Consider the following 56154-nt stretch of genomic DNA (forward strand, 5'->3'; position numbering starts at 1 on the left):
CTCGGGCAGTAGCGTAAACTGCTTCGCAGTTTACGCACCGTGACAAAACCCAAAGGGTTTTGCACTTGGCGCGGGGTGGAGCAGCCCGGTAGCTCGTCAGGCTCATAACCTGAAGGCCGCAGGTTCAAATCCTGCCCCCGCAACCAAATCTCCCGTGGTGAGCGCTTCCCGGGCGATCTAGCTCGGCGTCTTCCTGACGCGAGCGAATATCCTTATACATCGGATACATAACGTCCGTGAGCGTCCGGTGAGCGGATTTTGCTGAACGAGCCAGTTAGGCGATGTTCTGGCATTAGAACCAGCATTAGTGCTGACACTAATATCAGATCTGAGAGGTTGGCATGGCTCGCATGGAGATCATTTCCGGCGTTGAGCGTAGGCGGCGGTGGTCGAAGGAAGCGAAGCTGGCGATATTGGCTGAAGCCGATCAACCGGGCGTTCGCATTGGCGATGTCGCTCGTCGCCATGACATTTATCCTGCGCAGATCCGTTTATGGCGGAAAACGCTTAGCCACTTCGATGTGTCAGCAACGTTCCTTCCGGTCCACCTGGTCAACGAAGTAAGCGTCGGGCAGATGCCGGCGGCCGGCGGGGCCCCCGCGCTAATCAAGATCCAGCTACGAAATGGTCGCAGTTTGAAAGTTCCGGCGGACATTGAACGCAAGACGCTGTCATCGTTGATCGCGTGTGTTGAGGCTGCATGATCGGGCCGACAGGAAATGTGCGGGTCTACTTGGCTTGCGGGGTGACCGATATGCGGCGCGGTATCGATGGTCTGTCTGCTATGGTCGAGGCGGTTATCAAGGAAGCGCCGGGTTCCGGAGCGATCTTTGGGTTCCGTGGAAAGCGCGCCGACCGGATCAAGCTTCTATGGTGGGATGGCCAAGGGTTCTGCCTATTCTACAAGATTCTCGAGCGCGGATACTTTCCTTGGCCGACGGCGAAAGATGGTGTTGCACATCTGACCCAGGCTCAGTTGTCGATGCTTGTTGAAGGGATTGACTGGCGCCGACCAGCGTGGACTTCCGCCCCTGGCCGCACGGGTTAAAAGCTATATTTTACAGGGACATCCGGGGCAAAACGCTAGTGCTTTCGCTGCAAATCGGCTATGTTTTTGGGCATGAAAGCACCGCCGCTGGACAGTCAGGACGAGCTATTGGCATTGCGCGCGCTCGTCGCTGAACAGGCGGCGAAGCTTGAGAGCCAAGAAGCCGAGGTCAGCAAACGAGACTCCATTATCGGGCTTCTGCGCGCGCAGCTGGAACTGCTCCGCCATCGGCAGCACGGCGCTTCTTCGGAAAAGATCGATCGGAAGATTGAGCAATTCGAACTGATGCTCGAGGAGATCGAAGCCTCTCGCGCCGAGGCTGATGCTCGTTCCGGAAAGGGCCTGTTGCCAGATCTGGATGATGCCCCCGACAAGCCGAAACGCAGACCTCTGCCGGATGGCCTTCCAACTGAAGAGCGGGTTTACACAGCACCCTGCAGTTGCCCGACTTGTGGTGGCATGTCCTTCCTGAAGGCGGCCGACAAGGTGGTCCAGGTGATGGAGCATGTGCCGGCTTCTGTGAAGATCGTCCGGCATATCGAGAAGCGCATGGTCTGTAAGGACTGCGATACAATGGTATCGGGTGAGATGCCGAGCTTGCCGATCGAGCGGGGCAAACCTGGACCAGGACTGCTCGCACACATCATGGTCGCCAAATTTGACGATCATATCCCACTCTACCGTTTGTCCGAGATGTACGACCGGCTGGGGATAGACATCTCCCGGTCTGTCATGGCGGACTGGGTTGGACGTGTGTCCGTTCTGCTCTCGCCCCTCATCTTGCTGATCAGAGCCCATCTCGCGGCGGTCGACCGAATACACACGGACGACACGCCGGTCGATGTTCTCGACCCAGGACGAGGAAAGACGAAGACCGGCAGGGTCTGGGTCTATGTCTTCGATGGCAGCGGCTACCAGGATCCCACGCCCGGAGCGATCGCCTATTACTATAGCCCCGACCGAAAGGGCGTGCATCCGGCTGAACACCTCGCTCACTTCAGCGGCGTAATGCATGCGGACGGGTATGCTGGCTATAGCAAGCTTTACGGCAACCAGATCATCGAAGCTGCCTGCATGGCGCATGTGCGCCGCAAGTTCCATGATGTGATCAAGCTCAAGCCATCTCCGATCGCCGACGAGGCTCTGTCGCGCATCGGTGCCCTCTACGATATCGAGGATCGTATCCGCGGCATGTCGGCTGACGAGAGGCGAACACTGCGCCAGCAACACGCCAGACCCATTCTGGCGGACCTCAAGGCCTGGATTGAAACGACGCTTTCGACGCTGCCGCAGAAACAGAAGCTTGCCGAAGCGATGCGATACGCTCTCTCGCGATGGGCAGCTTTGAGCGTCTACGTTGACGATGGCCGTGTCGAAATCGATAACAACATAGCTGAGCGCGCCATGAGGCCACTCGGAATTGGAAGAAAAAATTGGCTCTTTGCTGGGTCAGACAAGGGCGGCGAGCGCATCGCCAATATCCTGACCATCATCGAGACAGCTAAACTCCATGGCCACAATCCAGAGACCTATCTGACAGACGTCCTGACCAGGATCCCGAGCCATCCGAAGGATCGACTTGATGAACTGCTCCCGTGGCAGTGGACTCCGGCAAAAGACCGGTACGAGGCTGCGTGATGGCACGCTCAAGGATCATCTATACCCTCAAAGAGGTCGCTGAGATGATAGGCGAGAACCTCGAGTTGATCGAAGAGGTGACCGCCAACTCGGATAATATCAGCGAAGGCGAATTGCTTTATATCCGCGACGGCAGCGAATACGGCACAAAGGGCCTGACCGAGAACGGCGTGGACGAGCTCCAAAATCTCCTCGCCGACATACGGACATGGGATGGTGGAATCCGCCAGTTTCTCGTCGATGAACAATGCGATCCGGATGTGGTCGAACGCGTTATGGCAGACGAGATGAAACGCGGCCTATAATATCGGCCTCTCGACCAAGCGAAAATGCCTTCGCCGGACGCTTACTAACGTCCGCGCAAGCGCCGAGGAGCTTTCTCTTTTTGGACTCCGTGTCGAGCTCGGCTCCGCAACCTCAGACGCGGTGCCGTCCCCGATTTCGCTCGCCGATGACCGAGATTTGGAGCCAGCCGCGCTGGTCGGTTTCGGCGCAGGCCCCGCGGGACACCGCTTCCCAGAAGTGACGACTTACCGGACCACCAAGACAGGCACCGGGCTGCTCGCGAGGACTTCCGATGTCTGGCTCCCGAGCACCAGCTTTCTTAAACCCCTACGGCCGTGTGATGCCATGACGATCAAATCGCAGTCGAGAGCCTTGGCCTCCTCAACAATCGCTTCGGCCGGATAAGCCTGCGGGATATGGACAGTGTTCGCCTGCACGCCGAGCTTTTCTGCTGCTCTCTTGACCCCAGCCAGCACTCTCTCGGCTGTTTCCTTTTGACCGGCTTCATACTGGGCCATCTCTGTCGGCCCGGGAATATAGGCGCCGGCAATCCCGGCATGCGCGTAGACAGGGAACCGCTCTGTTGCCATGATTATCGTCACGCGGGCCTTGAGGCTGCTTGCAAGCGACAGCCCATGATCGACACCCTTCTGCGCTACTTCCGATCCATCGGTAGAAATGAGAATATGGTTGTACATACTTGTCGTCTCCCGTCTGGTCCAAGGCATTTGTGCCCACCACGCAAGGTACTATCGTTTCGCAACTAACGATACGGTTGTAGACGGAGAAATCGCCAGAACGGACTGGCGGAGGTTGGCCATCGCGCCACATGCAACGCACCTCCACTGTGGACGGATTACACCGCTGGGGACCTGCGCTACCGTGTCAGTCAACGTATGCCTGTGCACAGCGACATTCTCAAATCTGTCATATCGGCTGGTTCGAAGCGGCGTGGCACTCAGGCCTCCGATGAAACGGGGCTGCTGCACTCTCCTTTTCGTGGAATGACACCAATGCAGAACAATTCGGCAGTGATTATCGAGGGCGCGACCGTCATTTTTGGCGACCGTCTGGAGCCCGCTTCCGTGCGCATCGAAGACGGCCGGATCATGGCGGTCGACGGTGCACGCGACGGAGCGGACATTGTGGATGGACGCGGCTCTCTCCTCGCTCCGGCTTTTGTGGACATTCATGGCGATGCCTTCGAGCGGCAGATCATGCCGCGGCCGGGGACGATGCTCCCCGTCGCTCCTGCGCTGCTCGAAACAGACCGTCAGCTTGCCGCCAATGGGATAGCGACTGCCTACCACGCCCTGACGCTGAGCTGGGAGCCGGGGCTTCGATCTGTGGAAAACGGTTACGCCGTCGTCCGCGCTCTCGACGCACTCGGCCCGCGTCTGACGGTGGACAATCGTGTCCAGCTCCGTTGGGAAACCTTCTGCTTCGAGGCGATCGAGCTTATTCGCGAGGCGCTCGCCGGACCGCGCCTGCCGTCGATTGCCTTCAACGACCACACATCAATGGCAATGCTGCATCCCTCGATACCGTTGCAGGAGCGGCCGTTTGACCTCGATCCGGCCTTCCCGGCAGTCGACCCCGAAACGCCTGCGTTCGCGGAGAAGATGGCGGAACGCGCCAAGCGGGCCAAGATCCCGGTGTCTGACATGGTCGCGCTCGTCAGGAACATGTGGGATCGCCGTCCGCAACTACCAGCCGCGATTGAAGAGGTGGCGACCCTCGGCCAGGCCGCCGGCGCACCGATGCTGTCGCATGACGATAGCCAGATTGAAACGCGCGACTTCTTCCGCGTCCGTGGCGCACGGATCAGTGAGTTCCCGACGAACAAGCGGGTGGCGCGGGCCGCCCGTGAGGCTGGTGACTTCATCGTCTTTGGCGCGCCGAACGCCACGCGCGGCGGTAGCCACATTGTTTCGATCGGTGCCGCCGATATGATTCGCGAGGGTCTCTGCGATATTCTCGCCTCGGACTATTATTATCCTGCGATGCTGCTTGGCCTGGCCAGGCTCAAGGCCGATGGCGTGGCGCCGGTCCACGCGCTCTGGCCGCTCGTATCCGGCAATCCGGCGCGTGCGTCGGGGCTCTTCGATCGCGGCGTGATCGAAGTCGGGAAGCGGGCGGACCTCATATTGGTCGATTGGCCAGAGGGCGGCGCCCCCGTGGTTCGGCGCACCTGGGTCGCCGGCCGGGAAGCCTATTGCGCGGCGCCGATGGGCTGGTGACGAGTAGAGAAGCGGGCGAGCAACTGATGCAGAGCTAGAACGAGGCCCGTCGGGAGCTCCGCTCGTCCGCCCATCTCGCGCAAATCTTTAACCTCCGTCAGCTGCAGAGAAAGGCCGGCAGGACGAGCGGATCGTCAAGCGGCCCGAAAGTACGATCTGCCGGGGAGGGCGGTCGGAGCGATTGGCAAGGCGGTCGAGAATGAGCTGGGCTGCGTGTTCACCGATGGCCTGTACCGGCTGGGCGATGGTCGTCAGGTTCGGCTGGAAAACATCCGCCCAGGGAAAATCGTCGAAGCTCGACACCGAGATGTCATCGGGACAACGCAGCCCCATGTCCCGGATCGCCTTCATCACGCCGATGACCATCAGGTTGTTTGCCGAGAAAATGGCGCTCGGCCGTTCCGGCATCACGAGCAACTGCATGGCGGCATTATAGGCGTCTTTCTCGCGAAAGTTTCCGATGCGCACCAATGCGTCGTCCTGGGGAATGCCGGCATTGTCAAGCGCGCCGCGATAGCCGGCCAGCCGGCCGAGGCCGGTGGAGGTATCAAGCGAACCCGAGATGTAGCCGATCCGGCGATGGCCGAGGCCGACAAGATAGTCGATCGCGTCTTGTACCGCGCGCTGGTTGTCGAGGACGACGGCATCCGCCGCGATGCCGTGGCTGATGCGATCGATCAGTACGGTCGGGATACCGGCGCGCTGGAGGACGCGCTCAAGCGCATGGTCGTCGCCAGCCGGCGCAATGATCAGGCCGTCCACCATCCTGTCCAGGAGAAGCGAAATCTGCTCCTCCTGTTGCACCGGATCTTCGTCTGTGCAGCAGAGCATCACAGCGTAACCGGCGCGATGCAGCACATCCTGGATGACGGCGACGACATCCGTGAAGAACGGGTTGGTGATATCGGCGATGACGAGCCCGATCGTCTTGGTGGCGCCCGTCTTCAGGCTTCGGGCAATGGCGTTGCGTTTATAGCCGATGGCCGCAATCGCATTTTCGATTCTGCCACGCAGTTCGGAACTGACCGGCGCGGTACCATTGACGACCGCCGAGACCGTGGCAACCGAGACGCCTGCCGTCGCAGCGACGTCTAGCATGGTCGGCTGGGATTTTCGTCTTTTGGAAGAAATCCGGTCCATAATTCAAAACGTTTAGATCGATGCGTTGTCCAACATGTTACGAAAATGGCAAGTTCTTAGCAAGATCAAAGCGTTGGAGGGCGACTGATCTCTTGACAGATTCGAAACGTTTAGATTAGCTTCTACTGTCGCTTACAGCCGCGAGACAAAGATGGAAGGGAGGCCGTCATTGTCATGCAGGAAGAAGTGGGCCATTTGTCTTCGCGCGCCGACGCGCCACCTTCGTCCACCGCGCCTGTGCTGGAAGCGGTCGACGTCTCGAAGTCGTTTGGCGGAATTGCCGCGCTCAATCATGTGAAATTTGATCTGTTCGCCGGTGAGATCCACTCGCTGATGGGCGAGAACGGCGCCGGCAAATCGACCCTGATGAAAATCCTGTCCGGTGTCTACGCCGACTATGATGGCGCCGTCATCATCGACCAGGCTCCGGTTCACTTCGCGACGGTGCGCGACGCAGAGGTTGCCGGTGTCGCCATCATCCACCAGGAACTCAATCTCGTCCCTGAGCTGTCGATTGCCGACAATATCTTCCTAGGCAGGGAGCCCTTGATCGCCGGGTTGTTTGTCGATCGCCGAAAAAGCATGAATGCCGCCCGGACCCTGCTCACGCGGCTCGGCATCGATCTTGATCCCGAAGCACGGGTGTCGTCGCTCAGGATCGGCGAACAGCAGCTGGTCGAGATCGCAAAGGCGCTGTCGCTCGACGCCCGGATGCTCATCATGGACGAGCCGACATCGGCGCTGTCACCGAATGAATGCAAGCGGCTTTTCACGATCATGCGCCAGCTCGCATCGGAAGGGGTGGGCATCATCTACATCTCGCACCGGATCGACGAGGTAATGCAACTCAGCGATCGCGTCACGGTGTTCCGGGACGGCCGGCACGTCTGGACCAGGCCGAAGTCGGAGATCGATGAAGACATGGTCATCGCCGGCATGGTTGGCCGCAATCTCAGCCGTGCCGAAACCATCAGGCACGAAGCGACCGCCGTTGGCGGTGCAGTCCTGTCGGTGAGAAATCTGTCATTGTCCGTGGCCAACCGGCACGGCTGGAAGCAGGTCCTGACCGGCGTCAATTTCGAGGTCGCCTCAGGTGAAGTCCTTGGCATCGGCGGCCTGCTCGGGGCCGGGCGTACCGAGATCCTGCAGGCGATAACGGGCGCCAGCAACGGGGAGGCCGGCGGTGAGATTCTGATCGACGGGCAGCCGGTCACGATCCGCTCGCCGACGGACGCGCGCCGACTGGGCATTGCCTTCGTCACTGAGGACCGCAAGATGCAGGGACTTCACCTGCACGATACGATCACGGAGAATGTCGCGCTACCGCTCGTCAGCCGAATGGCGCGCTTCGGCCTGCGCGACTTTGCGGCGGAAGCGGCGGTTGCCGCCGACGCCATCAAGACGTTGGGTATTCGGGCCTCGGGCATTGAACAGGTCGCGGCAACGCTTTCCGGCGGAAACCAGCAGAAGGTCGTGATCGGCAAGTGCCTCGCCACGACGCCGCGCATCTTGCTGCTCGACGAGCCGACCCGCGGCATCGATGTGGGGGCAAAGAGCGACATCTACGACCTGATCTTCCGCCTGGCCGAAGCGGGTATGTCGATCGTCGTCGTGAGTTCGGAAATGCCGGAACTCCTGCATCTTTCCGACCGCATCCTCGTCATGTCCGAAGGACACCAGACCGGTATCCTGAACCGCGCGATCGCGACGGAGGAGCGGATCATGCAATTGGCGGCACCGCGATCCGGCAACAGGCAGGAGAAGGCATCCGCATGAATGTGATAAAGCTTGTTTCCCGCACGAAACTGTACTGGGGCCTGATCGCGATTTTCCTGATCGGTGTCGCCTGGTCGCCGGTGACGTCGTCGGGCAGGAACATATTTCTTTCCAGCGGCAACCTGCTCGACGTGCTGCGTCAGGTCTCGACGACGGGGCTTATCGCGACCGGCATGACGGCCGTCATCATCACCGGCGGCATCGACCTGTCGGTCGGTTCGTTGATGGCAATCTGCAGCGTCGTCTGTGCCATGTTGTTGACGGTTCCGGGGGACACACCCGCCTTCCTGCTCGGCGTGCCGTCGGTGCTGCTTGCCGCCCTCGTCATCGGGGCCGCCGTGACCCGGTTCATCTTCTCCAATCTTGAAAAGAGCCGCACTGGCTTCAGCCATAGCCGCGACCTGACGCTCGACCGCACGCGGGGCATCTATGTCCCGGCGCTGGTCGGTATCGCCCTCTGCACCGTGCTGCTCTTCTATATCGTGCCGCAGAGCGAAACCAAGTTCGGTGTGCTCGGCGTGCTGCTCGTCGTACCGGCCGTCGGCCTTCTGTTTGGCGCCATCAACGGCATCATCATCGTCGTCGGCCGCCTGCAGCCCTTCATCGTCACCCTGGCGATGATGGTGACTGCGCTCGGCATCGCTCGGCTGACGGCGGGTCAGAACAATGCGGTCCTGCCGGTTTATACCGGGTCGAACGCCACGGCCGATTTCGATATCCTCCGCTCGCTGGTCTTCGGCATCATTCCCATGCCCGGTATCTTTTTCATTGCGGCGATTGCGATTTATGCGGTCGTGCTGAAGTTCACTCCGTTCGGCCGCTTCGTTTATGCGATCGGCGGCAACGAGGAGGCGGCGCGGCTTTCAGGCATCGACAGCGGACGGGTCAAGATCGTCACCTATGCCGTCTCCGGCCTGCTCGCGGGCATCGCCGCGATCCTCTACGTTGCGCAGTATCGCCAGGGCAAGCCCGATGCCGGGGCTGGGCTGGAGCTCGACGCCATCGCCGCGGTGGTCATCGGCGGCACGAGCCTGATGGGGGGACGCGGCAGCCTTGCCGGCACCTTCTGCGGCGTGCTGATCTTCGGGCTGCTGTCGAATATCCTGCAGCTCCACAACATCAATTCCAACCTTCAGCTGGTGCTGAAGGGACTGATCATCATCGGCACCGTGCTCGTTCAGGAGCGCAATGCCCGCGATATTCTGGCGCGGTTGCGGCTGACACTGCCGCGGCCCGCGAGATCGGAGGCGTCCGGGGAGGAGCGTCCGCGCAAGGAGACCATGTCTCTCAACACTGGAGGAAACGGAAATGAAACGTCGTGACATGTTGAAGTTCGCGGTCGTCACTACCGCGCTTTTCACCACTACATCCCTTTTCGCTACGCATGGCGCGCTGGCGCAAGACAAGAAGTGGCGCATCGGGTTCTCCCAGGCGACCACGATCGAGCCCTGGCGGGCGCAGTTCAACAAGGACATCATCGCGGAAGCCGCAAAGCATCCCGAAGTCGAGCTGATCATCACCGACGGTGAGGACAAGACTGAAAAGCAGGTTGCGGATGTCGAAAACCTGATCCGCCAGGAAGTCAATGCGCTGCTGATCTCGCCGAAGGAATCCGCTGGCCTCACCGGCGTCGTCCAGCAGGCGATCGACGCCAAGATTCCGGTCTTCGTCTTGGATCGCAACGTCGAAACCGACAAGTACGTCCAGTTCGTCGGCGGCGACAACAAGCTGATCGGTCGGGCTGCGGGGGAATATGCCGTTGAACTTCTCGGCGGGCCCGGTAAGGCGCAGGGCAATGTCGTCGAGATCTGGGGCGGCATGGGAACCCAGCCGGCACACGACCGGCACGACGGCTTCCACGAATTTACCGACAAGGAGCCGGGCATCAAGAACCTGCTCGACCAGCAGTCGGGCGACTGGAAGCAGGACCAGGCCTACAACATCATGGCCACCGCGCTCCGCAACAATGAGAAGATCGACCTCGTCTATGGCCACAACGATCCGATGGCCTATGGCGCCTACCTCGCTGCCAAGGATGCCGGACGTGAGAAGGACATCAAGTTCATCGGCATCGATGCGCTTCCCGGAGAAGGCGTGACCTGGGTGAACAATGGTGAACTCAGTGCGACCTTCCTCTATGCAACGCCGGGCGCGGAAGGCCTGCGTCAGGCGATCAAGTATCTCGGCGGAGAAAAAGTCGAAAAGAATGTCGTCTTGCCGACGCTCAAGGTGACAAAGGAAAATGCAGGCCAGATCATGAAGGACAACGGCCTCTAACTCAGCGTAAACCTGACAGTAAAGAAGGGTCGGCTATCCCAGCCGGCCCTTTTTGTGTCCATACGGGTCCGCACCTGTTCGACGGTCAGTCCGGTCCGCTAAACCACTGTAGTAGTCGGCGGCATCCGCGCATTCGTCGATAGCCTGGCGGAATAACGGGCTTGGGGAGAGCTTGGATGGCTGCCTGGGGGCGAAGGCTGCGTAAAACTCGAGGGGATTGTGAAGCTTCCGAGTTTTGCGGCTTTCCACCGAGGCTCAACCGGTGGACCACTGGAGCACTTTGTCCAACCGTGAAACGGTCGCTCACCTATACCTCTGTATAATTCGCTCCATCACGCGTTTCGAATATCAGTAGGCGGATCCGTCGTGTCGGCGGCAAGGAAGCGCAAGTCTTTTTACGTGTTCGCATGAAAACCGCTTGTCTTTTCCGTAAGCTCTCTAGCTGTCAGCGCAGCGTTTCATCACAAGCGATTTTGGAGGTATCATGTCTGTCCCCGACGATCAGATCCTCACGCTGCAGGTTGCCAATATGCCACCGCAGGATACGGGAGCGAGCATCGCCCGCGTCTCCACGAAGGCGATGACCAAGCTCGGCGTACGAGAAGGCGAGCTTATTGAGCTCATCGGCAAGCGGCATACGGCCGCGATCGCGATGGGGCCCTATTCCGATGATGAGGGCCTGAACCTGATCAGGCTCGACGGCCTTCAGCGCGTAAATGCAGGCGCAACAAGCGGCGACCATATCGAAGTTCGCAAGGCGGAGGTCAGGCCGGCGACGAAGGTTGTCCTCGCGCCGGCGCAGAAGAACCTGGTGTTGCAGGGACCGGGTGAAGCTTTGCAGCGCACGTTTCTTCACCGCCCAATGGTGGCCGGCGACGTTGTATCGACCTCAGTCCAGCAACGCGTAAGAGATCCCCGCGCTGCGGACCCGCTGCTACGGAGCGTACTCGATCTTCCCGCCTACGGTCTGCAGGAAATCAGGCTCGTCGTTGTCTCGACACAGCCGAGAGGCATCGTCCAGATGAACGAGCAGACGGTTGTCGAATTGCGTTCGCAGTTTGAGGAACCGAAGGAAGCACGCCGAGCTGACGTAACGTACGACGATATCGGCGGACTCGGCACCTCTGTCGAGCAAGTCCGCGAGATGGTGGAGCTGCCACTGCGCCATCCCGAGTTGTTTCAGCGCCTCGGCATCGAACCGCCAAAGGGCGTGCTTCTCTATGGCCCCCCGGGCACCGGCAAGACGCTGTTGGCCCGTGCTGTCGCCAATGAGACGGAAGCCAACTTCTACCACATCGCCGGTCCCGAGATCATGGGCAGCCGCTACGGGGAGTCCGAGGAACGTTTGCGGCAGGTCTTTCAGGAAGCCTCGCAGAATGCGCCATCAATCATCTTCATCGACGAAATCGACTCCATCGCGCCAAAGCGCGAGCAGGTGACCGGAGAAGTCGAACGGCGAATTGTCGCCCAGTTGCTAACCCTTATGGATGGGCTGGAGCCGAGGCAGAATATTGTTGTCATCGGCGCGACGAACAGGCGAGACGCGATTGACGAGGCGCTCCGCCGTCCCGGGCGTTTCGACCGCGAAATCGTCATTGGCGTACCGGACCAGCGCGGCCGGCGCGAGGTGCTCGCGATCCACACCAGGGGCATGCCACTCGCCGAGAACACCGATCTCGATGAGATCGCGAGGACGACCTACGGCTTTGTCGGAGCGGATCTCGGTGCGTTGGTTCGCGAAGCGGCGATGGATGCGCTGCGCCGTGTTCTTCCCGATATCAATCTGAAGCAGGGTATCCCAACCGAGATCCTTGAAAAGCTCACGGTCTCTCAGGACGATTTCACGTCCGCCATGAAGCGCATTCAACCTTCCGCGTTGCGCGAAATCATGATCCAGGCGCCGAACGTCCGTTGGGACGATGTCGGAGGTTTGGACGAAGCGCAGATGAGACTGAAGGAAGGGGTGGAACTGCCGCTCAGGTCACCGCAGTCCTTTAGGCAGATGGGCATTCGCCCTGCAAAGGGATTTCTCTTGTTTGGACCTCCTGGGACCGGGAAGACACTGTTGGCAAAGGCCGTGGCGCGCGAAGCCGAAGCGAACTTCGTGGCAACCAAATCGTCCGATCTGCTTTCGAAATGGTACGGCGAGTCCGAGCAGCAGGTTTCGCGGCTCTTCGAACGCGCACGACAGGTTGCCCCGACCGTCATCTTCATCGATGAAATCGACTCGCTGGCCCCCGTCCGCGGCGGCGGGCTGGGTGAGCCGGCGGTGACCGAGCGGGTCGTCAACACGCTACTGGCCGAAATGGATGGGTTGGAAGACATGCAGGGCGTCGTCGTGATGGCAGCGACCAATCGGCCGAATTTGCTCGATCCGGCACTGCTGCGACCGGGGCGCTTTGACGAACTGGTCTATGTTCCCGTGCCGGATGCAAAAGCGCGGCGGAAGATCCTTGGCATCCATACGAAGAAGATGCCGCTCGCCGACGATGTTGATCTCGATGAACTCGCCGACAAGACGGAGCGGTTTACAGGGGCAGATCTCGAAGACCTGACACGGCGAGCAGGGCTGATTGCACTGCGTCAGTCTCTGACTGCGTCGACGGTGACAAAGGAGAATTTCGCCATGGCCCTGCAGGAGGTTCGACCGTCGGTCACGGCAGAAGCCGAACGGGAGTATGAGGAGATGCTGCGCACGCTCCGCCAGGAAAATCCGCAGCGCATGCAGATCGGCTTCACGCCCCTCAGGCAGGCTGGAGAGTAGGGGCGCCAGATTAAGTAGTGATCGACCGTGGCGGCTCTGCCGGTCCAGTGCGGGGCGGCCGGGCTTCCGCGCTCCATGCTGAGCCAGGTGAAGCTCCGTGACGCCACCTGTTCTGCGCCGCGTGGGTGGCTGATCGGCCGTTCGTCATCTCAGCAAAGTTGATTTCTTGCGGGGTGTAGGCTTCCGCGGCTTTGGCGGCAGGCCGGCATCGCAGTTCCGCTCGATCAGGGCTTCGGTGACGGACTCGTCGGCATAGGTCTCCTGCATCCGGATGTATATCGCAGACAGGCCCGGATCGAGGGAAAGCGCTTGCCGAACCAAGAGTTCAGCCTTTCCGCTGTTGCCGCAGGCCATGCTAGCCGCGATCTGATAAAGCAACGTCCGCCTGGTCTGAAACGGTAGTGTCAGGGCGACGCGCATCATGTCTTCGAAGCGGTCCAGCGCGTAGAGGGCCGCCACCCGCTCTTCAGTGATCCAGACCGGCAGAAAGGGATCGAGTGTCTCGGCACGATCAAGCATTCCAAGGGCGTGCTCAGCCTCTCCGACATAGACATAGAACGCGGCGCTGCGGCCGAGAATATAGGCGTCGTTCGGAGCGAGTTCCTTGGCGCGTATGTGATGGTAACGCGCCGAGGCGAAGTCGCCCGATTTCATCTTGATCGCGCCCATGATGCGATGGGCTTCCGGGTCGGTCGGGTCGAGTGCAAGCGCATGCGCAACCTGCTTTTCGGCCTCATGAAGGTCAAAGCTTGGCAAGTTGCTCCACGAGCAGACGTGCATGGCGAAGGGGCGGCCGAAACCGGGATCAGCGGTCATTGACCGCTCGAACCAGGTCATGGCTTCGTGTATGTGGGTGTCCGAAACGCCAACCAAGCGATGATGGTCCAGTCCCCGTAGGTAATACTCATAGGCCGTCATGTTCTCCGGGCGCTTTAGCCGCGCGGCCGCAAGTTCCGACTGCTCGACCCGTCCGGACACGGTTGCTGCGACACGCGCGATGATTTCATCCATGACATCAAGCAGTTCGCGAAACGGACGCGTTATGCGATCGGACCAGATGACGAGACCCTCTCCGGTTTCCGTCAGCGAGATGTTGACCCTGAGGTCGTCGCCCGCTTGCCGGATCGAGCCGCTGACGACGTAGCCGACGCCGAGAAGGCGGCCGATCTCGACCGGGTCTTTGGTCGTCAGTGCGGTCGCGGCCGAACGGGAACTGACAAACAACCCCTTCAGCCGGCTCAGTTCAAGAGTCAGGTCGTCGGTGATGCCGTCCGCCAGGAAGGATTGATCCGCAATGGCGCCGGGCGCAATGTCGAACCGCGCCACGGCGATCGAGTTTGTCCGGGGAGGCTGTACAGCATTGGGAGAGGATCGTGTTGGAGCGAACTGATAGAGGTGGCGGTCCACCAGTTCAGTAACCCGGTAAATCCGCATCGGCTCGAAAATTCCTTTCAGTCGACGTTCGCCGATGTCTTCAAATCCACAAGGCGAGACCCGACGGACCTGGTCGTAAAGCACCCCCGAAACCTCGATTGCGCCAGGTGGCGCAGACGCCTCAATTCGCGCGGCTATGTTCACGCCATCGCCGCGCAAGTCCGAGCCCACGACGACGACATCCGCGACATGCAGGCCGAAACGCATGTCGCCGCCACTCGAGCCAGGAAGGGCAGCGATCTCGGCGCGCGCCTCGATGGCGGCCCTAAGCGCATTGACTGGGCTGCCGAACTCGGCGAGCAGGGCATCGCCCGCGGTGCCGAAGACGCGGCCATCATGGCGCTGGATGACCATGCGAACAGTGTCGAGGACAGCGTCAATCCGGGTGATCGCTCCTTCCTCGTCCGTTTCCATCGCAGGGGTGGAGCCGACGAAATCTCCGACCATGATCGTGGCCAGCTTGCGCTGCATTCTCGATCCCTCCCGCCACAAAAGCACGTGGTGACAATGTAGCACATCAACAGGCTTGGGTGTTTTACGATTGCCAACGACAGCGGCGGGTGCGAACGGTGCTGTGGGAGCACGCACATCGACGTGCAAGCTGCCTGCAGGACTAAGGACGATAGGGGCCCGGCGGATTTGCGATGAAATCGAGATCATAACGTGCGACTTCATCCGAGACCGTCTCGATCAAACTCAATCTTGCCAGGAGCCGCCGCACATCGGCCTGCATCGCGATCATGTGCGGGGTTCGCCTATGGAACTCGTGTGCCTCCGCATCGCGAAAGCCTTCGATCAGAACCACCACGTCGTCTTCATCCTTGTGCCGATGATACTCAAAAAACACACAGCCTGGCTCAGCGCGCGTGGACACAACATGCGGCTCCATAGCGGCAAGGAACGCCTCTCGCATTCCCTGCTTGCAGGTGAGCCAACCCGTTATGAGTTTCATATGGGCACCTCGAATTTCTGTATCACTCGCCCTGACACGGAGGCTACTAACATTCGACGTGGGTGCAGACCTCAAGGTCCATGTCCAGGTTGTAACTTATAGCGCAGGCTGCTTCTGGCGCGAAGTGGACACCGTCCGCCACGGGGCGAGCGAAGACGAATTCTTGAGCGCGCCAGGAAGTGTCTCGACATTGCGTATATGCTAATCTGAGTGGCCATTGGCTGACTTGATGGGGGTGGGCGACAATGAAGCAACGGCTTTCTGTCATCATGGCCTCTGACGTGGTCGGCTATAGTCGACTGATGGGGATCGACGAGAAAGGCACACTTTCCGCTCTAAAATTGCACCGACACGAACTTTGGGACGTGAAAATCGCGTTGTATCAGGGCCATACAATCAAGCTTGTTGGCGATGGGATGCTGACGGAGTTTCAGACTGCTGAAGAGGCGGTCCTGTGCGCGATCGAGATCCAATCGGAGATGCAGAAACGCAATGCGCGTGTCCCCGGCGATCGCAGGATAGAATTTCGGATCGGTATAAATATCGGCGACCTTATCTTCGAGGACGACGATGTTTACGGCGATGGCGTGAACGTTGCAGCTCGCATTGAGAATGTCGCGAAACCGGGAGGCATAGCGATATCCGCATCGGTGCGCGACACCTTAGGCAAGCGTCTGGGCATCCGCTTCGAAGATGTGGGCGAGCACGCACTGAAGAACATCGAGCGGCCAATTCGCATCTTCAACATCATCGTCGACGACGGTGCAGAAGGGGCGAATCCTGAGTTTATTGCGACACCCAAGCCTGCCGTGCAGTCGGTCGGAACGCGCCTTGGGCCGGAGTTTTCGCCGAACAGAACATTGCTGTACGTTTCGAAGTTCTCAAATCTCAGCGGCGATCCAGACCAGGATTATTTCGCGGCGGGATTAACAGAAGATGTCGCGGCAGGTTTGGCGCGGTTCTCCAGGCTGATCGTTGTCGCTCAACAACCGCCCTCAGAGCAACAGCACGCCGAGTCAATCCCGCACTACGTCCTCGAGGGGAGCGTGAGGCGACTTGGCAATCGTGTCAGGGTGAGTGCCAACCTCATCAATGTTTCGGGTGAACGAATCTGGGCGGAAAAATACGACTTCGACCTTATCGACATCTTTCACATTCAGGACGAGCTGTCCCGCTCCATACCGGCCGCGCTGAGCGTCAAGATAGAAGAGGCGGAGCGTCAACGCGCCCTGAGCAAGCCTGTTACATCGCTAAAAGCCTACGATCTGTATTTGCGGGGCCGGCATCTTCATCAGGGCTCGAGCCAAGAGGATGTGCGACTTGCGCGGGAAATGTATCTCGCCGCGATAGCCGATGATCCGGAGTTTCCGCGGCCTTACATCGGGTTGGCCTGGATCGAGCTTCGGAAGCTGAAATGGAACGAAATCGTTGAAATCGATACCGCGCTTGCGACCGCATCGGCCCTGCTAAGCAAAGCCCTGAAGCTAAACCCGATCGACGCTGATACCCACTGGGCTCTTGGCGTCGTTCACCTTTGGAGGGGAGAGGCCGAGCGAGCCGTAGCCTGCTATGAGCGTGCCCGAGAACTGGCTCCCAGCAACTGTGACCTCCTCGCCGAATATTGCGATGCCCTGGGTTATCTTGGGCGCCTTGACGATGCCGTTAGGATGGGAGAGCTTGCCGTTCGCCTCAATCCGAGCCGCCCCGACTGGTATCTCTGGGATATCGCCGCAGCCAAATTTCTTTCGGGAAAATATTTGGAGGCACTGTCCCTTCTGGAGAAAATGGCCGAGCTTGGGCCCGCCTATCGCCTGCTTGCAGCGACCTACGCCCAACTGGGGCGGCTTGAAGAGGCGCGCCAGGCCGCGCGCGAACTTCTGAAGGTCAATCCTGACTTCTCGATCGAGCGTTACAGTTCGCGTGCACCCTATCTCGATAAGACGCTCATGGCCAAATACATCGAAGGCCTACGACTAGCGGGTCTGCCGGAGTAGGTTGGCGATCTGAAAGTCTAATGGACATGTCGACAAAGCAGCTCAATTGACGAAATGTTGCATATGCACTACAAAACGAGATCCGATTGAATGCTGGGGCGAGATGGCCATGGATCGACGTGATTCCAACTCTGATATCGTCAGCGAGGTCGTATCCGGGTGCTTGATGACGAGGAGCAGGCGCATCTCCCGGGTGATTACAAACATCTATGATCAGGAATTGCGTGACTACGGCCTCAATGCATCGCAGTTCTCGATGTTGATCATGATTGCAAAACTGGGTGGTGCTAGCCGCGCCGAGATCGGCCGCGCAAACTTTCAGGATCGGACGACCTTGACCCGCAGTCTTGCACCGCTTCTTGCAGAAGGTTGGATCGAAGAGCTTCCGACGGATGGCGGCCGCAGTAGACCGGTCGTCATTTCGGATTCTGGAAAAAAGCTCCTCAATGACGCCGCGCCTGCCTGGCGCGAGGCGCAGCGGAAAGCCAGCCAGCTCGTTGGCGATGTTGGTGCAAAAGCCATCATTGGCGTTGCCGAGAGTCTTCCGAGAGTAGACGAGCAGAAGTGAAGACGATCTCGGCGCCTCGGTTCCTTAACTTTCTCAACGTGAAGCAAAGCCTCGGCGACGCCGTTGATCCCAGTCCTGCACGATAGCCTTTGCGCTCATCGGGCAGGGCCGTTGTCTTACAGACCACGCTTCGTCGGCGCTACTTCGCCGCCCGTATTTCAGCGACAGTATTCTGAGGTTTCTGGAGGTGCGGGTAGTGGCCGATACCCGGCAAAACAGTCATGGGCGCACCGGTTCGCCGCGCAAATTCCTCTCCCATCTCTTTCTTGATGTAGAGGTCCTTTTCGCCCCAGACGAGTTTGACGGGAGTCTTGAGTTCACCGAGGTGCTCTTCGAGATAGTCCTGGTCGCGCGTGAAGTGCGAGTAGTATTGGTAGAACGCGTCAGCGGACGTGATGTCGCCGTGCCCCCATCCCTCCGTCATGTCCTTCAGCACCTCGGCCGGAAGGTCGAACTGTTCCTCGGGTGGCAGGCCGCGGCGATAGGCGTTTGCGAGGATTTCCGCGCTCGTCCCGTTCATGTGGATACGGGTTTTGGATGCCGCCGGCTCGCTCTTGAGGTTCTGGAGGCTCTTGTACATGTATTCGGGCCTGTTGAACGGAGCGAAGTCTCCGACGACGATGTTCTTGGCGATATCAGGTTCCTCAATCGCTGCCAGCAATGCGGGAAGCGATCCGATATCGGTCGCGTAAATTGTCAGCCTTGAGCGATCGACATGCGCAGACTTGATGTAGGCTCTCAGAATGTCGGCATAGTCTCGTGGCGAATACGAGAACGTCGCGACTGCGGGTCGCGATGACATTCCGTAGCCTGGCCAATCGATAGCATGGACTTCGTAGTCCCGCGCAAGTGCGTTCGCGATATCCTTCCAGACGAGTAGCGTCTCCGGAAATCCGTGGAGGAAGAGAACAGTCCCCTTAGGCGCGGCGCTGTGGGCGACCATGCGTCGAAGCGTGATGTCGGGGGCTACCTCTATGTATCCGATCTCGGCATGGATGCTGCTGGGAGAAGCGCCGGCTGAACCAGCCGATGCCGCGCTCAGCATGAGCGAGGAAAGGAGGGGTATCGAGTGTTTCAACATTTCAAGGCTCCTTCGTGTGTTGTTGCTCGCCTCTGGAGGCGACGATAGTGATTGCGGAAGCTTGGCGAGACCGTCGCCAACCAGTTCCGTACCAATTTGCCTGTATGTTGCGTACGCAACAGAATGTTTGTTCTAGAATGATGATATTGTACAGGAGAGACCGTTGGGCTCATTCCCTGTAAGGCATAATGATGCATATGCAACATATCGTCAAGCCACGCAGAATCTGCGGCGGACGATTTTGTATTGCATTGTATCCAGACCCTCGGTTGGCTTGGTTCCGATACATTTGCGACCGGCATCAGAAATATCCGGGATACCGAACGGTCCGATTTTGGCTCGGAAGCATGGGGCATTGGTTGCGCCTGCTAGTGCCAACGAAGGAGCAATCCATGAACGCACGGTTTATCGTCTCCGCGGCTCTTGTCGCTGCCGCCGTCATCTACCAGCCCGCGCAGGCCCAGCAGCCCGAAATTCAGCGGACCGATCTGGTGAAGGAGGACATCAGCGTCGCCGGCAAGGAAGTCGTCCAGGTGCGCGTCGACTTCAATCCCGGCGCTTTCGCAGTGAATCATAGACATCCTGGCGAGGAAGTTGCCTACGTTCTCGAAGGGACACTCGAATACAAGCTAGAGGGCAGGGAAGCCCTGACGCTCAAAGCTGGCGAGACCCTGTTCATCCCCGATGGCGTTGTCCATTCCGCGCGCAACGTCGGCGAAGGCAAGGCTTCGGAATTGGCGACATACATCGTCACCAAGAATGCGAAGCTCCTTGAGACCGTGAAATAGTCCGACAAAGGAGGAGGATACGTCATGACAGCAAGTGCCAAGGTAGAAGCCATCGACCTTTCTCGTCGGACGCTGTTGTTCGGGGGAACGGCTATCGCCCTGTCGACCGCGGTGTTGCCGTCGCTTGCGAAAGCGGCAGAAACCAGAATGGCGAAACCGGGCTGGAACGGCGAAATTCGCCCTTTCAAGGCCGAGGTTCCTGAAGCGGAATTGATTGACCTGCGGCGGCGGCTCGCCGCCACGCGCTGGCCTGACGGTGAGACCGTCACAGATCGATCCCAAGGCGTCCAGCCGGAAAAGCTGCGCGGTCTCGTCGAATACTGGCAGACCGGCTACGACTGGCGCAACGCCGAGAGGAGGCTGAATGCCTTTCCGCAGTTCCTGACGAACATCGACGGGCTTGATATTCATTTCATTCACGTGCGTTCCCCGCACGAGAACGCGCTGCCGTTGATCATGACGCATGGTTGGCCGGGCTCAGTGTTCGAACTCCTCAATGTGATTGGCCCGCTAACCGATCCAACGACGCACGGAGGCAAGGCCGAAGACGCCTTCCACCTCGTGCTGCCGTCCATCCCGGGCTTCGGTTTTTCGGAGAAGCCGAACACGACCGGATGGAACCCCCAGCGCATCGCGAGCGCTTGGGACGTGCTCATGAAGCGTCTAGGTTACAAAAGCTACGTCTCCCAAGGCGGTGACTGGGGCGCGATCATTTCCGATGCCCTTGGCCGGCGGGCACCGGAAGGCCTACTCGGCATTCACGTCAACCGGATCGAGCGGGGCACCACCTTTCCGCCGGACGCTGCCCAGGCGCTCAAGAACGGCGCCCCGGCCCCCGCGACTCTTTCTCCCGACGAGAAGAAGATCTTCGACGATGCCAGGGATTTTCTGAATAATGGCTTCGGGTACGCCGCCATCATGAATACGCGTCCGGAAACTGTCGGTTACGGTATTGCGGACTCTCCAGTCGGCCTAGCTGCCTGGCTCTATGACAAGATCGCAGACTGGGTCTTCACGCGCGGTGAACCTGAAAAGGCTCTGACAAAGGACATGATCCTCGACAACATCACCCTCTACTGGCTGACGAACACCGGGCCTTCGAGCGGACGCATCTACTGGGAGAACACGGTCTCAGGCGCGAAGCTTACGGCGATTCAGGTGCCCGTCGGCGTGACTGTTTTCCCCGGCGAGGTCTACAAGCCCCCGAAGGAATGGCTCTCCCGCGCCTATCCCAAGCTGGTCTACTATAACCGCGCCTCGAAGGGAGGCCACTTCGCCGCCTGGGAGGAACCGAAACTGTTCAGCGAAGAGATCAGGGCGGCATTTCGGAGTTTGCGATAAGGTGTTGTCGATCGTTGAGGGACGCCGTCGCGGAATAGAACGGCCGGCACCCGCCTTCATCAATGTTTGACGAGGTCCTCCGACCGCGCGATCTTGAAGAAGGCGTTGACTGGCTTGGCTCCGGTTCGCTCCTTGAGACAGATCAGGGCCTCGTCCATAAGCATGTCGTCGGCCCCCACGATTTCCAAAGGAACAAAGCATCGGCCCCGTCCAAACTCGGCCCGGGAAACAAACCAACACAGCCGCCGGCCGCAACGATCTCGCGAACAGCCTCCCGACCCTCGGCCTCGATCGTGGGCGGACGGCGTTCGCCGCACGGTCGCTGATCTGCTGGATAACGTTCTTCTGTTTGTGTTCCAGGCCCGCGGTCAGTGCAGCCCGAACTCGTTCAAGAGTTGCTCGCGGAACTTGACGAAACGCGCCTCGCTCCGGTTACGTGGGCGTGGCAGGTCGATGTCGATCTCGCGTGTGCGGCCGCCTTTCTCCTTGGCGAGAATGAGGACCCGGTCGGCAAGGTAGACGGCCTCCTCGAGATCGTGGGTTACCAGGATCATGGTGACCTTTTCCTCCCGCCAGATGCGCGCCAGCTCTTCCTGCATCGTGATCTTGGTCATGGCATCAAGCGCGCCGAAGGGCTCGTCGAGAAGCAGAATTTCCGGTTTCACCGCTAGCGCCCTTGCGATGCCGACACGCTGCGCCATGCCTCCCGAGAGCTGGGCCGGCAGCGCCTCGGTGAAATCGCCGAGACCGACGAGTTCCACGTAGTGTCGGGCGCGATCCCGAGCCTCTGCTTTTCGCAATCCGCGGTTTTCCAGCGGAAAGGCGACGTTGTCGAGCACGCTCAGCCAAGGGAGAAGCCGTGGCTCCTGAAAGATCACGGCACGATCGGTGCCCACACCATGGACCGGCTGACCGTCGATCAATACCTCGCCTCGGTCGGCCTCTTCGAGGCCGGCGAGAACCCTGAGCAGGGTCGTCTTGCCGGAGCCAGAGGCTCCGACAATAGCCAGACTCTCACCGGCGCGAATCTGGTTATTGACCGCTTGGAGCACATTGAGATGGCGCCCGTTGATCGAGAAGGATTTGGAAAGGTTCCGGATCGTCACCTCTCCACGCGTGGCAAGTTCAGCGAGTGCCATCTGTCTGCTTCCTCAATTCGCGGCGACGGCGAAGTTCGCCGGATCGTAAAGAATATCCTCGGCCTTCAGCTGTCCCGGCTGCAGGACGCCGCCGCGGGCGAGGATGTCGATCCAGAATTGCAAGTCGCGTGGAACGGCCTTGCCGCCCTCGCGCACGCCGTAACCGGTGAAATACTGCGCGATATCAGGGTTCTCGTTGCGCGAGGCAAGAACCTTGGCGATGACAGCTTTCGTTTCCTCGGGATGGAGGCGGGCATATTCGAGCGCGGCCTGCGACTTCTCGACGAAGGTCTTGGCGGCGGCCGGATGCTGCTTGATCCAGTCGCGGCGCAGCACGACAAAGCCGCCGGCGATTTCGCCGAGAACATCCGTGTCACCGAAAACCTTCTGAAGGGGGCCGTTCTTCAGGGCGGCGCCTTCAAAAGTCTTCTGCCAATAGCCGAAAGCCGAAATGTCGACCTGCTTTGAGCGCAGGACCTGTTCCAGCTGCGGGCCGGGCACGACCACGAGCTTGGCGGCGTTTTCCGGCAGGCCGACGGAGTGGAGCGCCTCGCGTACGGTATAGTCGAGGTGGGCGCCAAGCGTGTTGACAGCGATCGTCTTGCCGGCGAGATCCTTGATGGATTTGATCGGGTTGCCTTCAAGCGTGTAGAAAATGCTCTCGGTGGTCTTGTTGATGCCGTTCGACGCATAGGCGGCGACGAAATCATTGCCGCCAGCAATCGAGTTCAGTACGGCGGCCGTCGCCGCGCTGCCGAGTTCGACGTCGCCGGAAGCCAGCGCGAAGAGCGAGGCAGGCCCGCCCTGGGCATAGCCGACATTCTTGAAGGTGATGCCCGTATCCTTGAAATAGCCGAGTGCTTCGGCAAGCTCGTGACCGGAAAGGCCGCCTTGGCTTGCGAGATAGCGAATGGTGACCTGCTCGGGCTCGGCTGCGAAGACGGTGCCAGCCGTGCCCGCGAGGAGAAGGCTAGCGGCGGCGGCCATGCGGCCGAAGGAGCGACGGGAAATCTGCATGTTAGTCTCCGTGGAAAGTTTGGAGTGGAAGGGCTGAGATATGCGGATGATCAGTTCTTGACCTTGGACCAGCGGCAGAGCCGGGCCTGCAGGGTCTCCAGAATGAAATTCGCCGACAGACCGAGGAGGGCGAGCAAAAGGATGGCGGCGAACATCAATGGAATCTGGAAGTTGTATTGGGCGTTCATCACCTGAAAGCCGATGCCGGAATTGGCGCCGATCATTTCGGCGGCGATGAGCAGCAGAAGTGCGGTCGTGGCGCTGAGTCGAAGGCCCACGAAGATTTGCGGCAGGGCCGCCGGCAAAACCACACGGCGGAAGACGGTGAGCGGCTTGGTGCCATAGACGCGTGCCATCTCGATCAACTTCGGATCCACCTGCTTCACGCCGCCGATGGTGGCGAGCAGGATCGGGAAGAGCGTCGCCCAGAAGATCACGAAGATCTTCGAGGTTTCGCCGAGACCGAGCAGCAGGATGAAGACCGGATAAAGCGCGAGCGCCGAGGTCTGGCGGAACAGTTGCAGGATGGGATCGAGGCTGCGCTCGATGATCCGGATATGCCCCATGAACAGGCCGAGCGGAATGCCGACGCCGACTGCCGCGCCAAAGGCTGTGCCCGCGCGCTGCAGGCTGATGAGAATGTCGCCGGAGAAGGTGCCGACGGTAACGCCGTTCCAGAGGGCCCGCAAAATCGCGCCCAGCGGCGGCAACACAGCCGGATTGGTCCAACCGAGCGACGGTGCGATCTCCCAAAAGAGCGCAAAGACAATCAGCAGACCATAGCGCGACAGGAAATTGCGCAAGAATGCCAGGGCCTCCCGCACCGGCTTCTGCCGCCAGAAAGAGGTGATGTTATAGCTCTGCAGGGCGATCTGCTGTTCCGTATCCAGGGCCATGGCCAGTGCTCCTTTTGCGGTTTCGCTTATTCGGCGGCTTCGGTGTAGGCGGCACTCCACCTCGTGTGGGGAAATGGCAGCCCGAGATTTTCGCGCAGCGTCTTGCCTTCATAAGCAGTCCGGAACAGCCCGCGGCGCTGCAGGCGCGGGCACGGTTCTTGACATCCCGGTAGAATTCCCGCGCGCTTTCGAGCTTCTGATGTGCCGTGAAGATGACTTCGGCGGTCGCCGCCGCAAGTCCGCGCCCGTCATCGGATTGTCCGGCCTGCACGATCACCGGATGTCCCTGTTGCGAACGCGGAACATTGAGCGGCCCCTCGACGGAAAAGTGCTCGCCGCGATGATTGGTGCGATGCACCTTGTCAACATCGAAATAGACACCGCTTTCGCGGTCGCGGATAAAGGCGTCATCCTCGAAACTTTCCCAAAGCTTCTTCACCACCGCGAGATGCTCTTCGGCCCGGCGGTAGCGTGCGGCATGAGGGATTTGCTTGTCGAGGTTGAAATTCCGTGCCGCGGCTTCGGTTGCGGTGGTCACCACGTTCCATCCGGCGCGCCCGCCGGAGATCAGGTCGAGCGAAGCGAATTTGCGGGCGACCGAATAGGGTTCCTCGTAAGTGGTTGACGCCGTCGCTATGAAACCGAGATTTTCGGTGAAGGGCGCCAGGGCTGAAAACAGCGTGACGGGCTCGAACCCGGCTACCTTTGCATTGCCGCCTTCGATGCCGCCGCCGAAAGCCACCGCCAGCCCGTCCGCCAGGAAATAGGCATCGAAAAGACCACGTTCGGCCGCCTGCGCAAGCTCGATGTGAAACTTCAGGCTCGTCGCCCCGTCGAGCGGCTGATCCGGATGACGCCAGGACGCAATGTGCTGCCCGCCACCGGGAAGGAATGCACCAAGCTTGATCTGTCGCGTCATTTTCAATCTCCCGTTGCTGCTTCACGCTGCTGCCGGACGGGCAGGCGGGCAAGTCGGGAAAGACTGGCACATAGTATATAGATTACATAGATTTTATTTTTTCGTGTGTGCGGTCATAGGGTGAAAGATTTTTCCTCGGAAGGCTCCCTGCAATGGTTTTCCACTACCACGCGCTCCTGCCGTCAGACGAGAAGTTGGAAGGAGGCAGTTGTCTCGCATTGCGCTGACACGTCGCCGACATTGATCGGTCGCCGATTAGGCGAAGACGCCGAGAGGTCTGGAACCGATACGCCGCGCCAAAGAGGGTTCATCGGCGATTGGAGCCGCGCGGGTAAGGACGGCGGGCCCTGACCCTGCTGGTTCGTCCCCCGTCCGATGCTCGACAAAGCACCGCGAACGAGATCAGTGGCCGTCGTCCTGTTGTGATCCGGCGCGGATGGCGGCGAGCACGTCCTTCTGCAGGGCGATGAAGTCCGGCGTGGCGATCATGTCCTGATGCCGTGGCCGGGCGAGGCCGACGTGGAAGGTCGCGTTGATGCGGCCGGGATTGATGCTCATGGCGACGATCCGGTCCGAAAGGTAGACGGCCTCCTCGACGTCGTGGGTGACGAAGAGCACGGTCAGGCGGTGCTCTTCCCAGATCTGGGTCAGAAGCTCCTGCATCTGGTGGCGGGTGAGGGCATCGAGTGCGCCGAACGGCTCGTCCATCAGCAGCATCTTGGGCCGATAAGACAAGGCCCTAGCGATCGCCACGCGCTGCTTCATGCCGCCGGAGAGTTCGGAGGGAAAGCTGTCGGCGAAGCGACCGAGTTTCACCAACTCGATATGGTGGCGCGCGACGTCGCGGCACTCCGCACCCGTGAGCCCCGCGGCGCTCAGCGCGAATTCCACGTTCTGCTGCGCCGTCAGCCAGGGCAGAAGCGTATAGGATTGGAAGACGACCCCGCGGTCGAGGCCCGGTCCGACGATCGGCACCCCGTCCGTCAGGAGCACGCCGTCGTCGAAGCCCTGCAGGCCCGCGACGATCGACAGGAGCGTGCTCTTGCCGCAGCCGGACGCGCCAACCAGTGAGACGAATTCGTTATCGGCCAGTTCCAGGTCGATGTCGCTCAGTGCGTGCATGCGGTTCTTCTTCGAACCGTACCACTTGTTGAGGGACTGTAGCTTCAGTTTCGGCTCGCTCATCTCAATGCCTCGACGCATAACGGAAGAGGACGCGCTCCAGCGCCTTCATGCTCTGGTCGGTGATCAGGCCGAGCACGCCAAGCAGAAGGATGTAGCCGATGATCGTCTGCGTCTGGAAATAGCGTTGCGAGACGACGATGCGGTATCCCAGCCCCGACGTGGCGGCGACCAGTTCCGCGAGCACCAGCCAGGTCCAAGCCCAGCCGAGGCTGATGCGCAGCGTATCCCAGATGCCGGGCAGCGACGAGGGCAGCACGATGCGTGTCAGAATGCGCGTTTCCGAGAGGCCGAGCGTGCGCCCGAGCCCGACGAAATCGGGCGGCACGCGCTTGACGCAGTCCATCACCATCAGCACCTGCTGGAAGAAGGTGCCGATCCAGATGATCACGAATTTCTGAATATCGCCGGTGCCGGCCCACAGGATGGTCAGCGGCACGAAGGCTACGACCGGCATGTAGCGCACGAAATCGACGAAGGGTTCGATCGCCGCTTCCCAGGTCTTGAAGCAGCCGATCATGATGCCGATCGGAATCGCCATCGCCGAGGCGAGCGCGAAGCCGACCGCCATACGGTAAAGGCTGACGCCGGCGTCGCTTAAGAGCGTACCGTCCAGCGCCAGTTCCACCATCTTGGAAAGAACAGCGCCAGGGTGCGGCAGGAAGATCGGCTTGACCCAGCCCGTCCCCGTCGCCGCCCACCACAACGCAAAGAGCAGCACAAAGACGCAGACTGCAATCGCCACGAACGCGTGCGCGCCGAGCGGATCGCCGATGCGGAAGGCGCTCGGCGGTCGGCCGACGCCCGCGCGCGGTTGCGCTCGGGAGCCGCCCTTGGATGTGGAGGAGGCTTCGGGAGCAGACATGGCTTATCCGTTTCTTGAAGCGCCGCTACTTGTTGGCAGCGTCGACGAAGGAGGGATCAATGATCTTCTCGGCCGATACGTCGGCGGTCAGAATGCCAGCCTGCTTGGCCGCCTTGAGCACGTCGCCGAAGGTCCTGCTGGTGAAGTCGCCGGCAAAGGCCTTTGCTGCTTCAGCGGTCGAGTAATACTGCACGCCGTCGAAGGCGGTCGCGAGATCTTCCGGCGAGGCGCCGACTGCCTTGGCGATGATCGTCCGGTCTTCCGCCGTGTTGGCCTTGTAGTCGGCGAGCGCGGCGTCCCAGGCCTTCAGCATCGCCAGCACTTGGCCTGGCTTCGACTTCAGCACTTCCTCGCGCACCACGAAGACGTCCGAGACGAGGCCCGGATCCTTGCCGGCCTCGAAGAGCATCTTGATGTTCTTGTCCTGGGCGCGGGCGGCGGAGATATAGGGCTCGTAGGTGACGGCAACGGGGACGCGGCCGGCAATCAGCGCCGAGCCCGCATCGGCGGCCGGCATCGGCACGCGGGTGATGTCATCGATGGTGAGGCCGTGGCTGGCCAGCGCGTAGTTGAGGAGGATGTCGCTCGTCGTTCCTTCTTCGAAGGCGATGTTCTTGCCCTTCAGGTCTTCCACGCTCTTGATGTCACCGCCGGCGAGGATCGCGTCGGCCGAGAGGCTGAAATCGAGGAGCGAGACGATCTTGACAGGCAGGCCTGCGGCGACCATCGCCATGGCGGTGTGGGTGGCGATGTTGGCCGCATCAAGCTGGCCGCTCGCCAGCGCTGCGTTGATGTCCTTGTCCTCGGTGAAATTGACGATCTGGACGTCTTCGAGGTTCTGCTTCTTGAAGAGATCCTTGGCGGCTGCCACGTGCCACTGGCCGTAGCCGAGCCAGGGCTCGATGCCGAGCTTGAAGCTGCCCGCCTCCGGCTTGGCTGGAATGTCGGCCGCACCGGCAGGCAGCGCCTGCGTCAGCAGCCCGACGAGGCCGACGGCGAAGGCGAGGCGAGAGAATTGGTGTCTGATGGATTGGTCTGTCATGGTTACCCTCTCTTTGTCCTTTGAGTTGTTGATTTAGGCATAATCGGCAACGCCACTGCTATCTATCTTCAGCGTTCGCCATCCCTTCGCAGATAGGCGTCGCGGACCGGCGAGACCGCGTGGGCATGCGAGGAGAAGCCCTCGTAGACGGCGAGCCGGTGGGCATGTTGGGCAAACTCAGGATATGCCGGCGCCGTGACGTAGCCGATCGAACTGCGCTTGACGAAATCGGTGACCGAGAGCGGCCCGAAGGTGCGCGCCCAGCGGCTCGTGGGCAACACGGCGTTCGGCCCCAGGCAGAAGTTGGCAATGCTGACAGGCGTGTGGAGGCCGAGCAGTATTTCGGCGGCCTCGGTGATATGGCCGAGATGGGCGAAGGCGTCGCGCGACAGGATTTCCAGGTGCTCGGGCGCGAAGGCGTTCACGACTTCGTAGCTCTCTTCGAGCGACGAAGTCAGCACGATGCCGCCGCAGGTGCCCGAGAGGACCGTCCGGGAAAAGGCGACGCGCTGTTCGGTCATCCGCGCCCAATGCTGCGGCAGGGCCGCGAGCGCCTCTTCCGCGACGCGGCGACTGTGGGTGACGAGATAGGCGGAGGAGTCCGGCCCATGCTCGGCCTCGATCAAGAGATCGAGTGCCGCAAGGCCGCCATGCACGGTATCGTCGGCGAAGATCATGGCTTCCGAGGGGCCGGCGGGCAGGCCGGTGTCGATGACGCCGGCAAGGCTGCGCTTGGCCGCGACCACCCAAGGGCTGCCGGGACCGACGATCTTGAGCGCCGGCTTGATCGTCTCCGTGCCGTAAGCGACGGCCGCAACCGCCTGTGCGCCGCCGACCTTGTAGACCGTTTCGACGCCGGCAAGGCGGGCGGCCACCAGCGTTGCCGCGTCCACCGTGCCATCAGGTGCCGGTGGCGTGACGATGGCAAGCTCGGGAACACCTGCGACCACGGCCGGCACCGAAGTCATCATCGTCACTGACGGAAACGAGCCCTTGCCGCGCGGCACGTAGAGTGCCACGGACCGGATCGGCGTAAACCGGTCACCGGCAAAGGCCCCGTTCCGGATTTCCTTCAGCGACATGGCCGGCGGCTTCTGCTCCTCGTGGAAGGAGCGGATGTTCTGGATGCTGAACTTGATAGAGTCGATGACAGCGTCATCGACGAGCTTGAAGGCGGCGTCGAACTCGGCTTCGCTGACCTTGATGCGATCCTCGGAGATGTCGGCCTTGTCGAGCTCCCGCCCGAAGCGCGCCACCGCGCGGTCGCCTTCAGCGCGCACCGCCTCAAGGATCGGCCGCACCTTTTCGATGAAACCAGAAATATCGGTCTCAGATCGGCGCAGGAGATTGGCTTTCGCCTCCGCACTCAGCTTGGCATAGTCGTAAAAGGAAACGTCGCTCATTGCAGGTGCCCTCGTTTGCGCCGGAAACGGCGCGGATAGTCCTCGCACGGTTTTGCGCTCATGCGGTCTCTGCGCTTCACCGTAGCCGTTATGTACGTACCTCTCGCCATCGGCGCCTTCAACGCCTTTTTCGCACAGCTGCGAGGTGTTCCATGATCGTCGCCGCAGCCGCCTTGCCCTTCGCACCGGTTTGGCCTCCACGGCACTAACATGCGAAAACACTTATGCAAAAGGCTGCTGCCGGCATTGCCAGGAAGGTAGTCCGATCCTGGGCGGCGGCGCCCGCTACTCATTAGCCGAGCAAGCCGCGTACCGGTTCAGATAGGGTCGGCCGTAGGGCTGAGTTCTGCGGAAGATCTCTCAGATTGACGCAAGGAAACCGCCGTCGACTGGAAGGCAGTGGCCGGTGATGTAGGCGGACGCGTCGCTGGCGAGGAAAATCACGGCGCCGCCGATGTCGGCGGCTTCGCCGAAGCGGCGTTGCGGGATCCGATCCAGCATGCGCGCCTGCCAGGCCTCGTCACGATAGAAGTCCTCCGTCATCGCGGTACGGAAATAACCGGGCGCGATCGCGTTGACGCGGATGTTCATTCCCGCCCACTCCGTGGCCAGCGCCCGCGTCATCCCGAGCAGTCCGGATTTCGATGCCCCGTAGGGCACCGCGGTCGGAATGCCGACGAAGGAAGTTAGTGAGCAGAGATTGACGATGCTGCCGCCCGAGACTTGCCGCGCCATCTGCCGGGCCGTCGCTTGTGCCCAGAAGAAGGAGCCCTTGAGGTTGGTGTCGATGATCCGGTCCCAGAGCTCGCCATGGACATCCAGCGACGGGGACACCTGCTCGACGCCGGCGTTGTTGACCAGAATGTCGATATGGCCGGCCGAATCCTCAAAGGCTGACAGGGTCGTTTCGATCGACGCGAGGTCGGTCACGTCCTGGGCCGCAATATAACAGCGCCTGCCGCGCGCCTCGATGCGCGCTCTGGTCTCAGCAAGGGCAGCTTCCTCGCGCGCCGTCACACACAGATCCGCGCCTGCATCGGAAAGCGCCAGCGCGATCGCCTGGCCGAGCCCACGGCTGGCACCGGTCACGACGGCGATACGGCCCTCAAGGCTGAAAGATGATACGGACATTGCTGCTCCCTTCGCAAACGGCGCTCTGCGTCGTCCGGCTCAACGCGCCGAAGCAGCCTGTGAAAACGGCGCCATGCAATCACCTTTTCGCCGCCATATCTAGTGCGATGCGATCAGCGTGCCATTGTGTCCCGCCGGCATTGAGCGCCGGACCCGGTCCTGAACAATCTCGGGACCGATGAGTTTCTTCAAGACAGCGCAACCGATGGAGATCATCATGCCCGGGAAGGACAAGGAACTGTCGCGTGAAGAAGACTATCGCGATCTCGAAGAGCGCAATATCGATGAAGGCTGGCCTTATGCCGATAAGGGGCCAAAAGGAGCCGCTTCGGCAAATCGCGCCTATGGTTCAGATGACTCCGGCCGAGACGACAATAGTGGCTTCCGGGTGGACGGTGTGGACGAGGATGGCAATGAGAATCCTCTCAAGGATTCGCTGCGCCCAGGTATGATCGATCGCGACGACAGCGGTGAACTGGAAGCGAAGGTGACTGAGAACCTCGAGAACATCCCTGACCTTGATATCGACAGTATTGACGTTCACGCGGACGGCCATACCGTGACCCTTGAGGGACAAGTCGAAACGATAGGAATGGCACGCAAGGTTGAACTCGCGGTACTCGCTGTCGATGGCGTGCGGCATGTCCGGAACAACATCGAGACAATAGCGGCTGACTCGCATATTCCGACTGACGATTGACGAAATGGCACGGCGAGATCCAGACGGTCGAGCGCTTGCGCTCTTCCGTCAGATACATTGGCGCCACAGTGCGTAGGGTCCGCGAAATCCGTCCGGTCCTTGAAGTTGGATCTTCGCATGCTCAACGGAAGAGTTCGGGCAACTCCGCTCGGGCGATCGCTCGGAGCCGGTCTGCCTCGGCTTTCTCGATGGAGCGGTATGGCCAGCGCAGCTCCGTTCCGACGGGGCCCCAGCCGCCGATTGCGCAGAGCAGTTTGTCGAGCGCGGCATTCGAATAGCCGTAAGTTTGGCGGAATGGAACGATGTGGCTGTCCATGAACGCGCAAATCCGCTTCTCGATCGCCAGCGCCGCGTCGATGTCTTCTGCCATCAAATCGGTCCACCACTGGGCGCCGCGCGGGCTGAGACAGGCCACGTTGGAAAAGGCGCCGGCGGCAACGCCGTGTTTCATGCCGGTCGCGAGGTGATGGCCGGGAATGAAAAGTGCGAACTCGTCAAGGTATTCGCGGGCAGCGGCATACCAAGCGGCATCGCCATCGGCGAGCTTGATGCCGACGACGGCAGGCAACGGGCGGCAGATGGCAGCCAGATCGCGCGGCGACAGTGCCCGCTTGGCATGTGGGGGATTGTAGAGGATCAGGGGGATTGCCTCTGCCTCATTCGCCGCGCGTTTCAGGAAATCGATTGCCTCAACATCCGTGACCGGCCACCAGTCCGGCAGAATGACCTGGATCGCCAGCGGCTTCAGAGCGGATGCGCGTGCAACACGCGACAGAGCGATGTGCGGATCGGGCTGGCAAGCGCCGATCACGAAGGGCATGCCGGCACTCGTGCAACGCTCCGCGAGGGTGATCTGGATCCTCTCGAACTCGGCGTCGGTCTGATTGTGGAACTCGCCAGCCGTACCGTTCGAATAGATGCCATCGACCCCCGCTTCGATCAGGATGTCGATCTCTTCGCCGAGTGCCGCGAAATCGATCGCGTCGTTCCCCATGAGCGGCAGGAGAAGGCTCGCCCAATTGCCGGCGATCGAATGTCGTCTCTGCGTCGTCAAGGCATGGCTCCCAAAGGTATGTCGTCGCGAATGCACGCCTTGAGATGCCCCGGCGCGACTTCCCGCAACTCCGGAACGGCCTGGCTGCAGGCTTCGATTGCGTGCGGACAGCGGGTGCGGAAAACACAGCCGCTCGGAGGATTGGCGGGGCTTGGAATTTCACCCCTCAGCACCTGCCGGTCGCGTTTGGCGCCGACATCCGTGGAGGGAATGGCGGAGAGAAGCGCGCGCGTATAGGGATGCTGCGGCCGGGCATAGAGATCGCTGCTCGTCGCGATTTCCATGATGCGACCGAGATAGAGGACGATCACCCGGTCACAGATGTACTCCACGACGGCCAGGTCGTGCGAGATGAACAGCATGGTCAGCCCGAGCCGCTGCTGCAGATCGCGCAGCAGGTTTATGACCTGCGCCTGAATGGAAACGTCGAGCGCCGACACCGGCTCGTCGGCGACAATCAGTTCCGGGGCCAGGGTCAGCGCTCGCGCAATGCCGATGCGCTGGCGCTGGCCGCCCGAGAACTCGTGCGCGTAGCGATTGATCGCTTCTGCCGGCAAGTCGACCTGTTCGAGAGCCACACGGGCGCGTTCGAGCCGTTCCTTGCGGGTTCCGATGCGCTGGATTTTCAGGCCCTCGGTCAGGATTTCACCGATGGTCATGCGCGGCGAGAGACTGGCGAAGGGATCCTGGAAGATATACTGCATGCGCGGACGCATGCGTCGCATCGCCGTGGATGAAAGGCCGGTCAGTTCGACGCCATCGAAGCGGACGTTGCCAGATGACGGCTCGACCAGGCGAAGGACAGAGCGGCCGATTGTCGTTTTTCCACTGCCGGATTCGCCGACGAGCCCTACGACTTCACCCTTACCGATGTCGAAGGAAATGTCCTTCAGGATTGTCAGCTGCGTACCGTGGGATGCGTAGCTTTTCGACAGGTCGCGAACGGAAAGCAAAGGCTCGGTCATCTAAATCTCCCGCCAGCGAATGCATCGGCTCTTATGAAGCGGTCCGACGGCTTCGAGTGCCGGAACCGCTTTCCCGCAGGCCTCGATTGCAAATTGGCAGCGCGGTGCGAAGGCGCAGCCGGAAGGCATGTTCATGAGGCTCGGAACGACACCGGGGATGGCCGCGAGCTTTTCGCCCGACTGTTTCATCCGGGTCGCATCGCCAGGCCGGGGCATCGAGGCGAGGAGGCCCTTCGTGTACGGGTGCTTTGGATTGTTGAAGACCTCGCCGACCGGGCCTTCCTCGACGATGCGGCCGGTATACATGACGGCGACGCGATGGGCGATCTGGGCGACGACGCCGAGATTGTGCGTGACGAACAGTATGGCCATGCCGCGCTCGCGCTGGAGCTTCAGCAACAGGTCCAGGATCTGCGCCTGGATCGTCACGTCAAGTGCGGTGGTCGGCTCATCCGCAATCAGTAAGGTTGGATCGCAGGCAAGCGCCATGGCGATCGTCGCACGTTGACGCATGCCGCCGGACAGCTCGTGCGGATACTGGCCAGCCCGACGTTTGGCGTCTGGAATCCCGACGCTCTCCAGCAGCGAAATCGCGTTGGCCATCGCGACTCTCCGGCTTGCTCCGCGATGAATGCGAATGGGCTCGGAGATCTGGTCGCCAATCGTATAGACGGGATTGAGACTGGACATCGGCTCCTGGAAGACCATGCCGATGTCGTCGCCGCGAATGTCGCGCATCTCGTCTTCCGTCAGCGAAACCAGATTACACCCGGATCCGTCCTTTCGGCGCAGCCGGATGCTGCCTGCCGCTATCGACCCGATGTTGCGGGTCAGAAGTCGCATGACGGAAAGGCTGGTTACCGATTTGCCCGAACCCGATTCTCCCACCAAGGCCACGGTCTCTCCCGCGCCGACGGTCAGGTCGACGTCGTTGACAGCCGTGACATCGCCTCCGCGAATGCGGAAGATGGTCTTGAGGCCCTGAATGGCGAGGATCGGTTCGGTTGACTGCATGGAGATCACCCGCGAAGCAGACCGGTTGCACGCAGGATCTCGTTGATCCTCGCTGTTTCAGCTTCGTCGAGCGCTGCTCGCGGGCGCGGCATGACGGCGTTGTCGATGATGCCGAGGCTCTTCATCGCGGTCTTGAAGCCACCGATGCCGGAGGCGCCGCCGCTGACGCGGCCCTGGGCAACCCAGACGATTTCGAAGAGCCGGCAAAGCCGTTCCTGCTCCTTGCGTGCGGCGACCCAGTCGCCACGCTGGGCGGCATCCCACAGGCGCACGTAACCATGCGGATCGACGTTGGCGATGCCAGGGACTACGCCGTGGGCGCCCATCAGCAGGGCGTTGTCGACGACAATCTCCGAGCCGGTCATCAGGAACACGTCCGGCTGATCGGCAAGATCGAGCAGGGCATAGCGGAAGTTGCCGTCATCGCCGCTCGAATCCTTGAGGCCGATGATCGTGCCTTCTCTTGCCAAAGTCACCGTCGTCTGGCGCTGCAGCTTGACGTGAACGCAGACCGGAATGTCGTAGGCGACGAGCGGTACGTCGACGGCGTCGCGGATAAAGCGGAAATGGTCGAGGATCTCGGCTTGGCTGGTGACAGTATAGAAAGGCGCGGTGGCAACGACGGCGTCGGCGCCGGCACGCTTGGCAACGTCAGCGTGATGAATGACGCGATCTGTTGTCGGATCGATGACGCCGACGATCAGGGGCACGCGGCCATTCACCACCTTTGCCGAATGCTCGATGATCTCGCGGCGGGTCTTGTCATCGTGGAAAATTACTTCGCTTGTCGAGCCGAGCACGAAAACACCGTGACAGCCGCCCTCGATGAGGTGCTCCAGGACCCGCGTGTAGGACGGATAGTCGACCGTGAAATCCGCATTGAGTGGCGTCACGACCGGAGGAATTACACCTTTGAATTTCGTCATTGTCTCTTTCTTTCGGATGATCAGTTTAGTTCAGCACGAGGGTCAAAAGCGTCCCGAAGACCGTCGCCGATGAAGTTGATGGCAAGCACGGCAAGGATGAGCGCCCCACCCGGGAACAGCCATTGCCAGGGATATTGTTCGAGGACCGCCGTCGACCGGGCAGCATTCAGCATGTTGCCCCAGCTTGCGGCCGGCGGGGCGATGCCGAGGCCAAGGAAGGAAAGTCCGGCTTCAAGCAGGATGGCGTTGGCAATCTGCAAAGTCGCGTAGACAACAAGGATATCGATCGAATTCGGCAAGCCATGCCGGAAGAGGAGATGCGGCAGGCCGGCGCCCATTCCCCGAGCGGCGATGACAAAGTCACGCTCACGGAGTTCCAGAAGCCGTGCACGCACCATTCGCGCCAGAAGTGGCCAGGACAGCAACGAGATGACGAGTACCGTCGGCCAGATGCCCGTGCCGGCGATGGAGGCGAGCACGAGGAGAAAAATCACCGGCGGCAACGTCATCACGAGGTCGACGAACCGCATGCCCACGGCGTCGGCCCAGCGGCCGCCAAGGGCTGAGACAGCACCGAAGAGAAAGCCGATGACGGCCGACAGCAGCGTCGACGCAATAGCGACGAGGAGCGAGATGCGGCCGCCTTCCATGACGCGGGCAAACACATCGCGCCCGACGCCATCGGTACCGAACCAATGTTTCAGGCTTGGGCCCGAGTTCATCGCCAACAGGTCGATGTCGTTCGGCTTGAAGCTCCACCAAAGGGGATAGGTGAGGATCATTGCCAGGACAGGAACAGCCAGGCAGACACCGAAAACGGCGGCGCGGTTGATCAGGAAGCGGTCGAGTGCACGGGCGAGGGGGCCGGGACTGCGGCTAGGGGTTCTGGCCAGCATAGTTACGCCACCTTGATGCGCGGATCGATCACCGCGTAGGTGATATCCGTTAGAAGGTTCACGACGATCACGCAGGCTCCGATAATGAGCGTCGCGCCCATGATGACCGGGTAGTCGCGGGTCTCGACGGAATCGACCAGCAGCAGGCCCATACCCGGCCAGTTGAAGACGCTCTCGATGAAGATTGCGCCGCCGATGGCAAGGCCGATGGTCGAGCCGATGAGCGTAACGACAGGCAGCAGCGCATTGCGCAAGGCATGCTTGACGATCACCCAGAACTCGACGACACCCTTCGCCCGCGCCGTACGAACATAATCCTGATTGAGCACTTCAAGCAGGGAGGCGCGCATATAGCGCATGATCAGAGCCGCTTGAGCGACCGCAAGAAGAGATGCAGGCAGGATCAGGTGATGCACCAGATCGAGGATCGAGAAGGCCTCGCCAGGCGTCAGCATGCCGCCGGATGGCATCCATTTGAGCCGCACCGCGAAGACGTAAAGTCCGATCAACGCGCTAAGGAAAGCCGGGCTGGAAATGCCTGTGAGGGCAAGTACCGAAAACGAGAGGTCGGCGAAGGAGTTGCGCCGTACGGCGCTGACGATGCCGGTGGCGATGCCGACGATGATCGAGATGACGAGAGCCGTTCCCATCAATAGGACGGTGGGGCCGATCCGCGACAAGACGAGGCCGAGCACCGACTGATCCATCCGCTTGATCGAGTAGCCGAGATTGCCGGCCAAGGCCTGCTGCAACCAGGCCAGATATTGTACGGGCAGCGGCTGGTCGAGACCGAGCCTGCTGCGCAGCTCGGCCAAATCAGCTGGCGACATGGGAATATTCGGATCGATATAGGCGTCGATCGGATCGCCAGGGGTGAGGCGCAGCAGAAGGAAAATCAGCATGCTCAAGGCAAGCAGCATGCCTATCCCAATCGCCAGGCGCCGGAGACTGTATCTCAGCATTGCAACTCCGTCCTGAAAGGGTGGCAGATGCCACCCCCTCGTACCAATGGGCGGTCTTTACTCGGCGATCGACCAGCGCTGCGGATCGGCCTGGTAGGGACCGCCTCCGGGAGCGGGAGTCCAGACGAAATCCTTGACCTTGGTGGAGACGACGCCATAGCGGTTTGCCACCCAGAGCGTGCCCCACGGGAGCTGGCTGTTCATGACCTTGCAGACCTGCTGATAGCGCCCGTCGCGCTTTGCCGCGTCTGGCTCGCCGAGGGCGGCATCGAGCGCGGCCGTCAGATCGGGCATCCGGGCGCGAACGACGTTCGGGCCGGCCGGCGGGATCTGCTTTTCGTTTAGCCCGACATTGATGCTGCCGGCGTCCGGTCCGTTTTGCAGGCCGGCATAAACCAGCTGAAACTGCGAAATATCCGCGTCCGGCTTCAGGACGATGCTGTTATAGGTCGGCGCATCGACGGCACGTGGCACGACGTTAATGCCGACCTGCGCCAGCATCGCCTGAACGGCGGCCAGCACATTGGTCGCCAAGGGCGTCGTGTAGTAGGTCAGGAGCGTGATCGGCTTGCCGCCGTTGATCTGGTCCCAGCCAGCTTCCTTCAGGAGCGCTTTTGCCTTTTCCGGATCATAAGCATAGGGATCGATGTCCTTCGGAACGAGCTGGTCAGCGACATAGGCGCAATTGGCCGGCTTCGCAGCACCGCCGTAGAGACTCTGGATGATTGCGTCACGGTTGATGGCGCGCATCACCGCCTGACGAACACGCAAATCCTTCCAGATCGGTGATTCATGATTGAATCCCAGATAGTTGACGACGAAGGAATTGCCTTCGATCACGCGGAAAGACTTGTCTTCCTTGAATGTTGGGACCTCATTGGAATCGACATAGGTGAACTGGATTTCGCCGGCGCGAAGAGCGGCGATCGCCGCCGCCGGATCGGCGAAGTAGCGATTGATGATCTTCTCCAGGGCCGGCTTCCCGCCGCGGTAGTCCGTGTTGGCGGCGAGTTCGACATACTGGTCGTTGACATACTTGGTGAACTTGAATGCGCCGGTGCCGATCGGTGACGTCGACCACCATGGGTTCTTGGCGAGCTGGTCGGCCGGTATTGCGGCGAGCGCATGCTCGGGCAGCATCATGACCTTGGTGAGCGTATCCATGAGGCTTGCAGATGGGGCGCTGAGTTTGAGAACAAGCGTGTGCTCATCGGGAGCTTCGACGGATGAAACCGGCGTCAGGCGGGCCGCGAGAACGGAGCCGGTCTTGGCGTTCTTGGCAAGCTCCATCGTGAACTTGGCGTCCTTGGCGGTAAACGGCTTTCCGTCGTGCCACTTCGCGTCGACGAGCTTGAACATGTAGGTCAGCTGGTCGGGGCTCACTTCATAGGACGATGCAAGAACGCCGACCGGCTTCTGCAGCTTCGCATCGTAAGTCACGAGCGGCTCGAAATAGATGCTGAGCCATGTGAAGCCGGCGGTGGCTGCAAGCGGATTGAAATTGCCTTGGAATCCGCCAGGCCCGACGTCGAAGCCGCCCGACAGGGTTGCGGCTTGCGCCGGGCGGGTGAGGCCTGACGCGACTGTTGTTGCCATCATCGCGGCGATTGCGATCGCCGAAAGTCGGGACAGAGTGTTCATTGCGTTCCTCCCACATTTGAACTTGTCTTGTTGTTTGTGATTACCTGCGCGATGCCTTCGTAGTGGCGGTCGAGGCGGCGGCGAGCCTCCTCCAGGTCCCGGGCTTCGACGGCATCGACGATGGCGGCGTGATCCCGCCAGGTGGCCATCGGGTCGACGTTATCGAGATTGACGAAATCCGAGGCCTTGTAGAAAGCGAGCCAGAACACGTCGATTAGCCGGCTCAGCGTTTCGTTCTCCTGGCAGCGGAAGAGCAGACGATGAAATAGCTGGTCGTCCTCGGCGAAGGATTCACCGCGCTCGGCGTGCGCTTTCATGCGGTTGACGGTGGCGCGGAGCTCGGCAATGTCGTCCTTGCTGATCGTCTCCAAGGTCTTGCCGATCAGGCCGACTTCGAGCGTCCGGCGGATCTCGATCACTTCCTCAATCTGGCGAAGCGCCCCGCCAAGGCCATAGGCAAGGTTGTCGAGCAGCGGCTCGAACGAGAAGGCCTTCACGAAGATTCCGACGCCGCGGCGCGATTCCAGGACGCCCAGGGATTCCAGCGCCTTGATGCCCTCTCGCAGGGAGTTGCGGCTGACGCCGAGTTGGGTCGCAAGTTCGCTCTCTGCCGGCAAAAGGGTTCCGGGCTTCAGGCCATTGTCATTGATGTAAGCACGCAGGCTCTCCTGCACGGACACATGCAGCAGGGGGGCTCTTGTCAAAGGCTTCATGGTCTTTAGGGGCATGCCGGGTCTCGCTGCAGAAATTCCAGATGCCGAGATACATATCCACTTGTAGGATATCTGTCAAATGAACATGTCAACGAAGGCGCCGTAGGGAGGTTTGTCGTAGGGTTCGGCAAAGAGGCTTGGTACTTGGTCTTCCGCCCGTGGCCTTGCCGCCCGCTCGGGGGGGCTGGCCGAGGGATTGGAGCCAGGATCTCCTTGTTTCCCCATCTCTGCCACACAAGTTCAGCAAATCCTGCGGGGAGCGTAATCCATCCAACTCATAGGTTTTGGTTATCGTAACGATCAGTAAATCCAACTTAGAATTATCGCCATTTTCCGATATGAAGGAGGAAAGGGAGGATGTATGTCGATCGGTGTACCCTTGGCTTGAGTGCTGAACCTCATTTGGAAACGGCGCAGCGCCGTTGACTGGTTTGGCAGATCCCCCTTTAGACGGCAGAAAATTCAAGGTAATCAAGGAGAACGTTATGGACCAGAAAACCGACAGCGCGGGCAAATGTCCTGTTGCGCATGGCAATACGCCCCGTGGTCGATCCAACCGCGACTGGTGGCCGGACCGGCTGGACGTTCAGATCCTTCACCAGCATTCCGACCTGTCCGATCCGATGGGGACGGCGTTCAACTATGCCGAGGAATTCAAGACGCTCGACCTCGATGAGGTGAAGAAGGACCTTCATGCGCTGATGACCGATTCGCAGGACTGGTGGCCGGCCGACTTCGGTCATTACGGCGGCCTGTTCATCCGCATGGCATGGCATAGCGCAGGCACGTACCGCATCACTGATGGCCGCGGCGGCGCCGGTGCCGGTCAGCAGCGTTTCGCGCCACTGAACAGCTGGCCTGACAATGCCAACCTCGATAAGGCCCGCCGCCTGCTGTGGCCGATCAAGCAGAAATACGGCAACAAGATCTCCTGGGCCGACCTGTTGATCCTGACGGGCAACGTTGCACTGGAATCCATGGGCTTCAAGACTTTCGGTTTCGCCGGCGGCCGCGCGGACGTATGGGAACCCGAGGAACTCTTCTGGGGTCCTGAGGGAACCTGGCTGGGCGATGAGCGCTACAGCGGCGAGCGTGAACTCTCTGAACCGCTTGGCGCCGTGCAGATGGGCCTCATCTACGTCAATCCCGAAGGCCCGAACGGCAACCCCGATCCGGTCGCGGCTGCCCACGACATCCGCGAAACCTTCGCCCGTATGGCCATGAACGACGAAGAGACGGTGGCGCTGATCGCCGGCGGTCACACCTTCGGCAAGACGCATGGTGCCGGCGATCCTTCGTTGATCGGCGCGGAGCCGGAAGGCGGTGCGATCGAGGAGCAGGGCCTCGGCTGGAAGAGCACCTTCGGTACCGGCGTCGGCAAGGACGCCATCACCGGCGGTCCTGAAGTGACCTGGACGCAGACGCCGACTCAGTGGAGCAATTACTTCTTCGAGAATCTGTTCGGCTTCGAGTGGGAGCTGACGCAGAGCCCGGCCGGTGCGAAGCAGTGGAAGGCCAAGAATGCCGAAGCTTCCATTCCTGATGCTTTTGATGCGTCGAAAAAGCAGCTTCCCACAATGCTGACCACGGACCTGTCGCTGCGCTTCGATCCTGTATACGAGAAGATCTCGCGCCGCTTCCTCGAAAATCCTGATCAGTTCGCGGATGCCTTCGCGCGCGCCTGGTTCAAGTTGACCCACCGCGACATGGGTCCGAAGGTCCGTTACCTCGGTCCGGAAGTCCCGGCGGAAGACCTCATCTGGCAGGATGTCATTCCGGCCGTCGACCACAAGCTTGTCGACGATGCTGACATCGCCGCGCTGAAGGAGAAGGTTCTTTTGACCGGCTTGTCCGTGCAGGAGCTCGTCTCGACCGCCTGGGCTTCTGCCTCGAGCTTCCGCGGCTCCGACAAGCGCGGCGGCGCCAACGGTGCGCGCATCCGGCTTGCGCCTCAGAAGGACTGGGAAGCGAACCAGCCGGCGCAGCTCGCCAAGGTGCTCGGTGTCCTCGAAGCTATCCAGAAGGACTTCAATGCCGCCCAGACCGGTGGCAAGAAGATCTCGCTCGCCGACCTGATCGTTCTCGCCGGCGCTGCCGGTGTCGAGAAGGCGGCAAAGGCTGGCGGTCATGACGTCACCGTGCCGTTCACGCCTGGTCGCATGGATGCCTCGCAGGAACAGACCGACGTGGCGTCCTTCGCCGCGCTGAAGCCGCGTGCTGACGGTTTCCGCAACTATGTCGGCGGCCGGCAGTTCATGAAGCCGGAAGAGGCCCTTGTCGATCGCGCCCAACTGCTGAGGCTGACCGCGCCGGAAATGACCGTTCTCGTTGGCGGACTGCGCGTGCTGAAGGCTGGTCAGCCCGAGCATGGCGTCTTCACGTCTCGTCCCGAGGCGCTGACGAACGACTTCTTCGTCAATCTCCTCGACATGGGCACCCAGTGGTCCCCGGTTGCGGGTAAGGAAGGCGTTTACGAGGGACGCGACCGCAAGACGAACGAACTTAAGTGGACCGGCACCCGCGTCGACCTGATCTTCGGCTCGCACTCGCAGCTCCGCGCCTTTGCAGAAGTCTACGGCCAGTCCGATGCGAAGAAGAAGTTCGTCAAGGACTTCATCGCAGCCTGGAACAAGGTGATGAACGCCGATCGTTTCGATCTGGCCTGATCGATAAAATATTGGTGGGCGCGGCGGTAAGCCGCGTCCATGCATCCGTCCTCATTGTCACCGCGCTCGGCTGTGGTGAAGGTCTCGGTCGCCGGTTGAGCAGCTTTCTGCTTTCTCATCCCTTGGGCTTCCGCCCGAAATCCTTGCGAAGCTCGTCCTTCGCCTTCTCCAGCTTTGTTCGCTGTGCCTTGGAGAGTTGCTGACCTGCACGGTTGATATAGAAATTCAGCATCAGCCGTTGTGACGCCGGTTCCTCGATGCAGGACGGCACCGCCGCCAATGAGCCACGCCCGTTAGCACGCCAAGTGCGAAGCGTAGAACGTCTATGACGACGTGACGGTGCTGAAGCGCTCGCACCAGAAAATCACCGAAAGGTAGGCCGCTTTACCGCCAATGAGGTACGTGCAGTCAATGCGCGGTTGTGGTTTTATGGGGCCGGCCAGATGCGGCCGCTTGTATTGCGTCTCGGGCCCGTCAGGCATTCTGGCGGGCCCATGCAATTTGTGGCGCTTGCCGAATTGGACGGGTGCACGCGCGGAACATCAAGCGTTTCGAACGGCTCTCCAACAATCCAATGATGGAGATGCGTATTTCTCTTGCCTTATCCGCATTGCTGTTGGTCTGGCTGTTTGCGCCTTGCGGCGCACAATCGCTTCCCGACCAGGCCGGTCCGTCGCTCGGACAGTCGAGCTCCACCCAGGCACAAGAGGAGATCACCAATCCAGGCGGATTTGGTCGAGCGCCCGCAGGCAAGGCAGTTGACCGTGCAACCACGCAAAGCACGATCAAGCCTCGCGGTGAGATCTCAGATCAAATCCACGCGTAAGCCGGTCATCAGTCCGTAGGGACTGCATCCGCTAGGTGTTCGAGGCAGAGATCCCGGCGTGTCGTCGACCGCCGGCAATGGCTCACAAGAACAAGGTTGGGTCTGTTCGGCTAGCGGGCGGCGCTTGATTTGGCCACGCGAGGACGCGTGGCATTCCGGCTATCGCGCGGGTCCGAGCTTCCAATCCGAGTCGCCAGACGGACAGGCGAGACCCTTGAATCGGGTTTCTCCCTCCAGCGTCCGCTGGGTCGTTACAAAGGCGCGGCATGAACTTTCAGGATCAACGCCAATTTCTTCGATCACCCCCACACTTCCCGTCGACGGATTCGCCCAGGCAAGGGGGTTCACTCCGACCGCGCCGCGACTGACCGTATCTGCGATGACCGCCTGATCCGTCTTCGCAGGCGTCGGACTCGACTGCGGGATCGCGGTGGTTTCCAAGGGTTCTACCTTGGTGCATCCCGCCAACAGCAAGGCCGCGAGGGCCAATTGCATCACGCCTATGTTCTTTCGCGTCATCTAGACTTTCCGATGATAGTTCTCCCGCATCGTAGCGTGCAATTCTGACAGCTACCTGAGGAACTACTATAGAAATGGGCGCAGTGCCAGCCAGTTCCGTTCATTCCGACGCATTGCTTGTGAGTTCCACCGACTGCGCGCCTGCCCCAAGTCGGCGTTCAACGATGCTGCCCGGCCATCCCGACCCGCCGGGTGACCTTCTAGTCCGTTGATTGCGGATTCACGGCCCCGCGGGTGCCGGTTGATCGTCGTCTGGCCTATCAGTTCTGGCGCGCAGCGTCCGCGAGCCAGCTTTTTACGGCAGCCACGGATGCCGCATGACGGGGCTTTCGTGGCGAGATGACGTAGAAATCCGACCCAGCGGTAAGTTCGGTTGGCAACACACGGAGAAGGCGGCCCGACGCAATGTCCTCGTCCACAAAAAACGTGCTCGTCAGAGCAAGGCCCTGGCCAGCAATCGCGGCCTCAATCGCCAGGGAGGTCTGATTAAACCGAATATTCTTGGCGGTCGCCGGCGCTCCGTTCGGAAACGCCAATTCCAGAAACTGCGGCCAGAGATCGTGGCCATCGTGAAGGCGCGGGTAGCGCGAGAAATTGTCCTCTTGGTCGGGGAAGCCGAGCTTCTCCACCAGTAGCGGGCTGCCGACGGCAATAATCACGTGATCGAACAGCAGCTCCGCATTCAAGTTCGGTCCGAAGGGTGGCCGGCCATGACGGACGGCGAGATCCACCGCATCGGTTTGGAAATTGGCAATGCGATCACTCGCCAAGATGCGCAGATCAATGTTGGGGTGAGCCGCGGTAAAATCCGGCAGGCGAGGGATCAGCCATTTCGAGGCGAATGTCGGCGTCACGCTGATTGTCAGGTGAAGCGGTTCTGGTTTCAATGTCTCGGTTGCCTCCGAGATCAGCTCGAAAGCACGGCGGATGTTGGTCACATAGCTCTGGCCAGCCTCCGTCAACGCCAGCGTTCGCGGAAGCCTGTCGAACAGCTTCAGGCCCAACTCTGCTTCCAAGCCCCGAATCTGTTGGGCGACAGCACCCTGGGTGACCCCGATTTCCTCGGCTGCCAGGCGAAAGTTCAGGTGCCGTGTGACGACCTCGAACATGCGAAGGCCATTAAGCGAGGGAAGACGTCTAATACCTTCTGCCATTCAATAGATTTTCTACTGCTTTCTGAGAACGAAACTGGCTCGCACCGATGCCACACGAGTGATATCACGCTTTGCAGGCAACTGTAGACCGCAATTGCATGCGGGTCCTCTTTAAGGCAGGAGAGTATGATGTCAGTAGAAAAGGTAGCGGTGATCACGGCCGGCGGCAGCGGAATGGGCGCCGCCGCGGCGAAGCGTCTTGCAGCCGATGGGTTCAAGGTGGCGATCCTATCATCGTCGGGGAAGGGCGAAGAGCTTGCAAAGGCGCTGGGGGGCGTCGGCGTCACCGGCTCCAACCAATCAAATGACGATCTCCGCAAGCTCGTTGATCTCGCGATCTCCACTTGGGGACGCATCGACGTGCTCGTGAACAGCGCCGGCCACGGTCCGCGCGCGCCCATCCTCGACATATCGGACGAGGACTGGCACCGGGGCATGGAGGTCTACCTTCTGAACGTCATCCGTCCGACACGGCTGGTGACGCCGCACATGCAGAAGCAGAAGGCCGGCGCGATCATCAATATTTCGACCGCATGGGCGTTTGAGCCGAGCCCGATGTTCCCGACGTCGGCCGTGTTCCGCGCCGGGCTGGCGTCCTTCACCAAGATATTCGCCGACACCTATGCCGCCGACAATATCCGCATGAACAACGTTCTTCCGGGCTGGATTGACAGCCTGCCGGCGACGGAGGAGCGCCGCGACAGCGTTCCGATGAAGCGTTATGGCACGAGCGAGGAAATCGCCGCGACGGTTGCGTTCCTTGCATCGACCGGTGCAGCCTACATGACGGGGCAGAATATTCGCGTTGACGGCGGACTAACCCGTTCGGTTTGATGCCGGCGGGCACTGCCCCGGGGTGAAAGGCCTCCGGGGCGGTATATCAGGAAACGGCGATTAGAAGCGGATGATCGCTCCGAAAATCGGGCCGTGCTCGATCACGTCGTAGGTGAAGCCATCGTTGCTGTAGTTGACGCCGAGGGCGCGGTAACCGGCAACCGCCGAGACGGTGTCGTTGAACTTATAGCCAATGCCCGCCAGCACGTCCCAGTCCAGGTCGGCACCTCCGCCGCCGATCATGCCCCAGCCGGTGAGATAGACCGTGTCGGTCAGCGAGTAGTTGCCTTTGATGCCCGCGACCCCGTCCACCCAATTGGCGCTATCGGTCCGCGACACGTTGCCGATGAGGCCACCGCTTAGCCCTATCGTTGTTTCGGCATGCCAGTATCTGGCACCGGCAACCACATCCAAGCGAGTCTTCGGATCTTCGTAGACGGTGTATCCGACGCCCAACAGTGCGCTGAATGTGACTGACTTGACATCGACCTCGTCAGCGACGACGCCCCGCGGTGTTGCCGCATCCGTCGTTATGCGAGCATAGATTATGTCAGTGAAGACGCTGAACCGGTCATAGCGGGCGTCACCGGCTGCCATGAAGGCAAAGTCCAGATCCTTCAAGATGTCGCTGAAATTCTGATTGATGTCGACGGTCGGGAGGCCGAACACCTGAGTCTTGCCGTCGAGGCCCGCAACCCAGAAGTAGGGTGCGAAGGAAAACGTCCAGCCATTCGGTTGCACGGCCTGAGGTTGTGGCGCCGTGGCGGGCAGGAGATCTGCTGCATGCGTGGGTGTGACGAACGCCATTGCGGCAGCGGCGCATGCGATCAGTGAAATCCTGCTATTCATGATGAACCTGTCCCCTCTCGCGATCAGGTCACAATAGCCCCGATTCATCGACCTGAACTGATATCGCAGACTGCACTAACTCTCGCCGTCCGCAAAGTGCTTATATTCTGTTCCTGATATCTCACATGAGAAGAGTACGCTCGGCGCCAGGCGATCTCGGCACGCGGCGTGGGACAGCATCCCGGCAGCGCGGAGCGGCTGCTTCATCCCCGCCAGAACCTTTTTCGCTCCATCAGTTCGTCCAACGACGATTGAGCGGCGGTGATCAGTTTTTCGCTGTTGCCAGCGACCATCAGGGATTCGACGCCGGGATGTGATTCCAGCTCCAAATTGTGAATGACAGTCGGCGCGGTTACCATGTCGTTCAGGAGACCGAGTTCGTCCTGCAATTTCTCCATCGCTTGGATGAACTTTTCGTAGCGTCGCTCGGCCTGCTTGCTGGAGAACAGGGACCTTAGGAATTCGCTCGCATATCTAAACTTCTTTGCCGCCTTGCGGGTTTCGTGCCGATGCTCATCGTCGGCTTCGACCAGAGACTTGCCGCGTTTTTTCAGTTTCTTGCGTTGACGGTCAAGGATGTCGATTGCGAAATCGACCACCGGTCCGTTCCGAATCTCTGCCGTTTCCACCAGCGCGAGATACTCTCCGCAATGCAGCCACTCGTTAAGGTCCAGCATAAAGGCTTCGGCACGCGAGCTGAAAAGCGCGTTCAGCACCTGCTCATAGGCGCTGTCGCGTGCTTCGAGCAAACGACTTTTTACGTCGCTGTTTCCAACCCTGGCAATCAGTACATCGATGTTGCGTGCCTCTCCGAGAACGCCCGCCAGCCACTTCAACTCTTCCTTCAACCGCTGAGATTCGGCGTCGACCAGGATCACCTTGTAGAGCGAGAAGGCAGATCGCAGCCGCCTGAGTGCCACGCGGGCCTGATGAAGTGCCGATGGGTTCGGGCGATTTATGACGATCGATTCGTTCAGCCGGAACTGCCGGAAACATGCTTCAGCAATGACCTGGAACGAGGCCGAGACCCGCAGGTCGCGGTCGAGATGCACGGGTTCCGCCTTGTATGCCGTTTGTTGCTCGCGGAGCAGGCGGTATCCTCTCTCCGCTTTCGAAGCGACACCGAAACGGATCGGGACAAGCGCCTCGATTCTGCGGGCAAGGGTGAACAGCGTATATGGCTTGCCGTCCTTCAGTTCCAGCTCCAATTCCCGGATCTGCATCTCGCGGTCGCCGGCAACGATCGAGCCCATGTCAAGGGCAACTTCAATCTGGCTCCCGTCCTGATCGACGTTCCAACGATGTCGCTTTACCAGGGTGGAAAACTGCCGGACGAGAGTGCCGTCCTCGATATCGAGTTCGGACCTCAGCGGGGTCGTGTAATCGATCACAGGAGTGTTGCCCGTGAGCGGCGTTTCCCACTCGGAGCGCGCAAAGATGGCCCTGTTCGGTCCCGCAGCCTTGACCGTTTGGACGTGCGCTTCGCCAACCGTACGGATTCGCAGAGAATAGCCGCCCTCCCATGCCTGGCGGTCGGGCGTGTCGAAATAAATGGAGGTCATGGAATCGACAGAGATCGGGCTTCCCAGCAAGCCGGATCCCAGCAATGTGTCCACCGCGTCGGCGCTCAGTTCAAGTTTCAGTTCTGTTTCTGTTGCCAATTACCTCTCCGCTCGGTTGCACAGTCCTAGGTGGAGGCAACTCTTTCACGATATAGAGCGGTGGCATCGGGATAAAACGTCCTGATGACAAAAACCTGAGCGGGAATGCAACCGCAGCGATCTTTCACAAGAAAAGCGATCGCTGCTCGTTGCGGTACCCCGTCCGACTATAAGAGGCAGGTGAGGAACCACCTCGTGCGTCGGTTGGACATGCTACTAGAGGCCAGGTCGGCGCTAGGAGCCGGATTGGCGAGCCGCTGTGTCCAGCGCTATAAAATCCGCTTCATCGAGAGCGATGCTTGCCGCCTCTACGTTTTCCTCAAGATGCTTTACCTTGGAGGTTCCCGGTATCGGCAACATCACAGGGCTGCGTTTGAGCACCCACGCCAGAGCAATCTGGCTTGGCGTCGCGTCGTACCTCTTGGCCAATCTGTCGAGGATGGACCCTGGACGGGCAAGCTCGCCTGCGGCCAGCGGGTACCACGGTATGAAGCCAATGCCCTCGCGCTCGCAGTAGTCAAGCACGTCCTCGCTGGCGCGATCGACGAGGTTGTAGCGGTTCTGGACCGTCGCGACGGGAAAGACCTTTCGGGCGGCCTTTATGTCTTCAACCGAAACTTCGCTTAGGCCGGCATGGGCAATGATGTCCTGATCCAGGAGCATCTTGACCGCGCCGAATTGCTCGTCGCGAGGAACCTTCGGGTCTATGCGATGCAATTGCCACAAATCGATCCGGTCGACACGGAGTTTCTTGAGGCTGCCTTTCGCGCGCTCGAGAAGATAGTCCGGCCGCCCGTTTGGCGTCCAGAGATCCGGTCCTTCGCGGGTCAGCCCTGCCTTGGTCGCGATCAGCAGCCCCTTGTAAGGATGCAGCGCTTCGCTGATGAGTTCTTCCGAAACGTCGGGGCCGTAGGAATCTGCCGTGTCTATGAAGTTGACCGCGATCTCGGGCAGGCGACGCAGGGTTGCCAGTGCTCCGGCCTTGTCCGCAGGCGGTCCCCATATGCCGGGTCCGGTAATGCGCATGGCGCCGAAGCCGAGACGGTTGATCGCGATGCTACCGATCGAAAATTGGCCCGATGCAGCCGCTGAGATCGTGGAATTGCCTGGCACTGATCTTCTCCCGATTGCCTGTTAGGTGGATTTGCTCGGGCCTTAAGTGGAGCGGGCAGGGAGCAATGCAAGTCAGGACTGTTCAGACTTGACCGTGCGCCCGGAGATCAGACGCAGCCACGGCGGCAGGTGGAAAGCGCACATCAGCAGGTACATCATGGCCATGCCATCCATGGGAAAGACATCCTGCATTGCGGAGCAGATTGTCTCTGCTCCGCCGCTTGCCATGGTGACAACCGCCATGATGGCGAAGGTGGGCGCTGCCGCAATACACAGCCAGTCGGCGATGTTTGCTGCATTGTCGGCCGGCTTCTCGACCGATGCGCTGCGCCTTGTCTGGTCGGAGGAAAGCATCGGCTCTACCTCCGGCCGTATTCGTCATGATGCCGCCACCAGATACCTTGCTCATTGCGGCCGAAGGGCGCGCGGTCGAGCCATTGATACACGCCCCAAATACCGTCCAGGCCGCGGGCATAGCTGGAGTAGGTGTGGTAGACCACGCCGTCCTCGAGCACGAAGGCGCTGAGGCCCGGCCTGTCGCGCGTATAGGTGGCGATGTCGGTTCCAGTCATCGCGGCGATCTGGCCGACCGGGGTCTCGCTGCCGCGCAACTTCCATTCCTGTACGGTTTCGCTCTCCTGCGGCCCCGGTGCCGGCGGTTCACGCCGGTAGTTATATTCTATCCCGCCTTCGCGCTGTTGCTGCTGGCTAAACAAAACGCTGAAGTCGTGGTTGAAATCGCTACCGAAGGAAGAGGCCCAGTCGAAGGTCCATCCCATCCGCTCTTTGAAGGCCTGTAGTTTGGGAAGCAGCGCGCGGGAAACGGCGGTGAAGGCGACGTCATGGTTCTCGAGGTGAACGACAACGCCGTTGAAGCCGTCCGCGATCGAGGAGCAAGAGGGGCATCCGGCTGTATAGTCAGGACCGAACATGAAGTGGTAGATGAGCAGTTGCGAGCGGCCCTTGAAAAGGTCGGCCAGCGAAGCGCTGCCGCTGTCGGTCACGAACCTGTAGTCCTTGTCGATCCGTACCCACGGCAGTTCCTGACGGCGTTGTGCCAGCATGTCGCTGCGACGGGTCAGTTCCTTCTCTTCTGCGAGCAGGTCGAGCCGCGCCGCAAGCCATTCTTCGCGTGTGCCTGTCATGTGCATCGTCATCATACTTCTCCTCTTGGTGCCTGTTGACGTAGCATGCCGCTCCTTGCGGCTGCTTGGTGATCGTGAGCAGACTAGGACCGCAGTGGGCGAGGGTGGGAGTTACAAGTTTGACGGGATTTCGATGGACTCGATGATCATCGCCGCGGCGAGGCTGCTTGCGACAGGCGATCTTCTCGGTGCGCTGAAGAGGGTGGCGCTGCGGAATGACGCGCCCGCGCTCGCCCTTCGCGGCATCGCGATGGCCCAGCTCGGGGATCTCGCGAGGGCAAAGGTCCTGCTGAAGACGGCTGCCCGTGCGTTTGGGCCAAGGGAGCCGGTCGCACGGGCGCGCTGTCTCGTCGCCGAGGCGGAAATCGCTCTGGTCTCGCGCGATCTAACCTGGCCTGCCAAGACACTCAGCTCCGCGCGGGAAGTGCTCGAAGCGCATGATGACCGCTTGAACGCCGCACATGCGCGACATCTCGAAGCCAGGCGGTCGCTGCTCATCGGCCATCTCGACGAAGCCGAACGGCTGCTCGCCGGGGTCGATCCAACACCGCTCCCGCCGCCCTTGCGAACGGCGAACGAGCTTGTCGTCGCAGGGATCGCCATCCGCCGGCTCCAGACGGGCGTTGCGCGCGCGGCACTGCTCCGGGCGGAAAATGCGGCGAGGGAGGCGGGAATCCCCGCGCTTCGTGCGGAGGTCGAAGGGGTCTCCGAGGTTCTGAAGGCGCCGGCGGCGCGACTGACCAGCCGCGGCGAGGAGCGGTTGCTGCTGCTGCAAGAAGTCGAGACAGTCCTGTCGTCCGGCACGCTTGTCGTCGACGCGTGCCGCTACGTCGTGCGGGAGGGCGACGCGTTCGTGTCGCTGACAACGCGCCCGGTCTTGTTCGCGCTCGCCCGTGCACTGGCGGAGAGTTGGCCGGCGGATGTATCGAGGAACGTGCTCGTTGCCCGTGCATTCAGGGCGAAGGATGCCGATGAATCGCATCGCGCCAGGTTGCGCGTCGAAATCGGGCGGCTGCGCGGCGAGCTTCACCGCATAGCAGATATCAAGGCAACCAAGGACGGCTTTGTGCTCGCGCCGCGGCGTGCCGACCAGGTGGTCATCCTGGCTCCACCGGTCGAGGAGCAGCATGGTGAGATCCTTGCTTTTTTGGCCGATGGGGAGGCCTGGTCGAGTTCGGCGCTGGCAATCGCGATTGGTGCGAGCGCGCGCACCGTGCAACGCGCGCTTGATGCCCTCGCTGAAACGGGCAAGGTGCAGTTTTTCGGACGAGGACCAGCACGCCGCTGGACTATCCCGTCACTACCGGGATTCCCGTCAACTTTGTTACTCCCAGGTCCACTGCCCAACGACTAGGATAAGCCCATGAAACACTCCCAAGCTGAAATCCTTCGTGAATATGGCCCCTTTCCAGATGTGAAGCAGGTGGGCGGCGTGACCTTTGACGGTCGGAATGTCTGGTTCGCGTCCGGCGACAGGCTGAATGCCCTCGATCCCGATGTCGGTGAGGTCGTGAATACGATCGCCGTTGCGGCACACGCCGGAACGGCTTTCGATGGGCGCTATCTTTTCCAGATTGCCGAGGACAGGATCCAGAAGATCGACCCGAAGACCGGCGAGATAGTCTCGACGATTCCGGCCCCCGGCAATGGCGGTGATTCCGGGCTCGCCTGGGCGGAGGGAACGCTTTGGGTCGGAGAGTATCGCGGCCGGAAGATCCATCAGATTGATCCCGAAACCGGCGCTGTCCTTCGCAGTATCGAGTCCAACCGTTTTGTTACCGGGGTGACCTGGATCGGCGATGAGCTCTGGCATGCCACCTGGGAGGGCGACGAAAGCGATATCAGGCACATTGAACCAGAGACCGGGCAGGTCCTGGAACGGGTCGAGATGCCGGCTGGTATCGGTGTATCGGGACTTGAGTCCGATGGCGCGGACCGGCTGTTTTGCGGCGGTGGAAACAGCGGCAAGATCCGGGCCGTCCGCCGGCCGAAATAGTCAGACCGTGCTCGCGCATGTGCGCGGTCGGCGCGGGAAACCGCGAGTTCGGCCTGTGACTAGTCCAATGTCCTGCGGAAGCGGCGCACGGCGATGAACATGGCGACCGCCATCAGGCAGGCCAGGGCAGTGGTGTCGTAGGCAAGGGTCTGGATGCTGGCGCCCTTCAGCATGATTGCCCTGACGATCCGGATATAGTGGGTCAGCGGTAGTGCCTCACCGATCCATTGCGCCCATTGCGGCATGCCGGCGAACGGAAACATGAACCCAGACAGCAGGATATTCGGCAGGAAGAACATCATCGCCATCTGCATCGCCTGCAGCTGATTGGCCGCAATCGTCGAGAAGGTGTAGCCGATCGACAGATTGGTGATGACGAAGAGCGCGGTTGCGGCCGCGAGCGAAGCCGGGCTGCCGAGGATTGGAACGCCGAACACAAACAGGCCGGCCGTGATAATGAGCAGCGACTGGATGAGGCCGATCAGCACATAGGGCGCGATCTTGCCCAGCATGATTTCCAGCGGCTTGATCGGCATGGAAAGCAGGTTTTCCATGGTGCCGCGTTCCAATTCCCGGGTGACCGAAAGAGCCGTGAAGATCAGCAGCGTCATCGTCAGGATCGTGCCGAGCAAGCCGGGCACGATATTCAAAGTCGACGAACCGGCCGGATTGTAGCGCCGGTGCTGGACGATCGAGAATGCGGGCCTGGTCGGCTCGGAGAACTCGACCTGGCGGTCATTGGCGAGCGCCGACGTCACGATGCCTGATAGCGCACCCAGCGCCGAGCTCGATGCGACCGGATCGGTGGCATCGGCCGCGACCAGTAGCGAGGGCGTGTCGCCGCGCCGAAGCGAGCGTTCGAACCCTTCCGGAATTTCCACGACGAACAAAGCCCTGCCGGATTCCAGAAGCGAATCCATGTCTTCGGCTCGGGTAACGACAGAGCGGATCTGGAAGAAATCGGTGTTCTCGAGGGCGGCCAAAATAGATCGGCCGACATCCGTGTTCTCGCGCATCAACACAGCGGTCGGCAGATTGTGCGGCGTCGTGTTGATCGCAAAGCCGAACAAGAACAACTGCATGATCGGCAAGGCGACCATCGTCGCCAACGTTATGCGGTCGCGGGTCATCTGGATGAATTCCTTGATGGTCATCGCCCAGAAGCGCCCGAATGAGATGCCGTTGCGGTTTGCCGGTCGCGTCGTCATTGGAAATTATCCTCCGCGCGACGCATCAGGTCGATGAAGGCATCTTCCAACGTCGCTTCACCCTTTTGCCACTTGAGGTCGGGCCGTTCGCGATAAGGCGCGATTGCCTTTTCGAGCGCCTTCGGATCGCGGCCGGCAACATGCAGGCTGGTCCCAAACGGTGCCATCATGTCGATGCCCGGCACATTCTCAAGTTCGGACTGGAGACGATGCACCTCGGGCCCGGAGACGGTCCATGTCACGAGGCCGGTGCCGGCAATCACCTCGTCCACCGTTCCCTGCGCCAGCAGTTTGCCGTAGGCGATATAGGCGATCTCGTGGCAGCGCTCGGCCTCGTCCATGTAGTGGGTGGAGACCAGGACAGAGAGGCCGTCAGCGGCGAGGGCGTGGATCTCGTTCCAGAAGTCGCGGCGGGCTTTGGGGTCGACACCGGCGGTCGGCTCATCGAGGAGGAGTAGCGCCGGTTCGGGCAGGATACAGGCGCCGAGCGCGAGACGCTGTTTCCAGCCGCCCGAGAGCTCCCCCGCAAGCTGCTGTTCGCGGCCCTTCAGGCCAAGGCGGTCTATGGCGGCGCTTGCCTTGCCGCGGGCATCGGCCAGACCGTAGACGCGGGCGACGAACTCGAGGTTTTCCCGGATCGACAGATCCTGATAAAGCGAAAACTTCTGAGTCATGTAGCCGACACGGCGGCGAATACGATCGCTCTCGGTCAGGATGTCGAAGCCAAGACATGTGCCATTGCCGCTGTCTGGCGTCAGCAGACCACAGAGCATACGGATTGTCGTGGTCTTGCCGGAACCGTTGGGGCCAAGAAAGCCGTGGATGCGGCCCTTCTTGACCGTCATCGACACGTCATCGACCACCTTTCGGCTGCCGAAACTCTTGGTGAGGTGATGGACGTCGATGACGGTCTCCGGAGCATCGACGGCGATGGCTGTGTCGCTCATGGTCGCGCTCCCGCGGTGACATCCACCGGCTGGCCAGGACGCAGCGCCGTGGGATCGGTCGGGATCGCCTCGACGCGGTAGACGAGTTTGGCACGCTCATCGAGGCTGTAGATTACCGGCGGCGTGTATTCGGCGTTCTTTGAGATGAAGCTGATCGTCGCGTCGGTCGGCTGGCATGCGCTGCATGCAACGCGGATCGGCTGGCCCAGCGAGAAAAGCGCAAGCTCGGTTTCGGGTACGAAGAAGCGGACACGGATGTTCTCCGGCGGCAGGAGCGCCACGATCGGCCGGCCGGCAGGGACGACCTCACCCGCGCGATAGTAGATGGTCTCGATACTGCCTGTTGCCGGCGCCGAGACGAAGCGACGGGAGAGCGCGGCTTCCGCAGCGGCGAGATCGGCCTTTGCGACCGCGACTGCTTCCCTCGACTGGCGCAGCGTTTCGATGCGGGCAGGCAGGTTGGCGAGCGTGATCTGGCCGCGGACATTATCGAGGACGGCACGGTTGGCGGCTTCGGTGGCCGTCGCCGTATCGAGGTCCGCCTTTGTCGCGGTGCCGCGCTGGACCAGCACCCGGGTGCGGTCGAGCTCCTGTGCGGCAAGCTCCAGCCGGGCGATCGCCTCACGTTCGCTCGCGCGCAGTACATCGATCTCTTCCGGTCGCTTTTGCGCGGCCTCGGCGAGTTCCAGTTCTGCCTGCAGGCGCGCCAGCGAAGCGCGTGCGGAGCCGACGGCTGCCTCCTCGCTCCGCGAATCCAGGCTGAAGAGCGGCGAACCGGGCGCAGTCGCCTGGCCTTCGACGACGTCGAGCTTGACCAGCCGCCCGCCGGTGTCGGCGCCGATGAAAAGTGTGTCGGCCTCGACCCACCCCTGGTAGGCACGTTGAGACCTGTCAGAAAACAGGAGGGGCAGAGCGGCAAGTGCCGCGGCGGCCACGAGAGCGACGGTAAGGATTCGTCTCATATCGCGCCTCCTTGGGGCACGAAGAGCGTGTCGAGGAATGTGTCGAATAGCTTCTGCGCGTGGAGGTGCTCGTAGCCTTCGAAGAGCGTCGCCCAGACGATCGACATCAAAGCAGGCGCCATAACCAGTTGCGGAACGTCTGCGACGGCGGGATTGCGCAGTTCACCGCGTGCGGCGGCGCGGGCAAGCACGATCCGCAGGATCGCTAGACCCTTGGTGATGATCTCGCGGTAATAGAATTCGGTCACGACAGGGAACATCGGTCCTTCCGCGAGGATCAACCGCAGAAGGTGCCGGCGCTCTGTCTCCAAAACCTCGCGTTTGAAGATGGAATAGAACATCGCAACGGCGGCCCGCGCCGGGATCGCATCCTTCTCAACCATGCCGCCGACCTCGCCGAGGATCGGCGAGGCGATGCCGGAGACGAGATCGATGAACAGCCGCTCCTTGTCGGGAAAATGCAAGTACACCGTGCCCTTGGCG

Annotated in this window: 50 protein-coding genes, 1 tRNA gene and 3 pseudogenes (1 of these 54 only partly in view); 19 read left to right on the forward strand and 35 right to left on the reverse strand. The window is 60.8% G+C overall.

Annotated features, from left to right (window positions below):
- Positions 1-69: 69 nt before the first annotated feature.
- The 5 genes from AC1DE4_RS19320 to AC1DE4_RS19340 all read left to right on the forward strand — a co-directional run bounded on the left by AC1DE4_RS19320 (position 70) and on the right by AC1DE4_RS19340 (position 2991).
- A tRNA-Met gene (locus AC1DE4_RS19320) sits at positions 70-146 on the forward strand.
- 195 nt (positions 147-341) lie between these two features.
- Complete coding sequence (tnpA, locus tag AC1DE4_RS19325) at positions 342-704, forward strand: IS66-like element accessory protein TnpA (protein ID WP_192242201.1); 363 nt, start codon at positions 342-344, stop codon at positions 702-704.
- Positions 701-1048 (forward strand): IS66 family insertion sequence element accessory protein TnpB, encoded by a 348-nt coding sequence (gene tnpB / locus AC1DE4_RS19330; protein ID WP_018240454.1) that lies wholly within the window; start codon positions 701-703, stop codon positions 1046-1048. The genes tnpA and tnpB overlap by 4 nt, the downstream gene beginning before the upstream one ends.
- A gap of 72 nt (positions 1049-1120) precedes the next feature.
- The gene (gene tnpC / locus AC1DE4_RS19335; RefSeq protein ID WP_477882602.1) at positions 1121-2686 is read left to right on the forward strand and encodes an IS66 family transposase; all 1566 of its coding nucleotides are present in this window, start codon (positions 1121-1123) and stop codon (positions 2684-2686) included.
- A complete protein-coding gene (locus AC1DE4_RS19340) occupies positions 2686-2991 on the forward strand; it encodes a hypothetical protein (RefSeq protein ID WP_246779170.1) in 306 nt (101 codons plus the stop codon). Before tnpC ends, AC1DE4_RS19340 begins: the two co-directional genes overlap by 1 nt.
- 225 nt (positions 2992-3216) lie before the next feature.
- On the opposite strand, the gene AC1DE4_RS19345 is transcribed toward AC1DE4_RS19340, so the two are convergent.
- Complete coding sequence (locus tag AC1DE4_RS19345; protein WP_025660092.1) at positions 3217-3669, reverse strand: universal stress protein; 453 nt, start codon at positions 3667-3669, stop codon at positions 3217-3219.
- A gap of 315 nt (positions 3670-3984) precedes the next feature.
- Between AC1DE4_RS19345 and AC1DE4_RS19350 the strand changes: the two genes are divergently transcribed.
- Positions 3985-5211, forward strand: coding sequence for an alpha-D-ribose 1-methylphosphonate 5-triphosphate diphosphatase (locus tag AC1DE4_RS19350; RefSeq protein WP_477882605.1), 1227 nt, complete (start codon positions 3985-3987; stop codon positions 5209-5211).
- An 87-nt stretch (positions 5212-5298) separates the two neighbouring features.
- Here AC1DE4_RS19350 and AC1DE4_RS19355 read toward each other — a convergent pair whose 3' ends face one another.
- Positions 5299-6309, reverse strand: coding sequence for a LacI family DNA-binding transcriptional regulator (locus AC1DE4_RS19355; protein ID WP_018113060.1), 1011 nt, complete (start codon positions 6307-6309; stop codon positions 5299-5301).
- A gap of 216 nt (positions 6310-6525) precedes the next feature.
- Between AC1DE4_RS19355 and AC1DE4_RS19360 the strand changes: the two genes are divergently transcribed.
- The 4 genes from AC1DE4_RS19360 to AC1DE4_RS19375 all read left to right on the forward strand — a co-directional run bounded on the left by AC1DE4_RS19360 (position 6526) and on the right by AC1DE4_RS19375 (position 13168).
- The gene (locus AC1DE4_RS19360) at positions 6526-8127 is read left to right on the forward strand and encodes a sugar ABC transporter ATP-binding protein (RefSeq protein WP_169682229.1); all 1602 of its coding nucleotides are present in this window, start codon (positions 6526-6528) and stop codon (positions 8125-8127) included.
- On the forward strand, positions 8124-9449 hold the full coding sequence (locus AC1DE4_RS19365) for an ABC transporter permease (protein ID WP_018857248.1): 1326 nt from the start codon (positions 8124-8126) through the stop codon (positions 9447-9449). Before AC1DE4_RS19360 ends, AC1DE4_RS19365 begins: the two co-directional genes overlap by 4 nt.
- Entirely contained in the window at positions 9436-10404 is a 969-nt protein-coding gene (locus AC1DE4_RS19370; protein WP_018113584.1) for a substrate-binding domain-containing protein, read from the forward strand. Before AC1DE4_RS19365 ends, AC1DE4_RS19370 begins: the two co-directional genes overlap by 14 nt.
- Positions 10405-10888: 484 nt before the next feature.
- Entirely contained in the window at positions 10889-13168 is a 2280-nt protein-coding gene (locus AC1DE4_RS19375; RefSeq protein WP_018857249.1) for a CDC48 family AAA ATPase, read from the forward strand.
- Positions 13169-13312: 144 nt separating this feature from the next.
- Here the strand turns inward: AC1DE4_RS19375 and AC1DE4_RS19380 are convergent, their stop codons facing one another.
- Together AC1DE4_RS19380 and AC1DE4_RS19385 are read right to left on the reverse strand one after the other, a co-directional pair.
- On the reverse strand, positions 13313-15073 hold the full coding sequence (locus AC1DE4_RS19380; RefSeq protein WP_477882608.1) for an adenylate/guanylate cyclase domain-containing protein: 1761 nt from the start codon (positions 15071-15073) through the stop codon (positions 13313-13315).
- A gap of 142 nt (positions 15074-15215) precedes the next feature.
- The gene (locus tag AC1DE4_RS19385; RefSeq protein ID WP_018857251.1) at positions 15216-15554 is read right to left on the reverse strand and encodes a putative quinol monooxygenase; all 339 of its coding nucleotides are present in this window, start codon (positions 15552-15554) and stop codon (positions 15216-15218) included.
- A 245-nt stretch (positions 15555-15799) separates the two neighbouring features.
- On the opposite strand from AC1DE4_RS19385, the gene AC1DE4_RS19390 reads away from it, so the two are divergent.
- Both AC1DE4_RS19390 and AC1DE4_RS19395 read left to right on the forward strand, forming a co-directional pair.
- Positions 15800-17548 (forward strand): adenylate/guanylate cyclase domain-containing protein, encoded by a 1749-nt coding sequence (locus tag AC1DE4_RS19390; protein WP_018857252.1) that lies wholly within the window; start codon positions 15800-15802, stop codon positions 17546-17548.
- A gap of 109 nt (positions 17549-17657) precedes the next feature.
- The gene (locus AC1DE4_RS19395; RefSeq protein ID WP_245267952.1) at positions 17658-18116 is read left to right on the forward strand and encodes a MarR family winged helix-turn-helix transcriptional regulator; all 459 of its coding nucleotides are present in this window, start codon (positions 17658-17660) and stop codon (positions 18114-18116) included.
- A gap of 139 nt (positions 18117-18255) precedes the next feature.
- Here AC1DE4_RS19395 and AC1DE4_RS19400 read toward each other — a convergent pair whose 3' ends face one another.
- A complete protein-coding gene (locus tag AC1DE4_RS19400) occupies positions 18256-19197 on the reverse strand; it encodes an alpha/beta fold hydrolase (RefSeq protein ID WP_018857254.1) in 942 nt (313 codons plus the stop codon).
- A gap of 392 nt (positions 19198-19589) precedes the next feature.
- On the opposite strand from AC1DE4_RS19400, the gene AC1DE4_RS19405 reads away from it, so the two are divergent.
- Positions 19590-19985 carry a cupin domain-containing protein gene (locus AC1DE4_RS19405; RefSeq protein ID WP_018857255.1) on the forward strand — a complete coding sequence of 132 codons (396 nt, stop codon included), beginning with the start codon at positions 19590-19592 and terminating at the stop codon, positions 19983-19985.
- A gap of 24 nt (positions 19986-20009) precedes the next feature.
- Complete coding sequence (locus AC1DE4_RS19410) at positions 20010-21326, forward strand: epoxide hydrolase family protein (protein ID WP_018857256.1); 1317 nt, start codon at positions 20010-20012, stop codon at positions 21324-21326.
- Positions 21327-21385: 59 nt separating this feature from the next.
- Here AC1DE4_RS19410 and AC1DE4_RS19415 read toward each other — a convergent pair.
- The 10 genes and pseudogenes from AC1DE4_RS19415 to AC1DE4_RS19460 all read right to left on the reverse strand — a co-directional run.
- A pseudogene (locus AC1DE4_RS19415) lies at positions 21386-21624 on the reverse strand (LysR family transcriptional regulator); the annotation flags it as partial.
- 70 nt (positions 21625-21694) lie between these two features.
- Entirely contained in the window at positions 21695-22465 is a 771-nt protein-coding gene (locus AC1DE4_RS19420) for an ABC transporter ATP-binding protein (RefSeq protein ID WP_018857258.1), read from the reverse strand.
- A 12-nt stretch (positions 22466-22477) separates the two neighbouring features.
- On the reverse strand, positions 22478-23452 hold the full coding sequence (locus AC1DE4_RS19425; RefSeq protein WP_409564071.1) for an ABC transporter substrate-binding protein: 975 nt from the start codon (positions 23450-23452) through the stop codon (positions 22478-22480).
- A gap of 80 nt (positions 23453-23532) precedes the next feature.
- Positions 23533-24378 carry an ABC transporter permease gene (locus tag AC1DE4_RS19430; RefSeq protein WP_018857260.1) on the reverse strand — a complete coding sequence of 282 codons (846 nt, stop codon included), beginning with the start codon at positions 24376-24378 and terminating at the stop codon, positions 23533-23535.
- A gap of 145 nt (positions 24379-24523) precedes the next feature.
- A pseudogene (locus AC1DE4_RS19435) lies at positions 24524-25297 on the reverse strand (NtaA/DmoA family FMN-dependent monooxygenase); the annotation flags it as partial.
- Positions 25298-25699: 402 nt separating this feature from the next.
- Positions 25700-26482 carry an ABC transporter ATP-binding protein gene (locus AC1DE4_RS19440; RefSeq protein ID WP_018857262.1) on the reverse strand — a complete coding sequence of 261 codons (783 nt, stop codon included), beginning with the start codon at positions 26480-26482 and terminating at the stop codon, positions 25700-25702.
- Between the two features lies 1 nt (position 26483).
- The gene (locus tag AC1DE4_RS19445) at positions 26484-27344 is read right to left on the reverse strand and encodes an ABC transporter permease (RefSeq protein ID WP_018117153.1); all 861 of its coding nucleotides are present in this window, start codon (positions 27342-27344) and stop codon (positions 26484-26486) included.
- Between the two features lie 25 nt (positions 27345-27369).
- Entirely contained in the window at positions 27370-28386 is a 1017-nt protein-coding gene (locus AC1DE4_RS19450) for an ABC transporter substrate-binding protein (protein ID WP_018857263.1), read from the reverse strand.
- Positions 28387-28454: 68 nt separating this feature from the next.
- Entirely contained in the window at positions 28455-29789 is a 1335-nt protein-coding gene (hisD, locus tag AC1DE4_RS19455) for a histidinol dehydrogenase (protein WP_018857264.1), read from the reverse strand.
- A gap of 360 nt (positions 29790-30149) precedes the next feature.
- Positions 30150-30920: an SDR family NAD(P)-dependent oxidoreductase gene (locus tag AC1DE4_RS19460; protein WP_018117156.1), complete on the reverse strand. Its 771-nt coding sequence runs from the start codon at positions 30918-30920 to the stop codon at positions 30150-30152.
- Between the two features lie 217 nt (positions 30921-31137).
- Here AC1DE4_RS19460 and AC1DE4_RS19465 point away from each other — a divergent pair, with 217 nt between their 5' ends.
- A complete protein-coding gene (locus AC1DE4_RS19465) occupies positions 31138-31620 on the forward strand; it encodes a BON domain-containing protein (RefSeq protein ID WP_018857266.1) in 483 nt (160 codons plus the stop codon).
- Positions 31621-31741: 121 nt separating this feature from the next.
- Here AC1DE4_RS19465 and AC1DE4_RS19470 read toward each other — a convergent pair whose 3' ends face one another.
- The 8 genes from AC1DE4_RS19470 to AC1DE4_RS19505 are packed head-to-tail and all read right to left on the reverse strand — an operon-like array spanning position 31742 to position 39806.
- Positions 31742-32674: a dihydrodipicolinate synthase family protein gene (locus AC1DE4_RS19470; protein ID WP_113471484.1), complete on the reverse strand. Its 933-nt coding sequence runs from the start codon at positions 32672-32674 to the stop codon at positions 31742-31744.
- Positions 32671-33639: an ABC transporter ATP-binding protein gene (locus tag AC1DE4_RS19475; RefSeq protein WP_018117159.1), complete on the reverse strand. Its 969-nt coding sequence runs from the start codon at positions 33637-33639 to the stop codon at positions 32671-32673. The genes AC1DE4_RS19470 and AC1DE4_RS19475 overlap by 4 nt, the downstream gene beginning before the upstream one ends.
- Complete coding sequence (locus AC1DE4_RS19480) at positions 33640-34653, reverse strand: ABC transporter ATP-binding protein (protein WP_037089755.1); 1014 nt, start codon at positions 34651-34653, stop codon at positions 33640-33642.
- Between the two features lie 5 nt (positions 34654-34658).
- The gene (locus AC1DE4_RS19485) at positions 34659-35579 is read right to left on the reverse strand and encodes a dihydrodipicolinate synthase family protein (RefSeq protein ID WP_018857268.1); all 921 of its coding nucleotides are present in this window, start codon (positions 35577-35579) and stop codon (positions 34659-34661) included.
- A gap of 20 nt (positions 35580-35599) precedes the next feature.
- The gene (locus tag AC1DE4_RS19490) at positions 35600-36475 is read right to left on the reverse strand and encodes an ABC transporter permease (protein WP_018857269.1); all 876 of its coding nucleotides are present in this window, start codon (positions 36473-36475) and stop codon (positions 35600-35602) included.
- A 2-nt stretch (positions 36476-36477) separates the two neighbouring features.
- Complete coding sequence (locus AC1DE4_RS19495; protein ID WP_026371800.1) at positions 36478-37437, reverse strand: ABC transporter permease; 960 nt, start codon at positions 37435-37437, stop codon at positions 36478-36480.
- Between the two features lie 57 nt (positions 37438-37494).
- Complete coding sequence (locus AC1DE4_RS19500; RefSeq protein ID WP_018857271.1) at positions 37495-39078, reverse strand: ABC transporter substrate-binding protein; 1584 nt, start codon at positions 39076-39078, stop codon at positions 37495-37497.
- Entirely contained in the window at positions 39075-39806 is a 732-nt protein-coding gene (locus tag AC1DE4_RS19505) for a FadR/GntR family transcriptional regulator (RefSeq protein WP_026371801.1), read from the reverse strand. The genes AC1DE4_RS19500 and AC1DE4_RS19505 overlap by 4 nt, the downstream gene beginning before the upstream one ends.
- Positions 39807-40276: 470 nt before the next feature.
- Between AC1DE4_RS19505 and katG the strand changes: the two genes are divergently transcribed.
- Positions 40277-42457: a catalase/peroxidase HPI gene (gene katG, locus AC1DE4_RS19510; RefSeq protein ID WP_477882614.1), complete on the forward strand. Its 2181-nt coding sequence runs from the start codon at positions 40277-40279 to the stop codon at positions 42455-42457.
- A 115-nt stretch (positions 42458-42572) separates the two neighbouring features.
- Here katG and AC1DE4_RS19515 read toward each other — a convergent pair.
- The 3 genes and pseudogenes from AC1DE4_RS19515 to AC1DE4_RS19525 form a co-directional block, all read right to left on the reverse strand.
- A pseudogene (locus AC1DE4_RS19515) lies at positions 42573-42689 on the reverse strand (DUF3175 domain-containing protein); the annotation flags it as partial.
- A gap of 753 nt (positions 42690-43442) precedes the next feature.
- Positions 43443-43802, reverse strand: coding sequence for an RT0821/Lpp0805 family surface protein (locus AC1DE4_RS19520; protein ID WP_018857276.1), 360 nt, complete (start codon positions 43800-43802; stop codon positions 43443-43445).
- Positions 43803-44062: 260 nt separating this feature from the next.
- Positions 44063-44956 carry a LysR substrate-binding domain-containing protein gene (locus AC1DE4_RS19525; RefSeq protein WP_025660063.1) on the reverse strand — a complete coding sequence of 298 codons (894 nt, stop codon included), beginning with the start codon at positions 44954-44956 and terminating at the stop codon, positions 44063-44065.
- Positions 44957-45085: 129 nt separating this feature from the next.
- On the opposite strand from AC1DE4_RS19525, the gene AC1DE4_RS19530 reads away from it, so the two are divergent.
- Positions 45086-45790, forward strand: a complete 705-nt coding sequence (locus AC1DE4_RS19530; RefSeq protein ID WP_018857278.1) for an SDR family oxidoreductase — start codon at positions 45086-45088, stop codon at positions 45788-45790.
- Positions 45791-45850: 60 nt separating this feature from the next.
- Here the strand turns inward: AC1DE4_RS19530 and AC1DE4_RS19535 are convergent, their stop codons facing one another.
- The 5 genes from AC1DE4_RS19535 to AC1DE4_RS19555 all read right to left on the reverse strand — a co-directional run bounded on the left by AC1DE4_RS19535 (position 45851) and on the right by AC1DE4_RS19555 (position 50570).
- Positions 45851-46639: a DUF481 domain-containing protein gene (locus tag AC1DE4_RS19535; protein ID WP_018857279.1), complete on the reverse strand. Its 789-nt coding sequence runs from the start codon at positions 46637-46639 to the stop codon at positions 45851-45853.
- Positions 46640-46842: 203 nt separating this feature from the next.
- Positions 46843-48300 carry a CYTH and CHAD domain-containing protein gene (locus AC1DE4_RS19540; RefSeq protein WP_018857280.1) on the reverse strand — a complete coding sequence of 486 codons (1458 nt, stop codon included), beginning with the start codon at positions 48298-48300 and terminating at the stop codon, positions 46843-46845.
- Positions 48301-48534: 234 nt separating this feature from the next.
- A complete protein-coding gene (locus AC1DE4_RS19545) occupies positions 48535-49413 on the reverse strand; it encodes an aldo/keto reductase (protein WP_169682244.1) in 879 nt (292 codons plus the stop codon).
- A 72-nt stretch (positions 49414-49485) separates the two neighbouring features.
- On the reverse strand, positions 49486-49767 hold the full coding sequence (locus AC1DE4_RS19550) for a hypothetical protein (RefSeq protein ID WP_018857282.1): 282 nt from the start codon (positions 49765-49767) through the stop codon (positions 49486-49488).
- Positions 49768-49772: 5 nt separating this feature from the next.
- On the reverse strand, positions 49773-50570 hold the full coding sequence (locus AC1DE4_RS19555; protein WP_477882636.1) for a DUF899 domain-containing protein: 798 nt from the start codon (positions 50568-50570) through the stop codon (positions 49773-49775).
- A gap of 121 nt (positions 50571-50691) precedes the next feature.
- On the opposite strand from AC1DE4_RS19555, the gene AC1DE4_RS19560 reads away from it, so the two are divergent.
- Complete coding sequence (locus AC1DE4_RS19560; RefSeq protein WP_018857284.1) at positions 50692-51912, forward strand: hypothetical protein; 1221 nt, start codon at positions 50692-50694, stop codon at positions 51910-51912.
- A 9-nt stretch (positions 51913-51921) separates the two neighbouring features.
- Entirely contained in the window at positions 51922-52554 is a 633-nt protein-coding gene (locus tag AC1DE4_RS19565) for a Vgb family protein (RefSeq protein ID WP_018857285.1), read from the forward strand.
- Positions 52555-52613: 59 nt separating this feature from the next.
- On the opposite strand, the gene AC1DE4_RS19570 is transcribed toward AC1DE4_RS19565, so the two are convergent.
- The 4 genes in view from AC1DE4_RS19570 to AC1DE4_RS19585 are tightly spaced (each overlapping or abutting the next) and all read right to left on the reverse strand, a layout consistent with a single transcriptional unit that may run on beyond the window.
- Positions 52614-53762 carry an ABC transporter permease gene (locus AC1DE4_RS19570; protein WP_018117179.1) on the reverse strand — a complete coding sequence of 383 codons (1149 nt, stop codon included), beginning with the start codon at positions 53760-53762 and terminating at the stop codon, positions 52614-52616.
- Positions 53759-54709 carry an ABC transporter ATP-binding protein gene (locus AC1DE4_RS19575; RefSeq protein ID WP_018857286.1) on the reverse strand — a complete coding sequence of 317 codons (951 nt, stop codon included), beginning with the start codon at positions 54707-54709 and terminating at the stop codon, positions 53759-53761. The genes AC1DE4_RS19570 and AC1DE4_RS19575 overlap by 4 nt, the downstream gene beginning before the upstream one ends.
- Positions 54706-55671 carry an HlyD family secretion protein gene (locus tag AC1DE4_RS19580; protein ID WP_018857287.1) on the reverse strand — a complete coding sequence of 322 codons (966 nt, stop codon included), beginning with the start codon at positions 55669-55671 and terminating at the stop codon, positions 54706-54708. The genes AC1DE4_RS19575 and AC1DE4_RS19580 overlap by 4 nt, the downstream gene beginning before the upstream one ends.
- Positions 55668-56154, reverse strand: partial view of a TetR/AcrR family transcriptional regulator gene (locus tag AC1DE4_RS19585; RefSeq protein ID WP_018857288.1) — the 3' portion only. Its footprint extends 134 nt past the window's final position; only the last 487 of its 621 coding nucleotides appear in the window; its start codon lies off the right edge, out of view; the stop codon is at positions 55668-55670. The genes AC1DE4_RS19580 and AC1DE4_RS19585 overlap by 4 nt, the downstream gene beginning before the upstream one ends.

It is taken from the genome of Rhizobium sp. 10N414 (assembly GCF_056394785.1).

What these genes read in the sequence shown, in the direction of transcription:
- tnpA (WP_192242201.1), top strand. Translation starts at nt 342, where the DNA reads ATGGCTCGCATGGAGATCATTTCCGGCGTTGAGCGTAGGCGGCGGTGG.
- tnpB (WP_018240454.1), top strand. Translation starts at nt 701, where the DNA reads ATGATCGGGCCGACAGGAAATGTGCGGGTCTACTTGGCTTGCGGGGTG.
- tnpC (WP_477882602.1), top strand. Translation starts at nt 1,121, where the DNA reads ATGAAAGCACCGCCGCTGGACAGTCAGGACGAGCTATTGGCATTGCGC.
- AC1DE4_RS19340 (WP_246779170.1), top strand. Translation starts at nt 2,686, where the DNA reads ATGGCACGCTCAAGGATCATCTATACCCTCAAAGAGGTCGCTGAGATG.
- AC1DE4_RS19345 (WP_025660092.1), bottom strand. Translation starts at nt 3,669, where the DNA reads ATGTACAACCATATTCTCATTTCTACCGATGGATCGGAAGTAGCGCAG.
- AC1DE4_RS19350 (WP_477882605.1), top strand. Translation starts at nt 3,985, where the DNA reads ATGCAGAACAATTCGGCAGTGATTATCGAGGGCGCGACCGTCATTTTT.
- AC1DE4_RS19355 (WP_018113060.1), bottom strand. Translation starts at nt 6,309, where the DNA reads ATGCTAGACGTCGCTGCGACGGCAGGCGTCTCGGTTGCCACGGTCTCG.
- AC1DE4_RS19360 (WP_169682229.1), top strand. Translation starts at nt 6,526, where the DNA reads ATGCAGGAAGAAGTGGGCCATTTGTCTTCGCGCGCCGACGCGCCACCT.
- AC1DE4_RS19365 (WP_018857248.1), top strand. Translation starts at nt 8,124, where the DNA reads ATGAATGTGATAAAGCTTGTTTCCCGCACGAAACTGTACTGGGGCCTG.
- AC1DE4_RS19370 (WP_018113584.1), top strand. Translation starts at nt 9,436, where the DNA reads ATGAAACGTCGTGACATGTTGAAGTTCGCGGTCGTCACTACCGCGCTT.
- AC1DE4_RS19375 (WP_018857249.1), top strand. Translation starts at nt 10,889, where the DNA reads ATGTCTGTCCCCGACGATCAGATCCTCACGCTGCAGGTTGCCAATATG.
- AC1DE4_RS19380 (WP_477882608.1), bottom strand. Translation starts at nt 15,073, where the DNA reads ATGCAGCGCAAGCTGGCCACGATCATGGTCGGAGATTTCGTCGGCTCC.
- AC1DE4_RS19385 (WP_018857251.1), bottom strand. Translation starts at nt 15,554, where the DNA reads ATGAAACTCATAACGGGTTGGCTCACCTGCAAGCAGGGAATGCGAGAG.
- AC1DE4_RS19390 (WP_018857252.1), top strand. Translation starts at nt 15,800, where the DNA reads ATGAAGCAACGGCTTTCTGTCATCATGGCCTCTGACGTGGTCGGCTAT.
- AC1DE4_RS19395 (WP_245267952.1), top strand. Translation starts at nt 17,658, where the DNA reads ATGGATCGACGTGATTCCAACTCTGATATCGTCAGCGAGGTCGTATCC.
- AC1DE4_RS19400 (WP_018857254.1), bottom strand. Translation starts at nt 19,197, where the DNA reads ATGTTGAAACACTCGATACCCCTCCTTTCCTCGCTCATGCTGAGCGCG.
- AC1DE4_RS19405 (WP_018857255.1), top strand. Translation starts at nt 19,590, where the DNA reads ATGAACGCACGGTTTATCGTCTCCGCGGCTCTTGTCGCTGCCGCCGTC.
- AC1DE4_RS19410 (WP_018857256.1), top strand. Translation starts at nt 20,010, where the DNA reads ATGACAGCAAGTGCCAAGGTAGAAGCCATCGACCTTTCTCGTCGGACG.
- AC1DE4_RS19420 (WP_018857258.1), bottom strand. Translation starts at nt 22,465, where the DNA reads ATGGCACTCGCTGAACTTGCCACGCGTGGAGAGGTGACGATCCGGAAC.
- AC1DE4_RS19425 (WP_409564071.1), bottom strand. Translation starts at nt 23,452, where the DNA reads ATGGCCGCCGCCGCTAGCCTTCTCCTCGCGGGCACGGCTGGCACCGTC.
- AC1DE4_RS19430 (WP_018857260.1), bottom strand. Translation starts at nt 24,378, where the DNA reads ATGGCCCTGGATACGGAACAGCAGATCGCCCTGCAGAGCTATAACATC.
- AC1DE4_RS19440 (WP_018857262.1), bottom strand. Translation starts at nt 26,482, where the DNA reads ATGAGCGAGCCGAAACTGAAGCTACAGTCCCTCAACAAGTGGTACGGT.
- AC1DE4_RS19445 (WP_018117153.1), bottom strand. Translation starts at nt 27,344, where the DNA reads ATGTCTGCTCCCGAAGCCTCCTCCACATCCAAGGGCGGCTCCCGAGCG.
- AC1DE4_RS19450 (WP_018857263.1), bottom strand. Translation starts at nt 28,386, where the DNA reads ATGACAGACCAATCCATCAGACACCAATTCTCTCGCCTCGCCTTCGCC.
- hisD (WP_018857264.1), bottom strand. Translation starts at nt 29,789, where the DNA reads ATGAGCGACGTTTCCTTTTACGACTATGCCAAGCTGAGTGCGGAGGCG.
- AC1DE4_RS19460 (WP_018117156.1), bottom strand. Translation starts at nt 30,920, where the DNA reads ATGTCCGTATCATCTTTCAGCCTTGAGGGCCGTATCGCCGTCGTGACC.
- AC1DE4_RS19465 (WP_018857266.1), top strand. Translation starts at nt 31,138, where the DNA reads ATGCCCGGGAAGGACAAGGAACTGTCGCGTGAAGAAGACTATCGCGAT.
- AC1DE4_RS19475 (WP_018117159.1), bottom strand. Translation starts at nt 33,639, where the DNA reads ATGACCGAGCCTTTGCTTTCCGTTCGCGACCTGTCGAAAAGCTACGCA.
- AC1DE4_RS19480 (WP_037089755.1), bottom strand. Translation starts at nt 34,653, where the DNA reads ATGCAGTCAACCGAACCGATCCTCGCCATTCAGGGCCTCAAGACCATC.
- AC1DE4_RS19485 (WP_018857268.1), bottom strand. Translation starts at nt 35,579, where the DNA reads ATGACGAAATTCAAAGGTGTAATTCCTCCGGTCGTGACGCCACTCAAT.
- AC1DE4_RS19490 (WP_018857269.1), bottom strand. Translation starts at nt 36,475, where the DNA reads ATGCTGGCCAGAACCCCTAGCCGCAGTCCCGGCCCCCTCGCCCGTGCA.
- AC1DE4_RS19495 (WP_026371800.1), bottom strand. Translation starts at nt 37,437, where the DNA reads ATGCTGAGATACAGTCTCCGGCGCCTGGCGATTGGGATAGGCATGCTG.
- AC1DE4_RS19500 (WP_018857271.1), bottom strand. Translation starts at nt 39,078, where the DNA reads ATGAACACTCTGTCCCGACTTTCGGCGATCGCAATCGCCGCGATGATG.
- AC1DE4_RS19505 (WP_026371801.1), bottom strand. Translation starts at nt 39,806, where the DNA reads ATGCCCCTAAAGACCATGAAGCCTTTGACAAGAGCCCCCCTGCTGCAT.
- katG (WP_477882614.1), top strand. Translation starts at nt 40,277, where the DNA reads ATGGACCAGAAAACCGACAGCGCGGGCAAATGTCCTGTTGCGCATGGC.
- AC1DE4_RS19520 (WP_018857276.1), bottom strand. Translation starts at nt 43,802, where the DNA reads ATGACGCGAAAGAACATAGGCGTGATGCAATTGGCCCTCGCGGCCTTG.
- AC1DE4_RS19525 (WP_025660063.1), bottom strand. Translation starts at nt 44,956, where the DNA reads ATGGCAGAAGGTATTAGACGTCTTCCCTCGCTTAATGGCCTTCGCATG.
- AC1DE4_RS19530 (WP_018857278.1), top strand. Translation starts at nt 45,086, where the DNA reads ATGTCAGTAGAAAAGGTAGCGGTGATCACGGCCGGCGGCAGCGGAATG.
- AC1DE4_RS19535 (WP_018857279.1), bottom strand. Translation starts at nt 46,639, where the DNA reads ATGAATAGCAGGATTTCACTGATCGCATGCGCCGCTGCCGCAATGGCG.
- AC1DE4_RS19550 (WP_018857282.1), bottom strand. Translation starts at nt 49,767, where the DNA reads ATGCTTTCCTCCGACCAGACAAGGCGCAGCGCATCGGTCGAGAAGCCG.
- AC1DE4_RS19555 (WP_477882636.1), bottom strand. Translation starts at nt 50,570, where the DNA reads ATGACGATGCACATGACAGGCACACGCGAAGAATGGCTTGCGGCGCGG.
- AC1DE4_RS19560 (WP_018857284.1), top strand. Translation starts at nt 50,692, where the DNA reads ATGGACTCGATGATCATCGCCGCGGCGAGGCTGCTTGCGACAGGCGAT.
- AC1DE4_RS19565 (WP_018857285.1), top strand. Translation starts at nt 51,922, where the DNA reads ATGAAACACTCCCAAGCTGAAATCCTTCGTGAATATGGCCCCTTTCCA.
- AC1DE4_RS19570 (WP_018117179.1), bottom strand. Translation starts at nt 53,762, where the DNA reads ATGACGACGCGACCGGCAAACCGCAACGGCATCTCATTCGGGCGCTTC.
- AC1DE4_RS19575 (WP_018857286.1), bottom strand. Translation starts at nt 54,709, where the DNA reads ATGAGCGACACAGCCATCGCCGTCGATGCTCCGGAGACCGTCATCGAC.
- AC1DE4_RS19580 (WP_018857287.1), bottom strand. Translation starts at nt 55,671, where the DNA reads ATGAGACGAATCCTTACCGTCGCTCTCGTGGCCGCCGCGGCACTTGCC.